The sequence below is a fragment of the Streptomyces sp. NPDC048664 genome (genome assembly GCF_040650555.1).
Classification (GTDB): Bacteria; Actinomycetota; Actinomycetes; order Streptomycetales; family Streptomycetaceae; genus Streptomyces.
The window spans coordinates 57,073-103,064 of the sequence record NZ_JBEZHK010000023.1 but is presented as its reverse complement, the minus strand read 5'-3'; the positions used below and the strand labels follow the sequence as shown (position 1 = coordinate 103,064).

The following is a 45,992-nucleotide window of genomic DNA, read 5'->3' as shown; positions in this document are numbered from 1 at the left end:
GCGGTCGTACGTTTTCGGGTGCGCGCGCGTCGTGGAGTTTGCGCAGTTCCCCGCGCCCCTGTCGCCCGTGGCGGCGGTCGTACGTTTTCGGGTGCGCGCGCGTCGTGGAGTTTGCGCAGTTCCCCGCGCCCCTATCGCCCGTGGCGGCGGTCGTACGTTTTCGGGTGCACGTGCGTCGTGGAGTTTGCGCAGTTCCCCGCGCCCCTGGCGATTGCGGGGGCGGTCGTGGGTTGTCAGTCTGTGGGGACTGCGGGGAGGGCTGCGCGGGGGGTGGGGGGGCGGATGCCTCGGGCCCGCAGCCATGCCGTGGTCTCCGTCGGTGGCATCGCAGCGGCGACCAGCCAGCCCTGCACCGCGTCGCATCCGAGGTCCCGCAGCCGCTCCCAGGTCTCGTCGTCCTCGACGCCCTCGGCGACCACCAGCAGCCCCAGCGAATGCGCGAGATCCAGCGTGCAGCGCACGATCTCGGCGTCCTCCGCGTCCACCGCCAGCCGTGCCACGAACGAGCGGTCTATCTTCAACTCGCTCACCGGCAGCCGCCGCAGATGCACGAGCGAGGAGTACCCGGTGCCGAAGTCGTCCAGCGACATCTTCACGCCGTGCCCGCACAGCGCGGCCAGCGTGTCCGCGGCCCGCTGGGGATCCTCCAGGAGGACGTGCTCCGTGATCTCCAGCTGCAGCGCCCCGGGGGGCACCCCGTGCCGGGCGAGCCGCGCGGCGACCGCGCCCGCGAAACCCGGCGCGTGGACGTCGCGCGGCGAGACGTTGACGGCCACGGGCACGTCGATGCCCTGGGCCCGCCACCGCGCCACCTGTTCGAGCGCGGTCTCCAGCACGTACTCGGTCAGCCGCGGCATGAGCCCGGAGGACTCGGCGATGGCGATGAACTCGTCGGGCGGAACCTTTCCGCGTTCGGGGTGGACCCATCGCACGAGTGCCTCCAGCCCCGCCACCGCGCCGTCGAAGCGCACCTTCGGCTGGTAGTGCAGCTCCACCTCGTGCGCGTCCAGGGCGCGCCGCAGGTCGCCCAGCAGGCCGAGGCGGTCGGGGGTGTTGGAGTCGCGCTTGGACTCGTACACCTCCACCCCGGTACGGTCCCGCTTCGCCTGGTACATCGCCACGTCCGCGCGCCGCAGCAGCCCCTCCGCGTCGAGCGCGTGGTCGGGGAAGACGGCGACACCCGCGCTGGCCTCCAGGACGAGGGTCAGCCCGTCCAGGTCGAGCGGGGAGCCGAGGGCGGCGACCAGGCCGCGGGCCGCCCGCGCGGCGGAGGTCGTGGAGTCCGCGACCGGCAGTAAGACGGCGAACTCGTCGCCTCCCAGGCGGGCGGCCTCGGCCCCGCGCGGCAGGGCCAGCCGCAGCCGCTCGGCGATCTGGAGCAACAGCCGGTCGCCGGCGAGATGGCCGAGCGTGTCGTTCACCGAGCGGAAGCGGTCCAGGTCGATCAGCAGGAGCGCGGCCCGCGCCCCGATGCGGTCGGCGTCGTCCAGGGCCTTCCAGGTGCGCTCCAGCAGCCACTGCCGGTTCGGCAGTCCGGTCAGCGGGTCGCGCAGCTGCTCCTCGGCCCGGGCCCGGGCGATCCACAGGGTGGAGTCCAGCGCGATGAGCGGGACGGCGAACAGGGGCAGCAGGACGGGGAGCGAGTGGGCCACCACGCAGACCAGCGGCGCGATGCCGAGCAGCGCGACGGCCACCAGCGCCTGCCTGACGAGCGCCGTCCGGGCGACGGTGGGCAGAGCGCCGATGCTCGGGGCGTGCAGGTACCACAGCAGTGCCCGGGTCACCGCGAGGTACGCCATCGCCAGCAGGACGACCTGGGGCGCGGCGGAGAGGGTCCAGCTGCGCGGGTTCCAGGGCGTCTCCACGGTCGGCACCCGGCCGAAGGCGGCCAGGACGAGCGCCGCGGCGCCGATGCCCAGGATGTCGACCGCGCCGTGCAGCACGTCGTCGCGCCATCGGGCCGGACGCGCCGCGCCGACGAGCAGCACCACGGTGAGGCTGACCAGTGCCGCGGGCACCCAGCCGTACAGCAGCAGGACGGCGAGGGTCAGGGCCGCTCCGGACCCCATGGCTCCGGAGCCCATGCTCCCCGCACGGCCCGACCAGTGGGAACGGCCGAGCGCGATCAGATGCACGACGACGACGCCGGTGAGCGCGGCCAGGGACCAGCCGACGGCACCCGACGGGAAGGGCGCGCGGTGCAGGCCGACCACCCGGTGGAGGCAGGCGCCGAGCACCAGCGCGGCGGCCGCGACGACGGCCCTGGGCAGAGCGGCCCGGGTCGCGAGCCGGCCGGCCGCGGCGTCCCGCGCCGGAGGTCCACCGGCGAGCGCCGCGCGGGCGGGTGCCGCCGCGACGGCGGGCGGGTCCGGCACGCTCGCCCTGAGGACTCCGGCGCCGGGCGCGACCTCCGCCGCGCCGCTCGTGCGGGGTCGGGCGCCCCGTGCGGTGCGGGAGCCGTCCGCCCCCGGGCGCCCCGGCCGGCACGCGCGCCGCCGGGCCACCCGCCAGGCGCCGCGCATCCGGCGCAGGGGCAGCCTCGAGATGGGAGCGGCCCTCTCGGTCGGTTCCATTCCCGTCCCTCTCACAGCCGGTGGTGTCCACGCCACGCGGACCGCCCGCCAAGTGTCCTGGGCGGCAACGTGTTTGAACCCGTTGAAACCGTGTCACAACCCGCCGCGCGTCCGGGCCCGGCAGGCGCACATCTCAACAGTAGGCCGCGGACGGCTCGCGCGGGCAGCGGTCGTCGGCGGTTGCCCGAATGCACCCCGGCCATCCGTATGCATCTGATATGCGGCGAACGGTTGAGGTTTCCTCACTCCGCCCCGGCCGAAAGCGCGGCGTCGGCCGCCGCCTCGGGGCCCTGCTCCAACAGGACGGCGAAGCCCTCCTCGTCGAGGACCGGGACCTTCAACTGCATGGCCTTGTCGTACTTCGAGCCGGGGTTCTCTCCGACGACGACGAACGACGTCTTCTTGGAGACGGAGCCGGTCACCTTCGCGCCTCTGCTCTGCAGCGCGTCCTTGGCTCCGTCGCGGGTGTGGTGCTCCAGCGTTCCGGTCACCACCACCGTGAGCCCCTCCAGCGGGCGGGGCCCCTCGTCCTGGCCGGAGCCCTCCTCCTCCATCCGGACGCCCGCGGCCTTCCAGCGGGCGAGGATGTCGCGGTGCCAGTCCTCCGCGAACCACTCCTTGACCGCGGCGGCCACGATCGGACCGACGCCCTCGGTGGCCTTGAGCTCGTCCTCGCTCGCCTGCTCGATGCGATCGATGGAGCGGAACTCGCGGGCCAGCGCCTGGGCCGCCACCGGGCCGACATGGCGGATCGACAGTCCCGTCAGAAGGCGGGCGAGCGGACGCTCCTTGGCCGCCGCGATGTTCTCCAGCATCGCGATGGCGTTCTTCCTGGGCTCGCCCTGCTGGTTGGCGAAGACCGTCGCGACCTTCTCCTCGCCGCTCTTCGGGTCCCTCTTGGGCAGACCGCTGTCCGGGTCGAGGACATACGCCTTGATGGGCAGCAGTTGCTCCACCGTGAGGTCGAACAGCCCGCCCTCGTCCCTCAGCGGGGGGTCGGTCGGCTCCAGCGGCTGGGTGAGGGCCGCGGCGGACACGTATCCGAAGTGCTCGATGTCGAGTGCCTTACGGCCTGCCAGGTAGAAGAGCCGCTCGCGCAACTGGGCCGGGCAGGAGCGCGCGTTCGGGCAGCGGAGGTCGATGTCGCCCTCCTTCATCGGCCGCAGCGGCGTACCGCACTCGGGGCACGTCGAGGGCATCTCGAACACGCGCTCCGTGCCGTCGCGCAGGTCGACCACCGGGCCGAGGATCTCGGGGATGATCTCGCCCGCCTTGCGGATCACCACCGTGTCGCCGATGAGCACGCCCTTCGCCTTGACGACGTCCTGGTTGTGCAGGGTCGCGAACTCGACCTCGGAGCCCGCGACGGTGACCGGCTCGACCTGCGCGTAGGGCGTGACCCTGCCGGTCCGGCCGACTCCCACGCGGATGTCGATGAGCTTGGTGTTGGCCTCCTCCGGCGGGTACTTCCACGCGATGGCCCAGCGGGGGGCGCGTGAGGTGGAGCCCAGGCGGCCCTGGAGCGGGATCTCGTCCACTTTCACCACCACCCCGTCGATCTCGTGCTCCACGGAGTGCCGGCGTTCGCCCGCGTAGCGCGCGATGAACTCCCGCACCCCGTCGAGGTCGTCGACCACCTCGTTGTGCGTCGCGGTGGGCAGGCCCCAGGAGTGCAGCAGCGTGTACGCCTCGGACAGGCGGGTCATGCTGTCCTGGAAGCCCTCCAGGGCGCCGATGCCGTGCACCACCATGTACAGCGGTCGGGTCGCCGTGACCCGGGGGTCCTTCTGGCGCAGGGAACCCGCCGCCGCGTTGCGGGGGTTGGCGAACGGCTTGTCGCCGGCGGCCACCAGACGGGCGTTCAGCTCCTCGAACTTCTCCATCGGGAAGTAGACCTCGCCCCGGATCTCCACCAGGTCGGGGACGCGGTCGCCCTCCAGGCGGTCCGGGATCGCGGCGATCGTACGGACGTTGGGGGTGATGTCCTCGCCGGCGACGCCGTCGCCCCGGGTCGCGGCGCGCGTCAGCCGCCCGTGCTCATAGGTGAGGTTGACGGCGAGGCCGTCGACCTTCAGTTCGCACAGGAAGTGGTACGTGGAACTGCCGACCTCCCGGGCTACCCGGTCGACCCACGCGGCGAGCTTCTCGTCGTCGAACGCGTTGTCCAGCGAGAGCATCCGCCGGCGGTGCTCCACCGACGTGAACTCCGTCTCGTAGGCCCCCGCGACCTTCTGTGTCGGCGAGTCGGGCGTACGCAGCTCGGGGTACTCCTCCTCCAGCGCCTCCAGGCCGCGCAGAAGACCGTCGAACTCCGCGTCGCTGACGACGGGGGCGTCCTTCACGTAGTACCGGAAGCGGTGCTCCTCGATCTGCTCAGCGAGCTGCGAGTGCTGCTCCCGCGCCTGCGCGGGCACCGTCGTCTCCGCTTGCTTGTCGCCGGCCACCGTGTGGTCCTCCCGTTACTCAGGGTTGTCCGCGAGGGATCTCGCCGCCCGAACGCAGTGGGCCAGCGCCCTGCGGGCGTAGTCCGGGGACGCGCCCGCGAGACCGCAGGCCGGAGTGACCGTGACGGTGTCGGCGAGAAGCCCCGGACGCAGCCCCAGCCTGCGCCACAGCGTTCTGACACCCATGACGCTACCGGCAGGGTCTGACAACGGGGCGTCCGTGCCGGGGACCACTCCGGCGAAGAGCCGGGTGCCCGCTTCCACCGCCTCACCGATCGCGTCGTCGTCACGCTCGGTGAGAAGGGAGAAGTCGAAGGAGATCCCGTCGGCGCCGGCCCTGCGCAGGAGGGCGAACGGTACGTCCGCCGCGCACGCGTGGACCACGACCGGGCCGTCGGTGTGCACGCCGACGACCTCGCGCAGCGTGGCCTCGACCACCTGGCGGTCCACGGCCCGGTGGGTGCGGTAGCCACTGGCCGACCGCACCTGCCCGCGCAGGACGGCGGTCAGCGACGGCTCGTCCAGTTGCAGCACGATCCGCGCGCCGGGCACGCGCTTGCGGACCTCGTCCAGATGCACGCGCAGCCCCTCCGCGAGCGATCCGGCCAGGTCGCGGCAGGCGCCGGGGTCGGAGAGGGAGGCCTCGCCGTTGCGCAGTTCCAGGGCGGCGGCGAGGGTCCACGGGCCGGCCGCCTGGACCTTGAGCGGGCCCTCGTACCCCTGGGTGAACTCCTCCAGGGCGTCGAGGTCCTCTCCCAGCCAGGACCTGGCCCGCTTGGTGTCGCGCCCCGGCCGGTCGCCGAACCGCCAGCCGCTGGGCTCCACGCGCGCGTACAGGTCCACGAGCATGCCGGCGGTCCGGCCGATCATGTCTGCGCCGGGGCCGCGGGCGGACAGCTCCGCGAGGAAGGGGAAGTCCTCCAGGCTGCCGGTGACGGTCTTGGCCGCCTCGCGGGCGTCCGTGCCGGGCATGGAGCCGATGCCGGTGGCTGCGCCGGCGGGTGGGGGCTGGGTGTTTTCACTCACCTGTGCAGCGTATGCGCTCCGCTTGGGGGGCTGTGACGGTGGCTGCGGCGTGGTCGCGGCTGTCACGGGGCTGCGCCCCGGGCCCCCCTTGTCGGCCTGAACGGCCTCGTCCTCAAACGCCGGACGGGCTGGGTGGGGCCCGGTCGCGCCCGCAACGGCCCCGGTCGGACGGGCTGGGTGGGGCCGGACACGTCCGCAGCGCCCTCCGGTTGGACGGGCCGGCCGTGCCTGCGGCGCCCCCGGCGGGTCAGGAGCCTGGGCGGATGGTCACGTCGTTCAGTTCCGCGTCCTTCGGGAGGTCGATCGCCGTCAGGATCGTCGTCGCCACCGACTCCGGGTCGATCCACTGCGACGGGTCGTACCGCTTGCCCTCCTGCTGGTGGACCTTGGCCTGCATCGGGCTCGCGGTGCGGCCGGGGTAGACGGAGGTGACGCGTACGCCGTTCACGTGCTCCTCCTGGCGCAGGGAGTCCGCGAGGGCCTTCAGGCCGTGCTTGGAGGCCGCGTACGCGGCCCACTGGGCGTGCGCGGCCAGTCCCGCGCCCGAGTTCACGAACACGACATGGCCGCGGGCGGCGCGCAGCTGGGGCAGGAGGTGACGGGTCAGCTCGGCGGGGGCGACCAGGTTGACGTTCAGCTGGTGGTGCCAGGACCTCGGGGTCAGTTCGTCGACGGTGCCCAGGTCGACGACGCCCGCGATGTGCAGCAGGGAGTCCACCCGGTCGGGCAGGCTCTGGTGGGAGAACGCCCAGGAGAGCCTGTCGGGTTCCGCGAGGTCGCCCACCAGGGTCGTCGCGCCGGGGAACTCGGCGCTGAGTTCCTTCGCCCGCCCGGCGTCGCGGGCGTGCAGCACGAGGTCGTCCCCGCGCGCGTGCAGACGGCGGGCCACGGCCGAGCCGATACCGGAACCCGCACCGGTGATCACATGAGTAGCCATGCCCGCCATGCTCGCACCCCGGTGTCAGCGGCCGGGGAGCGACTCCTCCAGATACGCCAGCGCGCCCGCCGGTTCGTCCGCGAAGAACACCAGGTCCGCGAGTGGCCGGGGCAGGAACCCCTCGTCGTCCATGCGGTGGAACTGCTCCTTGAGGCCGTCGTAGAAGCCGTCCGTGTTCAGCAGGACCACCGGCTTGTCGGTGTGCCCGTGCTTCTTGAGTTCGAGGATCTCCGTCGCCTCGTCCAGCGTCCCGGTCCCGCCGACCATGATGACGACGGCCTCGGACTTCTCCAGGAGCAGCCGCTTGCGCTCGGAGAGGTCCTTGGCGACCACCATCTCGTCCGCGCCCGCCCGGGCCTTGCCCTGGAGGAACCCGACGGAGACGCCGACCAGCCTGCCGCCCGCCTCCTGCACACCGTCGGCGACCACCTTCATGAGCCCCACGTCGGAGCCGCCCCACACCAGGGTGTGACCGCCCTTGCCCAGCAGTTCGGCGAACTCGCTCGCGGGGCGCGTGTAGCGCTCGGCGAGGTCGGCGGCGGAGAGGAAGACGCAGATGTCCATGCGATGAGCGTACGCGGGAAGAAACCGGCGGCCCGCGGGTGCTCTCCCTGTTATGGCCCAAGGACACACGATCACCATCGAGCAAGCGAACGAGCCCGTGCGCGTGGTGCACGGCGAGCAGGTACTGGCGCGCAGCGACCGGGCACTGGTGCTGCACGAGACCGGTTGTCCCCCGCGGTACTACATCCCGGCCGACGACGTGCGCCTGGATCTGCTGACCCCGTCCGACACCCACACCGTGTGCCCCTTCAAGGGCACCGCCTCCTACTGGTCCCTGCCCGACGCGGCGGACCTGGTGTGGGCGTACCCCGACCCCGAGCCGGACGTCACCCAGATCAAGGACCACCTGTGCTTCTACGAAGTGGAAGTGGGCAAGTAGCGGTGTCGTGACCTTTCGGTGCCGTCGTCTGGGGCAGTCTCACAGTCATGGACAAGCAGACCATCTCGCGCGACGGCACCCCTATCGTCTACGAACGCACCGGAGCGGGCCCGGCGCTCGTCCTCGTGAGCGGTGCGATGTCCACGGGCGCCACGGTGGCGCCCCTGGCCGCGCGCCTCTCGGACCGCTTCAGCGTCATCGTGTACGACCGCCGGGGCCGCGGCGGCAGCGGCGACACACCGCCCTACGCGGTGGCCCGCGAGGTGGAGGACCTCGCGGCGCTGATCGAGGCCGCCGGGGGCGAGGCGTCGCTGTACGGCATCTCGTCGGGCGGCGCGCTGGTGCTCCAGGCTGCGGCGAGCGGTCTGCCGGTGCGTCAGGCCGCGGTCTACGAGACGCCCTACGCCGACTTCGGCGGTGGGGCGCGGGAGCGCGCCGAGTACACCAAGAAGCTCGCCGAGGCGCTGGGGGCGGACCGGCGCGGGGACGCGGTCGCGTTGTTCCTGCGGCTCACGGGACTGGCGCCGCAGATGATCGACAACGCCCGCCAGTCCCCCATGTGGGCCGGCATGGAGTCCATCGCACCGACGCTCGCCTACGACGACGCCGTGATGGACGGCGGTCTGGTGCCCCGGGACCTGCTGGCGGCGACCACCGTGCCGCTGCTGGCCGTCGCGGGCGGGGCGAGCCCCGAGTGGCTGCGCCGGGCGACGCAGGCCGTGGCCGAGGCGGCGCCCCAGGGCACGTACCGCCTGCTGGAGGGCCAGAACCACATGGTGGACCCGGAGGTGCTCGCCCCGGTGCTGGCGGATTTCTTCGGCGGCTGAGCGCGCCCGCCGGAAGGTCCGCTCAGGCCACCGCGGTCGTCGCGCGCGTGGTGGAGGCGATCGTCGCCGAGCCCACCACGCGCGTGCCGTCGTAGAGCACGATCGCCTGGCCGGGCGCCACGCCGCGCACGGGCTCGGTGAAGGCGACCCGCAGGGTGTCGTCGACCAGTTCGGCGGTCACCGGCGTCTCGTCGCCGTGTGCGCGCAGCTGGGCCGAGTAGGTGCCGGGCCGCGTGGGGGCCGCTCCGCACCAGCGGGGCTTGACGGCGGTCAGGGCGCTGACGTCGAGGGCGGCGGCCGGGCCGACCGTGACCGTGTTGGTGACCGGCGAGATGTCGAGCACGTAGCGCGGCTTGCCGTCGGGCGCCGGGGTGCCGATGCGCAGGCCCTTGCGCTGGCCGATCGTGTAGCCGTACGCGCCGTCGTGCGTGCCCAGCCTCGCCCCGGACTCGTCGACGATGTCGCCCTCCGCGCGGCCCAGCCGCTGGGCGAGGAAGCCCTGGGTGTCGCCGTCGGCGATGAAGCAGATGTCGTGGGAGTCGGGCTTCTTGGCGACCGCGAGGCCCCGGCGCTCGGCCTCGGCGCGGATCTCGTCCTTGGTGGTGAGGGTGTCGCCGAGCGGGAACATCGCGTGCGCCAGCTGCCGGTCGTCCAGGACCCCGAGGACGTAGGACTGGTCCTTGGCCATGTCGGAGGCGCGGTGCAGCTCGCGGGTGCCGTCGCCCAGGGTGACGACCTTCGCGTAGTGGCCCGTGCACACCGCGTCGAAGCCGAGGGCGAGGGCCTTGTCCAGCAGCGCCGCGAACTTGATCTTCTCGTTGCAGCGCAGGCAGGGGTTCGGGGTGCGGCCCGCCTCGTACTCGGCGACGAAGTCCTCGACCACGTCCTCGCGGAAGCGTTCGGCGAGGTCCCAGACGTAGAAGGGGATGCCGATGACGTCCGCGGCGCGGCGGGCGTCGCGGGAGTCCTCGATGGTGCAGCAGCCGCGGGCGCCCGTGCGGAAGGACTGCGGGTTCGCGGACAGCGCGAGGTGGACTCCGGTCACGTCGTGCCCGGCCTCGGCGGCGCGGGCGGCGGCTACGGCGGAGTCGACCCCGCCGGACATGGCGGCGAGGACGCGGAGGGGGCGCTGCGGGGTGTCAGTCATAGCCCTTCAAGAGTACGGGTCGCGCGGCGGCTCCCGGAGGGCCGCCCACAGTGCGCCGCCGGTCCCCCGCGACTCAGCTCAGGCCCGCCGTGCGCGCCCGTTCCACCGCGGGGCCGATCGCCTTGGCCACCGCGTCCACGTCGGCCGCCGTCGAGGTGTGGCCGAGGGAGAAGCGCAGGGTGCCGCGGGCGATGTCCGCGCCGGCCCCGGTGGCGAGCAGCACATGGCTGGGCTGGGCCACGCCGGCCGTGCAGGCGGAGCCGGTGGAGCACTCGATGCCCTGGGCGTCCAGCAGCAGGAGCAGGGAGTCGCCCTCGCAGCCGGGGAAGGCGAAGTGGGCGTTGGCGGGGAGCCGGTCGACGGGGTCCCCGCCCAGGACGGCGTCGGGGACGGCCGCGCGGACCGCGCCGATCAGGTCGTCGCGCAGGGCGCCGATCTCGCGGGCGAACCACTCCCGGCGGGCGGCGGCGGTCGATCCGGCGACGGAGAAGGAGACGACGGCGGGCACGTCGAGGGTGCCGGAGCGGACGTGGCGCTCCTGGCCGCCGCCGTGCAGGACCGGTACGGGGCTGTACCGACGGCCCAGGAGAAGTGCCCCGATGCCGTAGGGACCGCCGACCTTGTGCCCGGAGACCGTCATCGCCGCGAGACCGGACGCCTCGAAGTCGAGCGGTACCTGGCCGAACGCCTGGACCGCGTCGGCGTGCAGCGGGATGTCGAACTCCTGCGCGACCTCGGCGAGTTCCCGGACCGGCATGATCGTGCCGATCTCGTTGTTGGCCCACATCACCGTGGCGAGCGCCACGCTTGCGGGGTCGCGGGCGATGGCCTCGCGCAGGTCCTCGGGGTGGACGCGGCCGTGGGAGTCGACGGGGAGGTACTCGACGGTGGCGCCCTCGTGCTCGCCGAGCCAGTCGACGGCGTCGAGGACGGCGTGGTGTTCCACGGGACTGGCGAGGACGCGGGTACGGGCCGGGTCGGCGTCCCGGCGTGACCAGTACAGGCCCTTGACCGCCAGGTTGTCGGCCTCGGTGCCGCCCGAGGTGAACACGACCTCGCTGGGTCGGGCGCCCAGCGCTTCGGCGAGCCTCTCGCGGGCCTCTTCGACGGCCCGCCTCGCGCGACGGCCGGCCGCGTGCAGGGACGAGGCGTTTCCGGTGATGCCGAGCTGCGCGGTCAGCGCCTCCGCCGCCTCAGGCAGCATCGGAGTGGTCGCGGCGTGGTCGAGGTAAGCCATGGTGGGCCAATTCTAGGACCGCCCGCACGGGGGCCGACGCGGGGCCGGTGCGCGAGCCCGCCCACGGCGATCCCGGTCGGCTCCGCCGCTAGAAGCTCCAGGACAACGAGTGGTCGGCCTGGGTGAAGGCCGCGAGGACCAGGAGGTCGGCGACGCCCAGGCCGAGGCCGAGGAGGGCGCGTCCGCGGCGCCCGGTGCCGCGCCACAGGGCCACGGTGGCCAGCACGATGGCGACGGGGCCGAGGAAGAGGTTGAGGACGAGGAGGCCGAGCAGCCCCAGGATGAAGGAGGCGACGGCCATGCCGTCCGCTTCCCGCCCGGGCTCGCGGCGCACGCGGGTGGCGGGTTGCTCGGCGGGCGGGGCCTGCTCGGTCGGCGCGGCCTGTTCGGTTCGTTCGGTTCGTTCGGCGGTGAGGTTCATGATGCGTCAGCTCCCGACGGTCGTTGGGTGTACGCGGGTCAGTGGGCGGACGTCTGCCGGCGGCGCCCGTGCCGTTCGCGGATCGCGAAGACGATGAGCCATACGGCGATCACGGCGGCGGCGGTCAGGGTGAAGCCGAGCGGTGCGTGGGCCACGGTGCCCATCACGGCGCCCAGCACCAGCAGTGCGGCTACGAGGAACAGCATGGGTGAGATCCCCCTCCTGGGTGCCTCTCTCGCGTTACGGTTCAGTGAACAATCGTTGTAACAGTTGTTCACTGACTCCCCAGTCTAGCGTGCCCTCCGGCTTTCCAATTACAGAGAACAGTTGTTAACTGCATGGCATGAGTCACACCCTCGGCATCCGGCAGGCCCAGAAGCAGAAGACCCGGCAGGCGCTCCTGGACGCGGCCCTGGAGCTGCTGGAGGAGCAGTCCCTGAGCAGCCTGGGACTGCGCGAGGTCACCCGGGCCGTGGACATCGCCCCGGCCGCGTTCTACCGGCACTTCCGCTCGATCGCCGACCTCGGCGTGGAGTTGGTCGAGCAGGCGCTCGGCGGGCTGCATCCGATGATCGAGTCGACCGTCTCCATGACCGGCGCCTGGGAGGAGCGCATCGACCGCTCCGTCGAGCTGATCGCCCGCCATGTCGACGCCTCGCCCGCCCACGTCCGCTTCATCGCGCGCGAGCGACACGGCGGGGTCCAGCCGGTGCGGGAGGCGATCCGGCGGCAACTGGCGCGGTTCACCGAGGAGGTGACGGAGGCACTGGGCCGGCACCCGGAGTCGGCCGGGTGGAGCCAGGAGGATCTGCTGATGCTCGCCGGTCTGTACGTGGACCAGATGCTGATGACCGCCTCCCAGTTCCTGGAGGCCCTGGAGGGCCCGCGCCCCGCCGAGGAACAGGAACGGGTCGCCCACAGGGCCCGACAGCGACTCCGCCTCATCAGCATCGGACGCCACCACTGGAAGACCTGAGAAGGCCCGAGAGGGCCAAGGTCCGGGGCCCGGGGACCCAGGGGGCACGGATGCCCGAGCCGGGGGCCCGGAGACCGGGGCCCGGTCCGAGCCAGGGGCCCCAGGGACCCGGAGGCCCGAGTAGGCCGGGGTCTCGGGGCCCGGAGGCCCGAGCCGGGGACCCAGAGGGCCCGCAGGCCCGGGGGCCCGAGAAGGCCGGGGTCCGGGGCCTCGGGACCCGGAGGTCCGAGAAGGCCGGGGGCCCAGGGGCCGAGGATCCGGGGGCCCAGGGGCGCAGATCCGGGAGCCCGGGGGCAGTGCCGAGGACCCGGAGGCCAGAGGCCCGGAAGCCCGCGGGCCCAGGGCCCGGGAGAGCCGGGGGGCCGAAGGCCCAGGGAGCCCGGGGTCCGGGGAGCGGGGGTCCGGGGAGCGGGGTGGGGGTGGGGGTGGGCGTGTAGTGGCGGGGGGTGGGGTCGGTGGGGTCAGGCTGTTCTGACGCGGGCCAGCTGGCGGGACTGGGCGACCAGGCGGCCCGCGCTGTCCCAGACCTCGGCGTCCTCCTCCAGGAAGCCGCCGGCGAGGTTGCGCGTGACGATCGACACCCGCAGCGGTCCCGGCGCCGGACGGCACCGCACGTGGACGGTCAGCTCGACGGTGGGCACCCAGCCCACGATCCCGATCTCGAAGGCGGTCGGCGGCAGCGCGTCCACCGTGAGCAGCAGCGAGAGCGGGTCCGCGTCACGGCCGTCGGCCAGGCCGAACCAGGCCCGCATCTCCCCCTTGCCGGACGGCGCGCCCAGCGCCCAGCCCAGCGTGGACGGGTCCAGCTTGATCATCAGCCGCTCGGTGATAGCCGAGCTGCCGGGGATCGGCGCCGGACCGTCCTGGGGCCCGAAGCACTGGTCCATCGGCGCGAGGGCCGGCGGCACCGCCGTCGTACGGACGTCGTCGGACAGGGCGTCCAGATCGCCGTACGAGGCCAGGACACGGATCCGCTCGACCTCGCGGCCCTGCTCGTCGTACTGGAAGAGGGAGGCCTGGCCGGTGGAGAGGGTGCGCCCCGTGCGCACGACGTCCGTGCGGATCACCGCGGGTCCCGGCTGGGACGCGGTGAGGTAGTGCGCGGTGATCGTGAACGGGTCGTGGTGCGGCAGGGCGTCGGACAGCGCCCGTCCGAGGACGGCCAGCAGATAGCCGCCGTTGACGGCGGTGATGATCGTCCAGCCGGCGGAGAGGTCGATGTCGTAGACGCCGGGTTCCCGGAGGGTGACCGCGGTGTCGCGGTCGAACTCGCTGTCGCCGATCGTGGCTCGCCCGGCCTGCGCGGTGGCTGCTGCTTCTGGCATGACCGAACCGTACAACAGGTAATTACTAAGCAGTAGCTTTGTTTGTTGCGGGTGCATGACGGGACCGGGCTCGATGGGGTGAGGCTTTGGCAATTTCTTGGTAAGTGTCCGCACTCGTCCGGGACGAACGGGCTCCGGTTCCCCTCTCAGAAGACGTAGAGCACGATCCCTCCGTTGCAAGGAAGAGCCGGATACGCCGATGAGCCTGACCGGGACGCCGTTCCTCTTCACGTCGATCGCCCTCATGGCGATCGCCCTCGCCCTGCCCCTGTTCCTGTGGTCCCGGCTGCGCGGCCCCCTGCTGCTGCGCCAGGCGGGCCGGGTCGCGATGCTGCTGTTCGCCCAGGCCACCGCGGTCACACTGGTCTTCGTCCTGGTGAACAACGCCAACAGCCTGTACGACAACTGGGACGACCTGCTCGGCACCGGAAACCACGTCCAGCAGGCCGCCGACCTCGGCCGGGACGGCACCGGCGGCATCCAGGTCAAGGCGCTGCCGAAGGTGCGCCAGACCTTCACGCAGGCCGACGGGCCGGGCATGCACGCGGCGGGCGGGGTGCGCGAGACCGAGCTCAGGGGCCGGGTCTCGGGCGTGGAGGCCGAGGTCTACGTCTGGCTGCCGCCCCAGTACGACGACCCGGCCTACCGGAACACGAAGTTCCCCGTCGTCGAGCTCCTGTCGGGCTACCCGGGCTCCGCCAAGGCCTGGTTCGGATCGCTCAACGTGCACGAGCAGCTCTCGCCGCTGATGCGCGACGGGCAGGTGGCCCCCTTCATCCTGGTGTCGCCGCGCACCAACCTGATCGCCAAGACCGACACCGGCTGCGCGAACATCCCGGGCAAGGTGAACGCCGACACCTGGCTCAGCATCGACGTGCCCAAGATGGTGACCGACAACTTCCGCGCGAAGGCCGCCCCCGACGGCTGGGCGACCGCCGGCTACTCGGCCGGAGCGCACTGCGCGGCCAAGCTCGCGGTCGCCCATCCCGACCGCTACCGCGCCGCGATCAGCCTCTCCGGCTACAACGACCCCATAGGCGAGCGCAACTCCCTGGCCGCGAAGACCGTCGCCCTGCGTCGCGCGAACAACCCGTACATGATCCTGCGCGGGTACCGCACCCCGCCCCGCGTCTCCCTCTACCTCTCCGGGCAGATCGGCGACGGCTACCAGGCGGCCCAGTCGCTGGCGGCGGTCGCGAAGGCCCCGACGACGGTGCGCACCGAACTGATCCCGCTGAGCGCGGGCGGCCACAACATGGCCCTGTGGCGTCCGCAGATCCCGTACGTGTTCACCTGGCTGACCCAGCAGATGACCGGCAGGCACGGCGGGAACAGCACCGGTTCCGCTACTCCTCCACCACCGTGGAACGCCGGTTCCAAGCGCGCGGAGCTCGCCAGTGGAACCTCATCGCCAGGAGCCGTAGGACGAAGGCGGTGACCACCGCGAGGCCCGTGGTGAACGGGGTCAGCGCGTTGTAGTGGATGCACAGGGCGACCATCGTGGCCCCGACGATCGCGGGCACCGCGTACAGATCGCGGTCCCAGCGCAGCAGGGAGGGCACCTCGTTGGCGAGCACGTCACGCAGCACGCCGCCGCCCACGGCGGTGGCGAGGCCGAGGGCGACGGACGCCGTCATGCCCAGCCCGTAGTCGTACGCCTTGGTCGTCCCCGCCACGCAGAAGAGGCCGAGGCCCGCCGCGTCGAAGACGTTGACGGCGCCCTGGATGCGTTCCACGTGCGGATGCAGGAAGAAGACGAGCAGGGCGGCCAGCAGCGGGGTCAGGAAGTACCCCAGGTCCGTGAACGCGGCCGGCGGCACGGCGCCGATGACCAGGTCGCGGAAGACCCCTCCGCCCAGCGCGGTGACCTCGGCGAGCACCGCGATCCCGAAGACGTCGAAGTTCTTGCGGACGGCGAGCAGCGCGCCGGAGATCGCGAAGACGAAGATGCCGACGACGTCCAGCGTGTGCTGGACGGAGGGGCTGAACAGTTGCTGGAGCACCCTTGTATTCTCACTCACCGAACAGGGTGCACCTTGCAAAGCAAGGCGATAGCGGCACTAAGGCCTTGAAAATCCTATGTTACGAGGCTACAGTGCGGGCTTTCCTGTGGTGTAGATCCACTTCTGGAACAGATCGTCCAGCTTCTGCCCCGAGATGCGCTCCGCGAGCCGCACGAACTCGGCGGTGTTCGCGTTGCCGTACCGGTGGAGCCGGGTCCAGGCCGGCAGGAGCCTGAAGAACGCGGTGTCGCCGATGCGCTCGCGCAGCGCCTGGAGCGTCATCGCCCCCCGGTTGTAGACCGCGGAGGCGAACATGGTGTCGCGCTGCGGGTCGGCCACCTTGACCTGCCAGAAGGAGTTGTCGGCGGGACGCGCGTTGTAGGCGGCCAGGAACGAGTCGTGCGCCGAGGCGGTGCCCCGGTGCTCGGCCCACAGCCACTGGGCGTAGGTCGCGAAACCCTCGTTGAGCCAGATGTCCTTCCAGTGCTCGACCGAGACCGAGTCGCCGAACCACTGGTGCGCGAGCTCGTGCACGATCGTCGTCTCGTTGCGCACCGCCGAGTACGCGGGCTTCGACTGGACCTCCAGCGAGAACCCCGCCTCCGGCATGTCGTCGACGATGGCGCCGGTCTCCTCGAAGGGGTACGGGCCGAAGACCTTGGACCAGTAGTCGGTGGCCTCCGCGGTGACCGCGTACACGTCGACGTTGTTGCTGTTCGCGAGCACCGGGTCGATGGCGACGTAGATCGGTGTTCCGGCGGGCGTCCTGCCGGTCTTCACGTCGAACTTCCCGATGGTGGCCGTCGCGAGGTAGGTCGCCATCGGCCGCGACTCCCGCCAGTGCGTCACGGTCTGACCGCCGTGGTCGCGCGTCGAGACCAGGCGCCCGTTGGAGACACCGGTCAGGCCCTTGGGCGCCGTGATGCGGATGTCGTAGGTGGCCTTGTCCGACGGGTGGTCGCTGGAGGGGAACCAGGTGGAGGCGGCGTTCGGCTCGCAGGCGACGAAGACGCCGTCGGCGGTCTTCATCCATCCGTACTTGGAGCCGAAGACGATCGGACCGCTGAGGGGTTCGGGTATGCCGCCGTAGGTGACCGTGACCCTGAAGTCCCGCCCCTTGGCAAGGACGCCCTTCGGGGTGACCCGGATCTCGTCGCCCGTGCGGCTGAAGCCCGCCCGTCTGCCATTGACCTCGACCCTGGTGACCTCGAGCTTCTGGAGGTCGAGATCGAAGGCGCTGAGGTTCTGCGTGGCCCGGGCCGTGAGCGTCGTACGGCCGTCGAGACGGGCGGTGTCCGGGTTGTACGCCACGTCGAGGTCGTAGTGGCGGGCGTCGAAGCCGCCGTTGCCTAGCTGCGGGAAGTAGGAGTCCCCGATGCCGGGGGCGCCCGGGGCCGGGGCCGAGGAGGCGGCGACGGTGAGGAAGGAGGCCGCCGCGGTGACGAGGATGCCCAAGCGTGCCGAACGGGAGAGTGCCATCAGTCGTCCCTTCGAGCGTGCTGCCGGTCAGATGGACACGCCAGACTCTGCGCTCTCCCTTTCGGTCATGCACATGACTTTGCCAAGTCGTCATGCGGTACGACGAAGCCCCGCGAGCGGGATCGCGCCTGCTCGCGGGGCCTGCCAGCCGGCAGAAGCTCCCTACCGGTCGGTCACGCTCACTTCTTGACGTCCCCTTCGGGCTTCGCCACGGGAGCGGCCTCCGCCCCGTCCTCGGCCTCGGCCTCAGCTTCCGTGGAGGAGGAGTCGCCCCCGGACCCGGACTCGGACTCCGCAGCAGCGGCCCCCGGCTCCGCCTTCGCGGCAGCGGGCCCAGCCTCGGGCTCGGACACCGTCCCGGACTCCGCCGGAGCGGACACATTCTCCGGCTCCGAGCCGCCCCCGGCCTCCGACCCGGCCTCCGCCTCCGCGGACGCAGAGTTGGACTCGGCCCCGGACTCAGCCGCCGCAGAAGGGGAGTCGGACTCGGACTCGGCTTCCGCGGCAGCGGACACGTCCTCCGACTCGGTCTCGGTCTCGGCCTCCGCCTCCGCCTCCGCGGACGAAAGGCTGGACTCGGCCCCGGACTCGGGCTCCGCGCCGGCGGGCTTCGCCTCGGTGGCCAGGTCCGCGGCGACCGCCGCCGATGTCGCCGCCGACTCCTCCAGCACGGCGTCCGGCACCAGTTCCGCCGCCGACTTCGCGTCGGACAGCAGCACCGTGTCCTGCGGGGCCTGGTCCTCGAAGTTCTCCGGGTGGTGGCAGGCCACCCGCTGCCCCGGCTTCAGCTCGAGCAGCGGGGGCTCGGTGGTCGCGCAGATCTGCGTGGCCTTCCAGCACCGCGTGTGGAAGCGGCAACCGCTCGGCGGCGCGATCGGCGAGGGCACGTCGCCCTTGAGCAGGATGCGCTCGCTCTTCGCGTTCCTCCGCTTCGGGTCCGGGATCGGCACCGCCGACATCAGCGCCTTGGTGTACGGGTGCATCGGCGCCTTGTACAGCGAGTCCCGGTCGGCCAGCTCCACGATCTTGCCCAGGTACATCACCGCGATCCGGTCGGAGACGTGCCGGACGACCGAGAGGTCGTGCGCGATGATCACATAGGTCAGGCCCAGCTCCTCCTGGAGGTCGTCCAGGAGGTTGACGACCTGCGCCTGGATCGACACGTCCAGCGCGGAGACCGGCTCGTCCGCTACGACCAGCTTCGGCTTCAGAGCGAGCGCGCGGGCGATGCCGATGCGCTGGCGCTGACCGCCGGAGAACTCGTGCGGGTAGCGGTTGTAGTGCTCGGGGTTGAGGCCCACGACCGACAGCAGCCGCTGCACCTCCTTCTTGACGCCGCCCTCGGGGGTGACGCCCTGGAGCTTGAAGGGGGCGCTGATGATGGTGCCGATGGTGTGGCGCGGGTTCAGCGACGAGTAGGGGTCCTGGAAGATCATCTGCACGTCGCGCCGCATCGGGCGCATGCCGCGCACACCGAGGTGCGTGATGTCCTTGCCCTCGAACTCGACCGTGCCCGCGGTGGGTTCGAGCAGCCGCGTGATCAGCCGGCCCATCGTCGACTTGCCGCAGCCCGACTCGCCCACGACGCCGAGGGTCTCACCGGCACGGACCTCGAAGTCGATGCCGTCGACGGCGCGCACCGCACCCGACTGCCGCTGGAGCAGCCCCTTGCGGATCGGGAAGTGCTTCTGGAGCCCCGCCACCCTCAGCAGGACCTCGCCGGGGGCGGCGTCCTGGTCGAGGGCGACGCCGTCACTCTGCGCGGGGATCTTCACTGCTTTTTCGTCGCTCACAGCTTCGGCGCAATCTCTTCGGTCCAGATACGCTCCCGCTGCTCCTGCGACATGTGGCAGGCGGCCCAGTGCCGGCCGCCGACCTCGGTCAGCTCCGGGCGGACCGTGCGGGTGACGTTGTCCTTGGGGAGGTCGGCGTACGGGCAGCGCGGGTTGAAGGCACAGCCCGACGGGACGTTGATCAGCGAGGGCGGGGAGCCCTTGACCGGGATGAGGCGCTCCTGCTGGTCGCGGTCCAGACGCGGCATCGAACCGAGCAGACCCCAGGTGTAGGGGTGGCGGGGCTCGTAGAACACCTGCTGGGCCGGACCGCGCTCGACGCAGCGACCGCCGTACATGACCAGGAGGTCGTCGGCCAGCTCGGCGACGACGCCCAGGTCGTGGGTGATGATGATGACCGCGGAGCCGAACTCCTTCTGCAGATCGCGGATCAGGTCCAGGATCTGCGCCTGGACGGTCACGTCCAGGGCGGTGGTCGGCTCGTCCGCGATGAGCAGCTCGGGGTTGTTCACCAGGGCCATGGCGATCATGGCCCGCTGGCGCATACCGCCGGAGAACTCGTGCGGGTAGCTGTCGACCCGCTTGTCCGGCTGGGGGATGCCGACCCGGTCGAGCATCTCGATCGCCCGCCTGCGGGCGGTCTTCTTGTCGACGTCGTGGTGGACGCGGTACGCCTCCACGATCTGCTTGCCGATCGTGTAGTACGGGTGCAGGGCCGACAGCGGGTCCTGGAAGATCATCGCCATGTCGCGGCCCCGCAGCTTGCGCACATGGTCGGGGTCGGCGGACAGCAGCTCGGTGCCGTCCAGCCAGATCTCGCCGGAGAGCCGCACCTTGCGCTTGCCGTACTGGCCGGCGGTGTGCAGGCCCATGATGCCGAGCGAGGTCACCGACTTGCCGGAGCCGGACTCGCCCACGATGCCGAGGGTCTTGCCCTTCTCCAGCTGGAAGCTGAGCCCGTCGACGGACTTGACCAGGCCGTCGTCGGTCGGGAAGTGCACCTTCAGGTCGCGGACCTCGAGGAAGGCGGTCGGGGCGGCCGACGCGGCGACGGGCTCGCCGACCGCCGCTCCGGTCTTGTTCAGGTCGGTCATCCCAGCCTCACTCGCGGGTCGATGACGGCGTACAGGAGGTCGACGACGAGGTTGGCGGCGGCGATGGCCAGGGCCGCGAACAGGGTCACGCCGAGAATGACCGGAAGGTCGTGACTGCTGATCGCCTGCACCGAGGCGAGACCGAGGCCGGGCAGGTTGAAGGTGGACTCCGTGAGCACCGCGCCACCGAGCAGAGCGCCGAGGTCCAGGCCGAAGACGGTCAGGATCGGGTTCATCGCGGACCGCAGAGCGTGCCCGGTGATGACCTTTCCTTCCTTCAGCCCCTTGGCGCGGGCGGTGCGGATGTAGTCCTCACCGAGGATCTCCAGCATGGTGGCCCGGGTGAGGCGCGCGTACATGGCGGCGTACAGCAGGGCCAGCGCGATCCACGGCAGAAGCAGTGTCTCGAACCAGGTTCCGATGCTGTCGTCCGTGTTCAGGTCGTCCGTGATGTGGATCAGGCCGAGGCTGTGCACGAAGATGCCCATCGCCACCATGCCGGTGAAGAAGACGGGCAGTGAGACACCGGCGAGGGCGCCGACCATCGCGGTGCGGTCCCACATCGAGCCCCGGCGCAGCGCGGACAGGATACCGGCGGCGACACCGGCCACGAGCCACAGGACGCAGGCGCCCGCGGCCAGGGCCAGGGTGACCGGCATGGCCTCCTTGAGCGTGTCCCACACCGGTCGCTCGGTGACGAAGGAGTAGCCGAAGCAGGGGGCCGAGCAGTGGGTGACGTCGTTGCCGTTGGCGTAGTCACGCCCCAGCGGGATGGCCCTGACGAAGTCCCAGAACTGGACGAACAGCGGCTTGTCCAGGCCCAGCTTCACGCGGATGCCCGCGATCTGTTCCGCTCCGGTCGCCTTGCCGGCGAACAGGACGGCGACGTCCTGGCCCGCCCATTTGGGCAGCATGTAGAAGACGGTGAAGGTCGCGAGCAGGACGACCAGCACCATGATGAGTACGGCGAACAGGCGCCGGATGAGGTAAGCAAGCACTGTGCGCGGCCCGGCGGCGGCCGGCCCTCCTTGTGGGAGGAACCGTCCGCCGCCCGGGCCATCACCTGCCCTTCGGACTGGCGGGTTTCGGCGGCAAGGGTTCGATCACTTCGGGGGTGTGGCGACTACTACTTGACGACGCCGAGGGTGACGTAGTCGTAGCGGCCGCTGTAGGCGGCGGACGAGTAGATGTTCGTCAGGCGCGGGCCGCGCCAGCTGATGTTCTTCTCGTAGATGAACGGCATCCAGTCGGCGTTGTCGAGCAGGCGCTTGTTCATCTGCTCGTAGATCGCCTTGGACTTGGCCTTGTCCGTGGTCGCGATCGCCTGGTCGAACAGGCCGTCGATCGTCTTGTCGTTGATCTGCGACTCGTTGTAGTTGCCGTTCGACTTGATGAAGCGGCTGTCGAACAGCGGCTGGCCGTAGCCCTGGCCGGTGGAGAAGTCCGGGCCCCATCCGCTCATCGTCATGCCGTAGCCGCGCTCCTTCTGCACCTTCGGCGAACCGCTGATGCTGGAGGACTGGGCGCCGTCGATCGAGTCGACCTCGATCTTGATGCCGACCTTGGAGAGCTGCTGCTGGAGCGCCTCGGCGGCGTCCACCTCACCGGGCTGGTTGGTGCGCGCGGTGATCTTGGTGGAGAAGCCGTTCGGCTGGCCGCACTGCTTCAGCTCGTCCTTGGCCTTGGCGTCGTCGGCCTTGCCCTTGCGCGCGATGACGCCGTACGGGTCGTAGCTGTCGTAGCCCGGGATGGACTTCGGGAAGACGGAGTTGGCGATGTCACCGCCGGCGATGGCGCCACCGCGGGTCTGCTGCAGGCCCGCGAAGTCCGTGCCGTAGAAGACGGCCTTGCGGCAGTGGGCGTTGTCCAGCGGCTTGATCGTGTGGGTCAGCGCCACGTAGCGGACGAACGTGGTCTCCAGGTTGTCGACGTCCGCCTTGTGGTCCTGAACGGCGCTGATACGGCCCGACTGGGTCATACCGGTGCCGTTGAGGTCGAGGTCGTAGTCGCCTTCCATCAGCTTCTTGTCGTTCTCCTCCAGGTTGGGGGAGATCGTCACCGTGATCTTGTCCGGCAGGGCGGGGCGGATCGGGTCGGAGGCCTTCTTCCAGGCGGCGTTGCGGACCAGCACCAGGCTCTTGTTGGCGCTGTACGACTGGATCTTGTACGGGCCGCTGGAGAACGGGTGCTGGGTGTACTTGGCGGCCGTGTCCTTGCTCGCCTTCACCGGGGCACCGGCGGGCATCGCGAGGAACTGCTCGAAGTCGCCGTTGGGCTTGGGCAGGTGGAAGACGACGGTCTGGTCGTCCGGCGTGTCGATCGCCTTCAGACCCAGCTTGTCCGCCGAGCTGTCCTTGTAGGGGCCCTTGTACTCGCTCTTCGGGTCGAGCGTGCTCATGAGGTAGTTCGGACCGCCGGTGATGACGTCGGTCGCCCAGGCGCGCTCGATGCCGTACTTGACGTCCTTGGAGGTCAGCTTCGAGCCGTCCTCCCAGGTCACGCCGTCACGCAGCTTGTAGGTGTAGGTCTTGCCGCCGTCGCTGACCGTGGCCGGGCCGGTGGCGAGGTCGCCGACCAGCTTGTTCGACGCGGCGCCCGGCTTGGTGTCGTAGGTGACCAGGGTGCGGGTGAAGTACCGCGAGAAGTCCCAGGAGAAGCCGTAGTACGTGCGCTGCGGGTCGAGGGAGTCGAAGTCCTGCTTGCTGATGAACTTCAGCGTGCCGCCCTTCTTGGCGGACGCGTTGACGACCTTGTCCAGCGCGGCGTTGTAGCCGGCACCCTTGTCCTTGCTGTCGCTGTCGCCACCGCCGCACGCTGTGGTGCTCACCAGTGCCGCGACAACGAGGGCCGCACCAGCAGCGAGCCGCCGCTTCGGGATACCTGTGGGCATTTTTCTCGTAACCTCCGAGATTCGCGGTCCCGGACCATGTCCGGGGAACCATGAGGAAGAGCCACCTGACGGTGCGGCAGGGGGCGAGTCGAGCATCAGCGGGTCCCCTTGGGGTCCAACGCGTCGCGCAGGCCGTCACCGAAGAGGTTGAAGGCGAGAACGGTGATGAAGATGGTGGCGCCCGGGAAGACCATGAACATCGGGTCGTGCTCGTAGGTCTGCAGGGCGTCGCGCAGCATGCCGCCCCAGGAGGCGGTCGGCGGCCGCACACCGGCGCCGAGGAAGCTGAGCGCCGCCTCCGTGAGGATGTTGGTGGGGATCATCAGGGTCGCGTAGACGAGGATCGGCGCGACCAGGTTGGGCAGCAGTTCCTTGAACAGGATGTACCGGCTGCCACCGCCCAGGCTGCGGGCCGCCTCGACGTACTCGCGCTCCCGCAGGCTCAGGGTCTGGCCGCGGACGATGCGGCCGACGTAGGGCCAGCCGAAGAACCCGATGACCAGGACGAGCACGGCGACGCGCACGCCGGTGCCGGTCAGGCCCAGCAGGTCGTCGGGCAGGACGGAGACCAGGGAGATGATGAACAGCAGCTGCGGGAAGGAGAGCAGCAGGTCCATGACGCGGCTGATCAGGGAGTCGACCCAGCCGCCGAAGTAGCCCGCGATGATGCCGAACAGGGTGCCGAGCACGACCGCCACGATGGCGGAGAGGAAGGCCACCAGCAGCGAGATCCGGGCGCCGTAGACGATGCGGCTGAAGACGTCGCGGCCCTTGTTGGGTTCGAGGCCGAACAGGTAGTCGCCGCTGACGCCGCCCCAGGCGCCCTGCGGGAGGTTGGTGAGCGGGTCGAGCTTGTCCTGGTGGAAGTCGTTCGGGGGGTGGCCCAACAGCGAGACGATCAGCGGGGCGAAGATCGCGACGAGCACGAGGAAGAGCACGGTGAATCCGCCCGCGAGGGCCACCTTGTCCTGCTTCAGCCGGTGCCAGGCGATCTGCTTGAGGGACCGGCCCTCGATCTTCCCCTCGCCGCCCGTCTCCGGCGGCGCGGTCGGGGCCGCTTCCGCGGTCGTGTCGTGCATTGGCGCCGTCATCTGGCAGGGACCCCTCTCAACCGGCGGTGGCCGGCCCGCACTTGCCGCTGGTAGCGGCGTCAATCAGTTTTCACCTGAGTAGGGGCGAGCCCCTTGAAGGGGGAGTCTTCAATGCTTGTGCGACCAGTTGCCAGACTTGACAGTGAATGGATGCGCAAACGTGATGCGGGCTGGGGTTTCCTGTTATGCGGACACTCCGTGCCGCCTTGCGGACACCGCGACTTGGGCGAGGGGGTGCGCCGAAGATCGCCGCGCGGGTCGGGAATCGGGCCGCGGGGCGGGGTGGGCGGCGTGCGGCTCAGTAGCCGCCGAGCACCGGCGGGTAGCCGTAACCGGCGGCCGGGGCGTGCGGCGGGGCCTGCAACTGGGGCTGGAGCGGGGCCCCGTGGGCCTCGCGGTCGTAGAACGGGCGCGCGCCGGCCCGCATCCACATCACGACCGGGTCGTACGCGTCGGTCATGGCCACCGTCGACACCCCGAGCCCGTCCGGCACGGCGCCGACCGACTGCTGCATCATCGCCCGCACGGAGTCGACCGCGGCCGGCGAGGTGTCGTACACGTCCAGGCCGATGGCCAGATAGGGCGCCCCGAGGGCCGGCTGCACCCAGGCCCGGCGCAGCGAGCGGATCGCGGGGGTGCGGTGGGCGTGCTGCGTGAGCAGGGCGTAGAACTGCGGGATCTCGATGCCGGGCTCGGACAGCCTGAGCGGGCCCGCGGGCTGACGGTCCAGACCGGTGGCGATACGGCGCAGGTCCAGCCAGGGGATGCCGACCCCGCCGCCCGGCGCGTGCGGGTTGAGCCACAGACCGTAGTGCTCGGGGTAGAGGGTGCGCGCCACGTCGAGGCCGTCGACGACCTCGTACGACCTGTTCCAGCCGCTCGCCGACAGCTCCTGGGCGGAGGTGACGCAGGGCGCGTAGCCGTGGGCGCCCACGTCCATCGTGCCGTACTGGGCGTCGGGCGAGCCGGCCTGGCCGTGCCACAGGAGCATCCAGACCTGGCCGCGGGACGGGGTCGCGAGCGCGCCGAGGAGCGCCTCGTAGGCGTCGTAACGCCCGGGCGTCACCTGGCGCAGCATGTGCTCGACCTGCCCGGTCGAGGCCGTGCCCGACGCGCTCACCCTCTACCGCTCCCTCACGACGAACCTGATCAGCTTGGCGAACCTGACGGCCGCGGCGCGGGGTTCTCCCGCCCCGGCCATGAAACCAGGTTAAGGCGCCATCCTGACAGCAACGTGACGCGCGCTCCCCCCGGGCGCCCGGACGGCGTCGGATACCGCCCGGACGGTTGCCTCGTGCCGTCAGTAACCGTGCTGGTAGAAGGGCCGCACGGTGCCCCGCAGCCAGTCGCCCACCGGATCCTGGGCCGCGTCCAGGAACACCATGTGCACCGGCGTCGCCACCGGCGCCTTGGCCAGGGCCCTGCCGAGCGCGTCCAGGGCGAGGGTGCGGGTGTCGCTCTCCCCGGAGGTCAGCTCGACGCCTATGAGCATCACCGGGTCGGCGGTCTCGATCACGGCCAGGCAGCGTCGCGCGGCGCGCACCACGCCGGCCGCGGCGAACTCGGCGGACGCTGCGGCGAGCAGGTCGACCGGGTCGTCCTGCCAGTCGGGTTCGAAGAGACGGACCCGGCCGCCCCTCGCCGACCCGTCCAGCTCCGTACGCCCCGCGCGGCACAGCTCGGCCACGGCCTCGGGGGGCAGCGGAACGCCGACCACGCCGTCCGGGTTGACGGCGATGCCGACCTGCGGGGGCAGCCCCCGGGCGAACTCGACGGCGGGCGCGACGGTGTACGCCATGTGGCCGCCCACGACCTGGCGGAACTGCTCCTCGGAGCTGAACACCGGCACGTACGCCTGGCCCTCGATCTGCACGGTGGGCAGGTCGAGGGAGCCGCTGTGCGGGCCGCGGCCCTCGGGCAGGGGCACCCAGACGAAGCTGCGGCCGAGGACCTCCACGATCCGGCCGCTCGCCGAGGGGACGCCGAGGGCGGCGGAGAGCACTTCCTCCAGTTCGTTGCCCGGCCATCCGCCGTGCGGATACGGGTGTGCCGGTGCGGGGAAGTCCATGGGAAGGTCCGCGGGGATGTCCATCTGCCTACCGCCTGCTCAGTGCCGCTGCTGGTCGTCTGCCACTGCCCGACATGCCACTGTCCGACACAGCGCAAAAGGCTAGCGCCCCCACGGCCCGTGCTCCTCCGGCTCGGCGGCGAAGGTGATGTGGCGCAGGGCGTTCGCGGCGTCGCGGTCCAGGAGCACCGCCGAGGCGCAGCCCTCCGGCGGACGGCCCTGCTCGACGGCGCGCAGGAGGCGGTGGGTGGCTCCGCGGTGCCGCAGGAACGCGTAGCGGGAGACGCCCCGGCCGCGCCGGCGCTGGCCCGCCAGTGCGGTGCCCTCGGCGACGTCGAGCAGGAGCAGGTGGAGGGCGCCGCCGCGGCGCCGGGCCGCCCGGGCGAGCCAGCCGCGCACCCAGCGCTGGGCGCCGCAGTCGTGCACCACGACCCCCTGGTCCGTGCGCAGGGCGCGGCCCAGGGCCGCGTAGTGCGCGAGGCGGACGAGGGGGCGGTAGACGGCGTACGGCAGGAACCGGGCCAGCCGGGCGTCCCAGCCCTCCCGGGTGTCCTGGGAGTCCACCCGCACCCCCCGCACGGTGCGCCGCATCAGCGTGGACTTGCCGCTGCCCGGCAGCCCCGACACGACGACGAGGTCCCGCGCGCCGAACGTCAGCGCGTGCGGGGCTGCGCCCGCGCGCTCCCGCAGATCGCGGACCCGGGCCGGCGGCCGGGCCCCGCGGGCGGGCCGCGGCACGGCCCCGGCCGGTCCGGGCACCGCGACGCCCGCGACCCCGGCGTACGCCGTGTTCCTGTCCACCGTCATCGTCGTCGCCTCCCCTGCCTCCCCGTGGGTGCCTCCCGGCGACTGGGAAGCCCGCTCCCCACCGGACGTACAGAGCCTGCTCCCCACCGGGCGTAAAGAGAAGGTAATGAAAAGGTATCGCGACGGCGTTCCCGTCCTGCCACGGACCGGTTACCGATCCGGCCTGCCGTCCGGCGGGGGTGGCGTGCAATGATGTGCGCGCCAACTGCATACCGGCCGCTTGAATCCGCGCGGGAGAGTTCCGGGCAGGCCCTTGTGCCGCCCGGGCGCCGAAGGAGCAAGTCCCTCCCTTGAATCTCTCAGGCCCCTGATACCGCGCGGGCGAGGCACATCTGGAAAGCGGGCCGCCCCGGCGGCCCCACCCAAGGTGCAAACCCTGCCGCCCCGGGACACGGGAGTCAGGGCGAACCTCTCAGGTTCCGATGACAGATGGGGAGGATCGACCTCGCCCTGTCCATGCCTGTCCTTGGAGCACTCCCGATGAACAGCAGCCCCCCGCGCCACACCGCGCTCGATGCCCTGCATCGTTCGCTGGGCGCGACGATGACCGACTTCGCCGGCTGGGACATGCCCCTGCGCTACGGCTCCGAGCGCGACGAGCACCTCGCCGTCCGCACGAAGGCCGGCCTGTTCGACCTCTCGCACATGGGCGAGATCACCGTGACGGGCCCCGAGGCGAACCGCCTCCTCGACTTCGCCCTGGTCGGCAACATCTCCTCGGTGGGCGTCGGGCGCGCCCGCTACACCATGATCTGCCGGCCGGACGGCGGCATCCTCGACGATCTGATCGTGTACCGGCTCGGTGAGTCGGAGTACATGGTCGTCGCCAACGCCTCCAACGCCCAGGTGGTCCTGGACGCCCTCACGGAGCGCTCCGCGGGCTTCGACGCCGAGGTGCGCGACGACCGCGACGCCTACGCGCTGATCGCCGTCCAGGGCCCCGAGTCCCCCGGCATCCTGAAGTCGCTGACCGACGCCGACCTGGACGGGCTGAAGTACTACGCGGGTCTGCCCGGCACCGTCGCCGGCGTCCCGGCGCTCATCGCGCGCACCGGCTACACGGGCGAGGACGGCTTCGAGCTGTTCGTGGCGCCCGAGCACGCCGAGAAGCTGTGGCAGGCGCTGACCGAGGCCGGCGCGCCCGCCGGTCTCATCCCCTGCGGCCTGTCCTGCCGGGACACGCTGCGCCTCGAGGCGGGCATGCCGCTGTACGGGCATGAGCTGACGACCTCGCTGACGCCCTTCGACGCCGGTCTGGGCCGCGTCGTGAAGTTCGAGAAGGAGGGCGACTTCGTGGGGCGCGCCGCGCTGACCGAGGCCGCCGGGCGTGCCGAGCAGAACCCCCCGCGCGTCCTGGTCGGGCTGGTGGCCGAGGGCCGCCGCGTGCCGCGCGCGGGCTACCCGGTCGTCTCGGGCGGCGAGGTGATCGGAGAGGTCACCTCCGGCGCCCCGTCCCCCACGCTGGGCAAGCCGATCGCGATGGCGTACGTCGACGCCGCGCACGCCGCGCCCGGCACGGCCGGAGTCGGGGTCGACATCCGGGGCAGCCATGAACCGTACGAGGTCGTGGCGCTGCCGTTCTACAAGCGCCGGAAGTAGACACTGGCAGGCCAGGCGTCACCCGCTCCGTCACCCACATCACCAGCACCGCCCGCGTACAGGGAGAATCCAGCCATGAGCAACCCCCAGAAGCTTCGCTACAGCAAGGAGCACGAGTGGCTGTCGGACGCCGAGGACGGCGTCTCGACGGTCGGCATCACCGAGCACGCGGCGAACGCGCTCGGCGACGTCGTGTTCGTCCAGCTCCCGGAGGTCGGTGACACGGTGACCGCGGGCGAGACCTGCGGCGAGCTGGAGTCGACCAAGTCCGTCAGCGACCTCTACTCCCCCGTCTCCGGTGAGATCACCGACGTCAACCAGGACGTCGTCGACGACCCGTCGCTGGTGAACACGGCCCCCTTCGAGGGCGGCTGGCTGTTCAGGGTGCGGGTCACGGACACGCCGTCCGACCTGTTCTCCGCCGACGAGTACGACGCCCACATCGCGGGCTGAGGAGTCGTAGCACCTCATGTCTCTTCTGAACACATCCCTGCGTGACCTGGACCCGGACGTCGCCGCCGCCGTCGACGCCGAGCTGCACCGCCAGCAGTCCACCCTGGAGATGATCGCCTCGGAGAACTTCGCTCCGGTCGCGGTCATGGAGGCCCAGGGCTCGGTCCTCACCAACAAGTACGCCGAGGGCTACCCCGGCCGTCGCTACTACGGCGGCTGCGAGCACGTCGACGTGGTCGAGCAGATCGCCATCGACCGCGTCAAGGAGCTCTTCGGCGCCGAGCACGCCAACGTCCAGCCGCACTCGGGCGCCCAGGCCAACGCCGCCGCGATGTTCGCGCTGCTGAAGCCCGGCGACACGATCATGGGTCTCAACCTCGCGCACGGCGGGCACCTGACCCACGGTATGAAGATCAACTTCTCCGGCAAGCTCTACGACGTGGTCCCCTACCACGTCGGCGAGGACGGCCTGGTCGACATGGACGAGGTGGAGCGCCTCGCCAAGGAGCACCAGCCGAAGCTGATCGTCGCGGGCTGGTCCGCCTACCCCCGCCAGCTGGACTTCGCCGCCTTCCGCCGGGTCGCCGACCAGGTGGGCGCCTACCTGATGGTCGACATGGCGCACTTCGCCGGCCTGGTGGCCGCGGGCCTGCACCCCAACCCGGTGCCGCACGCCCATGTCGTCACCACCACCACCCACAAGACGCTGGGCGGCCCGCGCGGCGGGGTGATCCTGTCGACCGCCGAGCTGGCCAAGAAGATCAACTCCGCGGTCTTCCCCGGTCAGCAGGGTGGCCCGCTGGAGCACGTGGTCGCCGCCAAGGCCGTCGCGTTCAAGGTCGCGGCGTCCGAGGACTTCCGCGACCGCCAGCGCCGTACGCTGGAGGGAGCCCGCATCCTGGCCGAGCGCCTGGTACGGGACGACGCCAAGGCCGTGGGCGTGGACGTCCTGACCGGTGGCACGGACGTGCACCTGGTCCTGGTCGACCTGCGCCACTCCGAGCTGGACGGCCAGCAGGCCGAGGACCGCCTCCACGAGGTCGGCATCACCGTCAACCGCAACGCGGTCCCGAACGACCCGCGTCCGCCGATGGTCACCTCGGGCCTGCGCATCGGCACGCCCGCCCTCGCGACCCGCGGCTTCACGGCCGAGGACTTCGCCGAGGTCGCGGACGTGATCGCCGAGGCGCTGAAGCCGTCGTACGACGCGGCGGCGCTGCGCTCCCGGGTCACGGCACTGGCCGACAAGCACCCGCTCTACCCGGGTATCGGCAAGTAGACGGTCCCGGAACGTTTCCGGAGCGCTTCCGGAAACGTTCCGGCTCCGTTCCGCAGCACCCTCGGGCACCGCGCACACTGGAAGGACACACCCCGTCCGGGCGCGGTGCCCACCCCGCACCACCCTGTTATTGAGGAGTCACCGTGGCCATCTCGGTCTTCGACCTGTTCTCGATCGGCATAGGCCCGTCCAGCTCCCACACCGTGGGCCCGATGCGTGCGGCGCGCATGTTCGCGCGCCGGCTGCGCAACGAGGGCCTTCTGGAGGGAGCCACCCGCGTACGCGCCGAGCTGTACGGCTCGCTCGGGGCCACCGGCCACGGCCACGGCACGCCGAAGGCCGTGCTGCTGGGCCTGGAGGGCGCCTCACCGCGCACGGTGGACGTGGAGACGGCCGACGAGCGCGTGGCGGAGATCAAGGCCTCCGGCCGCCTTCAGCTGCTCGGCGACCACGAGATCGCGTTCTCCTACGACGACGACCTGGTCCTGCACCGCCGTGAGACCCTGCCCTACCACGCCAACGGTATGACGCTGTGGGCGTACGACGCCTCGGGCGCCGAGCTGCTGTCGAAGACGTACTACTCGGTGGGCGGCGGCTTCGTCGTGGACGAGGACGCGGTGGGCGCGGACCGCATCGTGCTGGACGACACGGTCCTCAAGTACCCCTTCCGCACGGGCGACGAGCTGCTGCGCCTGACGAAGGAGACGGGGTTGTCCATCTCCTCCCTGATGCTGGAGAACGAGCGGGCCTGGCGCACGGAGGAGGAGATCCGCGCGGGTCTGCTGGACATCTGGCAGGTCATGCGGGCCTGTGTGAGCCGGGGCATGTCGCGGGAGGGCATCCTGCCCGGCGGCCTGAAGGTCCGCCGCCGCGCGGCCGTCACCGCCCGCCAGCTGCGCGCCGAAGGCGATCCGCTGGCCCACTCCATGGAGTGGATCACGCTCTACGCGATGGCGGTGAACGAGGAGAACGCCGCGGGCGGCCGCGTGGTCACCGCCCCGACCAACGGCGCCGCGGGCATCATCCCGGCGGTCCTGCACTACTACATCAACTTCGTGCCGGGCGCGGACGAGGACGGCGTGGTCCGCTTCCTGCTCGCGGCGGGCGCGATCGGCATGCTCTTCAAGGAGAACGCGTCCATCTCCGGCGCCGAGGTCGGCTGCCAGGGCGAGGTCGGCTCGGCCTGCTCGATGGCGGCGGGCGCCCTGGCGGAGGTCATGGGCGGCTCCCCCGAGCAGGTCGAGAACGCGGCCGAGATCGGCATGGAGCACAACCTCGGCCTGACCTGCGACCCGGTCGGCGGCCTGGTCCAGATCCCGTGCATCGAGCGCAACGGCATGGCGGCGGTCAAGGCCGTCACGGCCGCCCGCATGGCCCTGCGCGGCGACGGCACGCACAAGGTGTCCCTCGACAAGGTCATCAAGACGATGAAGGACACCGGCGCGGACATGAGCGTCAAGTACAAGGAGACCGCCCGGGGCGGGCTCGCGGTGAACATCATCGAGTGCTAGGGAAACGGGCCCTGACCAGTGCGTTCGCGTCTTTCTGCGCTGTCAGGGCCTTTCCTGTATAGGCGGCGAAAAGTCCCTGAGAAGTCCCTGGGACAGACGTGAAAGTCCCTGAGATGTCCCCGTGGCACGTCCGCGGCTTGTGGTTGGGCGCGGTCCGACGTGAGCTCCGAGGCCCGGGTGTCCGGTTCCGTCGGCGGGGAGCACCGCCCGGACAGGTGCCACTCCGGCGCTGGACTGGGTTCACCCCCGCTCGGTCGGGGACCGGCCGCGCCATTTGCGGTACCACGACTCCGACACCCCCAGGGCCCGGCAGGCGACGCGATGCGGCATGCCTTCCTCGGCCTTGCAACCGCTGGCCCTCCCCCGCGGTGCGCGAACACGTCCTGGCGCCGAGAGCTGGGAGAACGTGGCTCCCTGGTTCGGTCCGTACTCCGTGGAGGACGGCGAGGGCAGCATTGTCCGAGGGATAGTTCAGGACTGGCTCAACGACCTCGGAGCCGGCAGGGTGCGGTCCAGTAGGGGTAGCAGGCGATCCCAGTGGCGCATAAGGCCCGAGGCGCTGAAGGCGTCGGTGTCGGACATGGTGAAGCCATGGGTGGTGCCGGGGTAGATCTCGGAGGTGTAGTCGACCCCCGCGGCATCCAGCGCCTTGTTGAGCTCGGCAAGCGCCTCGGGCGTCATGTCGCCTTCCGCGTGGCCGAAATGGACCTGGGCGGTCAGTTCGGCGAAGAGGTCGGGCCCGCCCGTGCCGACAGGGCCGTGGAAGGCGGCGAGAGCGGCCACCTGGTCGGGGTGAGCCGCGGCGGTGCGCACTGCGAGGAGGCCCCCGACGCAGTAGCCGGTCACCGCGACCGGCCCGGCCTCGACCTCGGGCCGGGTGGTGAGGAAGCCAAGGTAGGCGCTGGCGTCGCTCAGGACACGTTCGGTGGTGTGCGCCTCGATCAATGGCATCAACTGGTCGAAGACCGCGGGCCTGGCCTCTTCCCCGATGTGCTCGGGAAGCTCGATCACGGGTGCCGGGCCATGCCGGTAGAAGAGGTTGGGAACGAGTACGTAGTAGCCGTGCCCCGCCAGTTCGAGGGCCAACTCCCGCAGCACGGGCCGGATACCGAAGCCGTCGGGGTACATCAGCACCCCCGGGTGCCGCTCGCCGTTGTCGGGGGACGCGGCGAACGCGTCAGCCCGGCCGTCGGCGGTGGGGATCTGCAGAAAGGTGATGGGCATGCATGCTCCTGTCGTGGTTGATGTGTCGAACTGTGATCAACACGACGGAGGCGGAGCTCGCGCCGCGGCGCCGAGCCCTCGCTCCCACGGCGAGCCCGCACCGGCCCGCACGGCGCTCAGTGGAGCACCGGGTCACCAATCTGTGTGCGGCACGCGGCCATCCCGGTAATCATGGTCAGCTAGCCTAGTACACCTACATGCGCCGACGCCATGGTCGGCGGCGAATCCGCGCCTGCCTGACGTAGACGAGGTTACCTCGTCCCGCCGCCGGTTCCGCCATATGTGACACACTCTCACATCGGCGCATTCACGAAGTGTGGGGGATTCACAGAATGGACATATTCGAGGACTTCGAGCGACTGCCGTTGCGCGTCGTATTGTTTGCGGACAGCGTCTTCGAGCACGCGGAGGGAAAGACCGCGCAAGGCATCCTGAGGCACAGTGAGGCACTCCATCCCATTGCCGTGGTCGACCGCTTCTGCACGGCGTCGAACTCGGGGGAAGTGGTCGCCGGGACCGACGTACCGGTGGTGTCGTCGGTGCGCGAAGCGTTGTCGCTGGAACCGGATGCGCTGGTCATGGCACTGACGGAATCAGACCATGTCGAGCGGATCGACGGAGCCGTTCGCCACGCGCCGAAGCCGCCCGGCGACCTGCCCGCATTCTGGCGGGAGGAAATCACCACGGCACTGGCTCACGGGCTCGACGTGATTTCCTGCCTGCACCTTCGCCTTGCCGAGAGTGAGCTGGCCCGGGGGCTGCGGAAAGGCCAGTTGATTGTCGACGTACGGAAGCCGTACGAGGAGCTTCCCAAATATTCCGGGCGACGTGAGCGCACCCGGGCGAAGGTGGTCCATGTCACCGGCAGCGACTGCGTCATAGGGAAACGGACTGCGGCGCTTCAGCTCTACCGTGAGGCGCGTGAACGAGGCATCGAGGCCGGATACGTCGGAACGGGGCAGACCTGCCTCCTTGTGGGGTGCACCGAGGGTGCCATCGTCGACCGCACTCCGGTGTTCCAGGCAGCGGGGCTGGTGGAGCACTTGGTGCTCCGGGCAGAGAGCCGCCATGACCTGCTGGTCATCAAGGGACAGGCATCGGTGCTACACCCCGCCTTCGGCGGCCTGGCGACGGCGATCCTGCAGGGTGCTCAGCCGGATGCCGTCGTGTTCGTGCACGACCCTCAGCGGCAGTTCCGCTACCACTGGGAGCACATAGCGCTCGGGCCGGTGGAGCGGGAGATCGAACTGGTGGAACAGCTCGGCGGAGCACCGGTCGTCGCACTGGCCACGCGAGGTGAGGAGAACGTCCAGCGTCTGCGGTATCTCGGGCTCCCTGTCGTCGACGCCCTGGCGCCCGATGGGCCGTCCCGGCTCCTTGGCGCTGTCTCCTCAGCGCTGGAACAGCAAGTACGGCTTCCAAACAGGGTGGCTGTCTGATGCTGCTGTCAGGCCGCGAGACGAAGCCGGGGACGAGCTTCGTAAGGCTTCCGGTCCCGCAGAATCGCGTAGAGCACGTTGACTCGGTGGCGGGCCCGAGCGATCGGGGCTTGTTGAGGGCGCTTTCCTTCGGCTCGCTCGCGGTCGTAGGAGCCGCAGGAGACGGGCGCGCGCTGGATGGCTCAGAACGCCGACGGGTTGAAGACATCGCGCAGTTCGCGGTCTGCGCCTTTGGCCCGGCGCGAGCATCGGGCGTCGACCAGCTGCCCGATCTCGGCTTCCAGGTCGGCCAGCAGGTCGTGCAGCCGGTTGGTATGCGCGGTGATCTCCTCGACCAGCGCGACGCGGTGGTCGACCAGGAGGCGCGACGGCGCATCGTCCTCGCGGGAGAGCGGGACCGGCCACACGTCCGCGCCGCACACGACCTGTTCGGTGATGACACGGGCGTCCCGGGCATCGAACTTGTTCCCTCTTCCCCGGGTGCGGTGGCGGGCGCGGTTCTCCGTCAGGCCGGACATGTGAACGCAGCACAGGCCTCGGCTCAACGGCATGGCTGTGAGCATGTCAGCGATGCCGCCCATGACGTCCAGGCCAACAATGACGTCGCCGTATCGGTCGGGGACGACGAGCAGCTCATCAGCCGCGGCGTCCATGGAGGCGGGATCGTTATCTACCCGGTGGCCCAGGGTAGGCTGTCCACGGTCATTCAGAACGGCCATCCAGGGGAAGTCCTTGGCGATGTCGAATCCGGCGGAAGTGGGCATGAGGTTCCCCCCTGTGTGCGGACCTCGGTGCTGCTGCTTTCGCCTGTCGTCGCCCTACACAGCGATGGTCAGCAGAGCCCGATCAGCAGTTCGGAAGAAGTGGCGAAGCAGGGGGATCAGCCACCTGAGCCATTGAGGGCAGCCATGATGCAAGCCACCCCTGCCCCACCCGCACTGTCCCGGAGTCGCGAACTCGCGGGACGCACTCAAGAAGGTAGGGCGTGATGCGGCGGACCCGAACTGTCGAGGTGGCCCACGGCGCGGCAGCGCGCTTCGGTGAGGGACCGACCTGGGACGAAGCGAACAACAGCCTGCTGTGGGTGGACATCAACCGTCAGCAGGTGCACCGCTTCCGCCCGGACGAAGGGCACGACGAGGTGGTCCTGCGCCTGCCGGAGCCGGTTGCCGTGGCCAAGCCCCGTGCACGGGGTGGACTGGTGCTCAGCCTGCGGGACGGAGTGGCCGTTTCCGGGCGCGAGCGGCCAGACGAGCTGCGGTGGCTGACCCGTTGGGCGGAGCAAGGGGTGCGGGGCAACGACGCGGGTGTCGACCCGGCGGGCCAACTGTGGGTGGGAACCATCGCCGGCGAATCGCACCCGGGGTGGCTGGCGCGCATCACCCCCGAGGGGCAGCGGTATCCGGCGGCGAGCGATCTGCGGCTGAGCAACGGAATCGCCTGGGCACCGGACGGTCGCACGATGTATCACGTCGACACCCGCACCAAGCGCATCGATGTCTTCGACTACGACGTGGCGGCTGGGCACGCTCACTCGCGCAGGACCCTGGCGCCTGTCACGGACACCGATGGCGTCCCCGACGGGCTGTGTACCGATGCTGACGGCGGAATTTGGGTGGCCCTCTTCCGCGGTGGCGCCGTGCGGCGCTATACGCCTAGCGGCCGGCTGGACCGGGAGATCGCCCTGCCGACGCCCCTGACGACCGCGTGTGCGTTCGGCGGCTCCGGCCTGACCGATCTGTACGTCACCAGCGCGAGCGGCACGGACGACGCCACCGAACCGCAGGGCGGCCACTTGTTCGTGATCCACGGCGTGGCACAAGGCGTGCCGCCCGTCCCGTTCGTTGGTTGAGCAGTCGTACTTCTTCTGCGAGGGCTATTCGCGGATGCCCATCGTCGCAGGGTCGTCCTGAAGGCGGGTGAAGGCCTGGGAGACCTCGACGAGCCATTCGATCTCGTCGGTGTCCCCCGGGCCGTTCAGTATCAGTCCCGGCAGCGGCGGCCTGGTCGGGCAGATCTCTTGGCAGGGTCCGGCTTCTAGCGCCGTGTAGATCAGGGCAGCAGCGTCCTGTGCGGATACACCCGTGTCCCGGGGCTCTTGCTGTGCCTTCTGGTCGGCGCGGGTGAGGGCCAGGCAGCCATCCCGGATCTCGACCACGCGGCGATGCAGGTGGAAGCGGAGATTGCCGAGGACGGCCGGTGCGTAGCGGGGCGGCGGGACGAGCACGACCTCCGGCCGGGCCGCCGTCAGCGTGCGCCACAGTGGACGGAGTTGGCGGTATCGCCGGTAGTCACGCGCCTTGGCCACCAGGGAGGACAGCCATGATCCCCAGACCGGAGCGGTCCACCCGATGACGTTGAGGGCGATCCCCACGGTCAGACTCGTGCGGGAGATGTACGACCAGCGCGCCGCGGCCCAGCCGTATTGCGTGAGGAATACGTCAGCGATTCTTCCTGCAGCGTAGATCAGGTCGACAAGGGCGCCGATGGTCGCCAGTTGGAGACCGCGTTGGACCCACGGATCGCTGGCCCGTGAGTGAAACCGCCAGGAGGTTTGCGCAATGGCGATCTTGCCGAGACTGTAAGTTGTCAGATACACCGCTTGATACGCGACGAAGAGCTGCTGCTCAGCCGGCTCGGCGAACGTGTTACGCGGCTGTCCGTTCCGTGACGCAAGGGCAAAAAGCACGGCCATGGCGACGATCGCCCCGCACAGTGGAAGCAGCCGCCACCAAATTCGGTAGCGTGCCTTACGCCCTTGCAACCAGTACGCGAGCAGCACCTGCTGGCAGCCGATCGTGGCGATCATCCACATTTGAACCGAAACGTTGTACCAGGTCACTTCCCCGAAGAGGGATCCGGCCCACGCTCTCGGAGTGGAGAGCAGGAGGTAGACCCCCTGGCAGCCGAACGAGGCGGTCAGAGCGATCGATGCGGGGTCGTATCGCGGGGGTTTCCCCCGAAGCATCGACTTCAGGGTGATCGCGAAAGCGAGCCAGCAAATAGCGGCAGCGATCGGGTAGCGAATATTAGTCATGAAAGGCCGTCCGTCCTGGCCAGGGACTGCTGAATCCTACGGACCACCGGATCCAGCGACGAAGGGGCAGGCAGCGACGTATCGTCGTGGATTCCCATGCTCTCCTCGAGGAGAAAGGCCATAATTTCCGCATCTCGTTCCTGCGCGTCGCTGTAGTCCTGGCGAAGTAGCAGATCCTTCACGAGGGCGGGATCCAGATCCGGGAAAAGGATGGGGAGATGCCCTTCCTGAGGCGCGCTGCGATGACCACAGATCATGTGGCCGAGCTCATGAGCGATGATGTGCTCTTGATGGCGCTGACTCGTCCACTCCTCATGAACTATGTAGTCAGCGTCACCAAGCCCAAGCCACAGACCGCTGGGATCGGATGCGTCCAGGGCCATCGGAATGACATGCACCTCCCTGCCTCGATGTGCCGCCACATGGCGACACAACTCGTGGATATCGCAGTGGCGAGGAGGGTTCAGGTCGGCGAGGATTTTTCGGCATGAGCGTATAGCCCGCGAGAGGTCACTTACAGGTCGTCTGATTCGCATATTCCTTGCGCTTCATACGGGTGCACTGCCGGGGTACTCTGTGACGCGGTTAACAGCGCAGGAAGCAGTCGTGTATTCAAAGTAAGCAAATGGGCGGATCTCATTTCGCACCCTGTCCGGGACTACTTCGTCTGGGCGGGTTCGCCCACTTTCATCTGGACAGATTCGCACCCTGCAGCCGTCCGACCTCTTCGATGATGCGCACCACCGAGCGCCGCCCTTCCCCGTCCAGCGCATTGGCGCGCAACGCGATATCACGCACGTCGGCATTCCGCATGGCGGCCACGAGCGCCAACTGCGAGTCAATGCGGTCGGCCGTCGCGTCGTCGAAGAAGTAGCCCACCGACACACGGAAGAACGCCGCCAGGGCTTCCAGGTGCCGCTTGGTGGGGTTGTCGCGCTGCCCGGTCCGCAGCTGCCACACGTACGTCTTGGAAAAAGTCTTCTCCGTGAGTTCGCTACACCCCCGAGCCACTTCCTCGTAGGTGTACTCCCGGCCGTGTGGTTGGACGGTCTTGAACAGCTTGTCGATCTTCTCGGCTAGAGATGCCACTACGCACCACCTTCTCATTCGCGATCCACGCGCCCTCGTGCGCCGACGTGGCCCATAAGCCAGTCAGCGTCCATCATAGTTGACGACTCCCGGAGGCGATGCTAGCTTCCTGGTCGTTCGCTGTCGAGGAAATCGATCAGCATTCTGTTCGCTACGGTGGACTCGAGGTCGGGCGAGTTTGCGGGCACGTCGCACTCATGGATCACAGGGGGCAGTTCCGACATGAACCACCAGCTGGCGAAACCCGTTCCGGACCGCGCTGCACACCGATCCGCCATGCGGCCGGGCACCTGCGACCGGGCACAGGAGCGGACTGGCACCAGGCCAGTGCGCGTCCTGGCCGTGGGGGACAGGTCCCAGATGTCCGGCGGACTCATCCCGGGACTGCGCCGGCACGGGTACGTGACGGACCAGGTCCGCACCGGCGCCCAGGCGCTCAAGGAGCACTACGCGGCCGACCTGCTGCTCGTCGACCTCGATCTGCCGGACCTGGACGGCGTGGAGCTCTGCCGCAGCATTCGGGCGGGCTCCGATGTCGCCCTCATCGTGGTCACCGACCGCGACACGGAACTCGACCGGGTACTCACCCTGCGCGCCGGAGCTGACGATTACGTCGTCAAGCCATGCAGTCTGACCGAGTTGACCGCCCGGATCGACGCCGTGATGCGCCGGGTGCGGCTGCAGCCGCCGACGCCCGAGGGCATCGTGGCGGCCGGTTCCCTGCGTATCGATCACCATGCCCGGGAAATCCTCATCGACGGCTGTCCGGTGGACGTCACCCGGAAGGAATTCGACCTGCTCTCGCTTCTCGCCTCACGGCCGGGCATGGTGTTCTCACGCCGGCAGATCATGACGCAGGTGTGGCGCGAGCCCCGAGCGAAGCCCGGCCGCACCATAGACACCCACATCAGCAGCCTGCGCAGCAAACTCGGCGCTCATGGATGGATCACGACCGTACGCGGGGTCGGATTCCGTCTCGGCCCTTCCTGAGTCCTCGGGAACCGTGCGTCAGGCCGCCGTCCCGCCGCTAAGCGACGCCAGACGGCACTCCTCGGCGAACGCGAGTACCTGGAAATGGTGATGGTGCGCGGCTCCGGAGAGGCTGATGTTGTGGCCGGCCGCCCGCTGCCGAGCGACGCAGACCACGGGCGCCGCGACCAGCTGACCGGCGAAGGCCTCGACGGCGTCCGCGTCGCAGACCCACCATCGCTCGTACTCGGCCAGCGTCAGCCGCACCGGTGTCCGCACCCGCGGCGCGAGCGCCCGGTACGCGTCCGGCCAGCCCGCCGCCTCCGCCACCTCCCGCGCGGGGGGTGGCCCTGCGAGCGCCTGCGCGGCACGGAAACTCCCTGGCGGATAGAGCCCTCGTGGCCCCCAGTTGCGCAACAGCGACCTGCGGCACTGGGAAAGGTTCGCGGCACTCGGCGCGACGGCCAAGCGGTGGGTGATGCCGTTGATGTCCATGCCGAGGACCGGCACGGACCCCGCCCCCTCCTCCCCGGCGTGCCGTGCGGCACAGGCCAGCGCCACCTTGGCGCCCAGGGAGTGGCCGACCAGGAAGAAGCCCTGCCCGACCGGGTACTCGGCGGCATAGCCGCGCAGCGCGGCCAGGATGAGCCGGGCCTGTTCCCCGAGGGTGGCTCCGTCCGGCAGAGCGGCCGCGGAGGCGCCGTACCCGGGCCGGTCCAGGGCCAGGGCCGCCCAGCCGCCCTGCGCCGCCAGCGAGAGCAGCGACCCGGACGGCGTGGCTCCTCCGTCGAAATACCCCGCCCGCATACCTCCGCCGTGCAGGGCGACGAGCACGCCGCGTGGCTCACCCGCAGCCGGCCCGGCACGCAGCGCTGACAGCGTCACATCCGCCGTCTGGAGGTGAAACGTCGTGGACTGGGTCATCGCAGCTCTCCCGTTCGTCATGCCTGGTCCGGTGCCTCCCCAACTCCTCCGCCGACGAGCACCGCCCCACCGGGCAGCCGGCGCAGGACCGGCCGCCCGGAATGGCTCCGGATCGCGGCCGCGGCGGCACGGCCGCCGCCGAGCGGCACGTCCACGACGGTCCAGCCCGCGGGGCGAGCCGGAGCATGCGGCCCCGCGTCGCCGAGGTACACCTCCGAGGTCCAGCCGCCGACCCCGACGCCGGTCCCTTTCAGATAGGCCTCCTTACGAGCCCAGAGCCGGGCGAACACGGCCGGGCGTTGCTCAGGCGGATGTCCCTGGAGCTCGCGCCGTTCACGCGGGTGCAGCGCCGCCGCGCACACGTCGACCCGCTCGGACCGGGGAAGCGGCTCCACGTCGACGCCGACCGGTGCCGCGGCCACACCGATCAGGACGGCGCCGCGGCAGTGCGACAGCGAGAAATGCGGCCCTCGCCCGGCCAGCACCGGCCTCCCGTGTGCGGCCCCGCAGCGGGGGCAGTCCGCCCGCGCGAAGCGGAGATCCCGCGGTGCGTCTCCCGAGTACGCCGCGAGCAGCCGCCGCAGCGCGATGTGGGCCGCCACATACCGGTCCCGGTCAGCGGGCCTGCGGAAGGCGTCCGCCCTCTCGCGCTCGGCCTCATCCAGCTCGTGCAGGGCGAGTTGGCCGTGTCGGCCCGCCGTCTCGGGCGCGTCAAGCAGCCAGAGTGCCGACCGCTGCGGCCGGGCGGTGGTCACGCGCATCGCTCACGCACCTCGTCCAGCAGACCTGCCTGACGGACAACCGCATTCCTTGGGGAGGCGCCGGCCCGTACCGAGGCGACGAACGCCTTGATGGTGGCGGCCACTTGGTCGTGCGGGTCCTGCCTGATCTCCTCCCGGCAGCCGTTCCGGTGGAGTTCGAGCACCGGCACGAAATCGGCAGGCGCGGTGAACGCGCGGTCCACCGTGATGCGGCCCGCGCTGCCCCACAGCTCGTACCGGGAGACGTAGGCGTTGTCCATGCCGAAGGTGAGGTGTGCCGTGAGCCGCTCGCGGGTGCGCAGCAAGGCGGCGCCCGCGGTCTCCACCGCACGGCCGGGGCCGCGCACAAGATGGGCGCCGACGACCTCGAGCCCCGGGCCGAGGAAGTGCAGCGCCGCGCGCAGCGGATAGATGCCGACGTCAGCCAGCGCCCCGCCACCCAGTTCGGGCCGGTAGCGAATGTCCGTGTCCGGCAGGGCCGGGACCGTGAAGGCCGCGTGGAAGGACCTCAGTTCGCCGATGGCACCGTCCGCCACCAAGCCCCGCACCGCCTCGTGCCGCGGATGGTGGACGAACATCACGTTCTCCATCAGCGCCAGCCCGCGGTCCCGGGCGAGGGCGAAGAGGTACTCGGCCCGCTTCGCGCTCTCCGCCAGCGGCTTCTCCGCGAGCACGTGCTTGCCTGCTGCGAGAGCGGCCTCGGCCCAGCGGTCGTGCAGCGCGGCGGGCAGGGGCACATAGACGGCGTCCACGTCCCCCATGCCCAGCAGTTCGGCGTAGCCGTGGACCGCGCGGGCCCGGAAGGACTGTGCGACGCTCTGTGCCTTCTGCCGGGAGCGGCTGGCGACGGCCACGACCTCGGTGTCCGCTGCGGCCGCGAAGCCGGGAAGCATCCGGCGCACCGCGATGTCCGCGCAGCCCAGCACCCCGATGCGTACCGGCTCGTTCATCGGGCGGTCACCGTCATCGCGTTCAGGCACGCCAGCAGGGTGCGCCCCTGAACGTTGACGTAATGACCGTGGCGGACCAGAGAGGTGAGCTGCGCCGGAGTCACCCAGGCGTAGCCGGGCGGTGGTACCTGGGGTGCCTGCGCCTCGTCCGCCGCCACGATCAGGCAGCGGCTCTCGGCGTTGTGGAAGCGCCCGCCCTCTTCCGAGTGGACGGCCTCGTAGCGGATGCGGTCGCCGCGCGCACCCAGCACCGTGTCCAGGAAGAGTGGCCGGTCGCGGGGCGCGCGATGGGCGTAGTTGGCCGGGGTGTACTGCACGGTGGGACCCAGCTCGACGGTGTCGAGGAAGCCGCCCTCGACCCGGGCATGGACCAACACGTGGGTTACGCCGCCGAACTCGCGGGTGAGGAATGCGGTGACACCTCCGCTGACCGGCTCGAAGAGCGGCTGAGTCCACCCGGAGACCTCGCGGTTGCCCGCGCGTACGGACACCGCGATCACCCTGAAGTAGCGGCCGTCCGGGCGCTCGATGGCGTCCTTGCCGCGCTCCCACAGGGGCACGCCGGCGAGCGGAACGGTGACGGCCCGCACATCGTGCCGGGCACGCTCCCCAGTGAACCAGGACAGCAACTCGATGTCGCTGAGCAGCGCGCCCGCCCCGGTGTCCGGGTACGGAAGACAGGACAGCACGGTGCGTGCGTCCATGTTGACGAGGTTGTCCCGGTGCAGCAATTCATTGATCTGCCCGAGGGTGAGCCAGCAGAACTCGTCGAGGAGCGGCACGTCGCCAGTCGCTTCCACGATCATGTTGCGGTTGGACTTGCGGTAGAACCACGAGCCGTGTTCCGACTGCAGCACATCGGCGACGACCCGGCCGCGACGCGGGTCGGTGAAGTACTCGATGTACTTCACGTCCGCTCCGCGGTGGGCCTTCGTGTAGTTGCTGCGGGTGGCCTGGACCGTGGGCGAGAGCTGCAGCAGGTTCGGGTTCCCCGGCTCCATCTTCGCCTGCATCAGGAAGTGCGGGATCCCGTCGAACTCCTTGACCAGGATGCCCAGGATGCCCACTTCGGGCTGTTTGATGATCGGCTGCTGCCAGTCCGCGTAGGGGCTGTCTCCGTACGGGTCGTCCTCCTCCGTCACATGCAGGCCCTCCACGGTGAAGAAGCGGCCGCTGCGATGACCGAGATTGCCGGTGCGCTCGTCGAACGACCAGCCGTCGAGCTGGTCGAACGGTATGCGCTCTACGCGGAAGTCCGAAGCCCGGCCGCGCTCGGCCAGCCAGCCAGCGAATTCGTCGGTGCGCAGCTGGACACCCTGCCCGGCGGCCGCGGACCGCGCGAGACGGGACGGCTGCCGTGCGTCGGTACGCTCGCGGAGCAGGGGGGCCGGGGTCACGAGGGCCATCAGCGGACCGCCCCGTTGAGGTGTGCCGCTCCGCTGGCGGCCACGAACTCCTTGATCGAGGAGATGACGTAGTCGAGCATCTCGTCGGTGAGCCCCGGATAGACCCCGGTCCAGAAGGTGTGCTCGGTGATGATGTCGCTGTTCGTCAGCTCGCCCACCACGCGGTGCGGCTGGCCGAGGTAGGCCGGGTGCCGCGTCAGGTTGCCGGCGAAAAGGCGGCGGGTGCCGATCTTCCGGTCTTCCAGGAAGGCCACGAGGTCGGCGCGGGTGAACGGCGCCCGCGGGTCCACCGTGAGCACGAATCCGAACCAGCTCGGTTCGGAGCGGGGGGTGGCTTCGGGTAGCAGCAGGCCCGGCACGCCGTCCAGGCCCTCGCGCAGCCGTCGCCAGTTGCGCTTCCTGGCGTCGATGAAGTTGTCGAGCCTGGCTAGCTGGGTCAGCCCGAGAGCGGCCTGGATGTCGGTCGCCTTCAGGTTGTAACCGACGTGCGAGAAAATGTACTTGTGGTCATACCCGGTCGGCAGGGTGCCCATCTGGTACGTGAAGCGCTTGAGGCACTTGTCGTTCTCGCCCGGCTCGCACCAGCAGTCCCGGCCCCAGTCCCGCAGTGACTCCACGATCCGGGCTAGGGCGAGGTTCGAGGTGAGCACGCAACCGCCCTCCCCCATGGTGAGGTGGTGCGCCGGATAGAAACTGACGGTGCTGAGATCGCCGAAGGAGCCGGTGAGCTTCCCGTCGTACAGCGAGCCCACCGCGTCGCAGTTGTCCTCGATCAGGAACAGGTCGTGTTCCTCGGCGAGCTGGGAGATCTCGGTGACGGGGAATGGATTGCCCAGCGCGTGTGCGATGACGATGGCCCGCGTACGCGGACCGATCGCGGCTGCAACCCGGTCGGCCGTCGCGTTGCAGGTGGTGAGGTCCACGTCCACGAAGACCGGGACGAGACCGTTCTGCAGGATGGGATTGACGGTGGTGGGAAAACCCGCGGCCACGGTGATCACCTCGTCGCCCGGCCGTAGCCGCTGGTCCTGCAGCAGATGTGAGGTCAGGGCCGATACGGCCAGCAGGTTCGCCGAGGAACCCGAGTTCGTCAGGTGGGCCTTGCGGCGCCCCAGGCGCCGGGCGAAGGCCGACTCGAACTGGCGGCAGCTGCGCCCAGCGGCGATGCGCATCTCCAGCGCGGCCTCAACCAGGGCGGTCCTGTCGGTCTCGTCAAGGACCGCGCCCGACGGCCAAATTTCGGTCGTACCGGGTATGAATTCCCGCTCCGGGGAATCCTCCTGATGGTACTTGCGGACTTCTTCGAGAACCAGTTCCTTGCGGTTGCTCACGGGCTTCCTCTTCCGTGTCAAAGTGCGTCGGTCGAGCCGCCGGGTGGCGGGTGCGCCGGAGGCAGTACAGGTGCGAGCAGGTCGCGCAGGGAGTCGTCGAGGGACCGCCGTGGCCGCCAGCCGAGCAGCCGTTCGGCGCGCGCGATGTCCAGCAGCTGCCACGTCACATCGACCCGGCCCACGGGGCCGCCGGGGTCTTCGGTGACCTGGACCGCCACGTCGCTGAGCTCGACCATCCGATGGATCAGCCCCCGCATCAGGACCGGCTCGCCTCGGCCCACATTGATCACCTGGCCGCTGACCGCCGCCGCCGGTGCCGTGGCCGCGGCCAGGACGGCGGCCACGGCGTCCCGTACGTCCACCACGTCCCGCACGGCCTGCAGTGGCGGTGTGCGCAGCGCGGCCGGTGGCCGGCCACCCTCGCGGGCCCGGACGGCCGCGCCCAACTGGGCCGCCATGCGGCCGAAGAGGCTGTGGTCCGGCGTTCCGGCGCCCAGCACGTTGGCGAGTCGGAGCACCACGCCGTCGATGCCTTGCCCGGACGCGGCGCGCAGGACGGCCTGGGTGCCGGCCAGCTTGGTGCGCCCGTACGCGCCGACGGGGGCCGGCACGTGGTCCTCGGTGGTGCTGGCGTTCGGTGTGCCTGCCCCGTACTCGTGGACGCTGCCCAGCTGGACCAGCCGGACCGCCGTCCCGGGCAGCATGGCGAGCGCCCTGGTGAGGCGCTCGACCAAGTCGGCGTTGCCCGCCGCCATCTCCGCCTCGTCCGACCGCCAGGCCCGGCCTGCCGCGTTGACCACCACTTCGGCGCCAACCGCGCCGAGGAACGCGGCGAACTCCTCCGGTGGAGTCGTGACCAGGTCCATCCCTCCGGTACGTGACACGGGGTGAACTCGAGCGCCGAGCTCGGTCAGGGCCGTGCCGATGTGTCCGCCCAGA

At 70.5% G+C, this 45,992-nt stretch carries 43 protein-coding genes and 1 riboswitch (1 of these 44 running past the window's edge); of the genes, 11 read left to right on the top strand and 32 right to left on the bottom strand.

Translation table 11 applies throughout. The features are described 5' to 3' along the window. Window positions 1-233 precede the first annotated feature (233 nt). The 5 genes from AB0C59_RS23975 to AB0C59_RS23955 all read right to left on the bottom strand — a co-directional run bounded on the left by AB0C59_RS23975 (window position 234) and on the right by AB0C59_RS23955 (window position 7,544). Window positions 234-2,573 carry a bifunctional diguanylate cyclase/phosphodiesterase gene (locus AB0C59_RS23975; RefSeq protein ID WP_363007804.1) on the bottom strand — a complete coding sequence of 780 codons (2,340 nt, stop codon included), beginning with the start codon at window positions 2,571-2,573 and terminating at the stop codon, window positions 234-236. 242 nt (window positions 2,574-2,815) lie between these two features. Then, window positions 2,816-5,017, bottom strand: a complete 2,202-nt coding sequence (gene ligA / locus AB0C59_RS23970) for an NAD-dependent DNA ligase LigA (protein ID WP_363007802.1) — start codon at window positions 5,015-5,017, stop codon at window positions 2,816-2,818. 15 nt (window positions 5,018-5,032) lie between these two features. Further along, window positions 5,033-6,043 carry a methionine synthase gene (locus tag AB0C59_RS23965; RefSeq protein ID WP_363007800.1) on the bottom strand — a complete coding sequence of 337 codons (1,011 nt, stop codon included), beginning with the start codon at window positions 6,041-6,043 and terminating at the stop codon, window positions 5,033-5,035. Between the two features lie 247 nt (window positions 6,044-6,290). Further along, window positions 6,291-6,989, bottom strand: coding sequence for an SDR family oxidoreductase (locus AB0C59_RS23960; RefSeq protein WP_363007798.1), 699 nt, complete (start codon window positions 6,987-6,989; stop codon window positions 6,291-6,293). Window positions 6,990-7,004: 15 nt separating this feature from the next. Then, window positions 7,005-7,544 carry a TIGR00730 family Rossman fold protein gene (locus AB0C59_RS23955; RefSeq protein WP_363007796.1) on the bottom strand — a complete coding sequence of 180 codons (540 nt, stop codon included), beginning with the start codon at window positions 7,542-7,544 and terminating at the stop codon, window positions 7,005-7,007. A gap of 52 nt (window positions 7,545-7,596) precedes the next feature. Between AB0C59_RS23955 and AB0C59_RS23950 the strand changes: the two genes are divergently transcribed. Next, on the top strand, window positions 7,597-7,923 hold the full coding sequence (locus AB0C59_RS23950) for a DUF427 domain-containing protein (protein ID WP_363007794.1): 327 nt from the start codon (window positions 7,597-7,599) through the stop codon (window positions 7,921-7,923). 47 nt (window positions 7,924-7,970) lie between these two features. Further along, window positions 7,971-8,750 (top strand): alpha/beta hydrolase, encoded by a 780-nt coding sequence (locus AB0C59_RS23945; RefSeq protein WP_363007792.1) that lies wholly within the window; start codon window positions 7,971-7,973, stop codon window positions 8,748-8,750. Between the two features lie 22 nt (window positions 8,751-8,772). On the opposite strand, the gene mnmA is transcribed toward AB0C59_RS23945, so the two are convergent. From mnmA to AB0C59_RS23925, 4 genes are all read right to left on the bottom strand, one after another. Beyond that, a complete protein-coding gene (gene mnmA / locus AB0C59_RS23940; RefSeq protein WP_363007790.1) occupies window positions 8,773-9,897 on the bottom strand; it encodes a tRNA 2-thiouridine(34) synthase MnmA in 1,125 nt (374 codons plus the stop codon). 73 nt (window positions 9,898-9,970) lie between these two features. Continuing rightward, the gene (locus AB0C59_RS23935) at window positions 9,971-11,134 is read right to left on the bottom strand and encodes a cysteine desulfurase family protein (protein WP_363007788.1); all 1,164 of its coding nucleotides are present in this window, start codon (window positions 11,132-11,134) and stop codon (window positions 9,971-9,973) included. An 88-nt stretch (window positions 11,135-11,222) separates the two neighbouring features. Then, a complete protein-coding gene (locus tag AB0C59_RS23930) occupies window positions 11,223-11,555 on the bottom strand; it encodes a DUF4190 domain-containing protein (protein ID WP_363007786.1) in 333 nt (110 codons plus the stop codon). A gap of 38 nt (window positions 11,556-11,593) precedes the next feature. After that, a complete protein-coding gene (locus AB0C59_RS23925; RefSeq protein WP_363007784.1) occupies window positions 11,594-11,761 on the bottom strand; it encodes a hypothetical protein in 168 nt (55 codons plus the stop codon). A 137-nt stretch (window positions 11,762-11,898) separates the two neighbouring features. Here AB0C59_RS23925 and AB0C59_RS23920 point away from each other — a divergent pair, with 137 nt between their 5' ends. Next, the gene (locus tag AB0C59_RS23920; protein ID WP_363007782.1) at window positions 11,899-12,531 is read left to right on the top strand and encodes a TetR family transcriptional regulator; all 633 of its coding nucleotides are present in this window, start codon (window positions 11,899-11,901) and stop codon (window positions 12,529-12,531) included. Between the two features lie 461 nt (window positions 12,532-12,992). Here AB0C59_RS23920 and AB0C59_RS23915 read toward each other — a convergent pair whose 3' ends face one another. Next, window positions 12,993-13,856, bottom strand: coding sequence for a thioesterase family protein (locus AB0C59_RS23915; RefSeq protein WP_363007780.1), 864 nt, complete (start codon window positions 13,854-13,856; stop codon window positions 12,993-12,995). A gap of 199 nt (window positions 13,857-14,055) precedes the next feature. Here AB0C59_RS23915 and AB0C59_RS23910 point away from each other — a divergent pair, with 199 nt between their 5' ends. After that, window positions 14,056-15,294 carry an alpha/beta hydrolase-fold protein gene (locus AB0C59_RS23910; RefSeq protein ID WP_363007778.1) on the top strand — a complete coding sequence of 413 codons (1,239 nt, stop codon included), beginning with the start codon at window positions 14,056-14,058 and terminating at the stop codon, window positions 15,292-15,294. On the opposite strand, the gene AB0C59_RS23905 is transcribed toward AB0C59_RS23910, so the two are convergent. The 10 genes from AB0C59_RS23905 to AB0C59_RS23860 all read right to left on the bottom strand — a co-directional run bounded on the left by AB0C59_RS23905 (window position 15,203) and on the right by AB0C59_RS23860 (window position 27,081). Beyond that, window positions 15,203-15,859, bottom strand: a complete 657-nt coding sequence (locus AB0C59_RS23905; protein ID WP_363007844.1) for a trimeric intracellular cation channel family protein — start codon at window positions 15,857-15,859, stop codon at window positions 15,203-15,205. The two genes, AB0C59_RS23910 and AB0C59_RS23905, sit on opposite strands and share 92 nt — an antisense overlap. An 87-nt stretch (window positions 15,860-15,946) precedes the next feature. Beyond that, window positions 15,947-17,338 carry a M1 family metallopeptidase gene (locus AB0C59_RS23900; RefSeq protein ID WP_363007776.1) on the bottom strand — a complete coding sequence of 464 codons (1,392 nt, stop codon included), beginning with the start codon at window positions 17,336-17,338 and terminating at the stop codon, window positions 15,947-15,949. Window positions 17,339-17,517: 179 nt separating this feature from the next. Continuing rightward, a complete protein-coding gene (locus tag AB0C59_RS23895) occupies window positions 17,518-19,113 on the bottom strand; it encodes a dipeptide ABC transporter ATP-binding protein (RefSeq protein ID WP_363007774.1) in 1,596 nt (531 codons plus the stop codon). A gap of 14 nt (window positions 19,114-19,127) precedes the next feature. Next, window positions 19,128-20,225, bottom strand: coding sequence for an ABC transporter ATP-binding protein (locus AB0C59_RS23890; RefSeq protein WP_363007772.1), 1,098 nt, complete (start codon window positions 20,223-20,225; stop codon window positions 19,128-19,130). Beyond that, window positions 20,222-21,223 carry an ABC transporter permease gene (locus AB0C59_RS23885; RefSeq protein ID WP_363007770.1) on the bottom strand — a complete coding sequence of 334 codons (1,002 nt, stop codon included), beginning with the start codon at window positions 21,221-21,223 and terminating at the stop codon, window positions 20,222-20,224. Before AB0C59_RS23885 ends, AB0C59_RS23890 begins: the two co-directional genes overlap by 4 nt. 128 nt (window positions 21,224-21,351) lie before the next feature. After that, window positions 21,352-23,115 (bottom strand): ABC transporter substrate-binding protein, encoded by a 1,764-nt coding sequence (locus AB0C59_RS23880; protein WP_363007768.1) that lies wholly within the window; start codon window positions 23,113-23,115, stop codon window positions 21,352-21,354. Between the two features lie 95 nt (window positions 23,116-23,210). Continuing rightward, window positions 23,211-24,206: an ABC transporter permease gene (locus AB0C59_RS23875; RefSeq protein WP_363007766.1), complete on the bottom strand. Its 996-nt coding sequence runs from the start codon at window positions 24,204-24,206 to the stop codon at window positions 23,211-23,213. 298 nt (window positions 24,207-24,504) lie between these two features. Further along, entirely contained in the window at window positions 24,505-25,326 is an 822-nt protein-coding gene (locus AB0C59_RS23870; RefSeq protein WP_363007764.1) for an enhanced serine sensitivity protein SseB C-terminal domain-containing protein, read from the bottom strand. 180 nt (window positions 25,327-25,506) lie between these two features. Further along, window positions 25,507-26,298 carry an enhanced serine sensitivity protein SseB C-terminal domain-containing protein gene (locus AB0C59_RS23865; protein ID WP_363007762.1) on the bottom strand — a complete coding sequence of 264 codons (792 nt, stop codon included), beginning with the start codon at window positions 26,296-26,298 and terminating at the stop codon, window positions 25,507-25,509. A 78-nt stretch (window positions 26,299-26,376) separates the two neighbouring features. Next, window positions 26,377-27,081 (bottom strand): AAA family ATPase, encoded by a 705-nt coding sequence (locus tag AB0C59_RS23860; protein ID WP_363007760.1) that lies wholly within the window; start codon window positions 27,079-27,081, stop codon window positions 26,377-26,379. A 221-nt stretch (window positions 27,082-27,302) separates the two neighbouring features. Next, window positions 27,303-27,407, top strand: a riboswitch (glycine riboswitch). A gap of 154 nt (window positions 27,408-27,561) precedes the next feature. Here AB0C59_RS23860 and gcvT point away from each other — a divergent pair. The 4 genes from gcvT to AB0C59_RS23840 all read left to right on the top strand — a co-directional run bounded on the left by gcvT (window position 27,562) and on the right by AB0C59_RS23840 (window position 31,923). Then, on the top strand, window positions 27,562-28,680 hold the full coding sequence (gene gcvT, locus AB0C59_RS23855; protein ID WP_363007758.1) for a glycine cleavage system aminomethyltransferase GcvT: 1,119 nt from the start codon (window positions 27,562-27,564) through the stop codon (window positions 28,678-28,680). Window positions 28,681-28,755: 75 nt separating this feature from the next. After that, entirely contained in the window at window positions 28,756-29,133 is a 378-nt protein-coding gene (gene gcvH / locus AB0C59_RS23850) for a glycine cleavage system protein GcvH (RefSeq protein WP_363007756.1), read from the top strand. Between the two features lie 16 nt (window positions 29,134-29,149). Continuing rightward, entirely contained in the window at window positions 29,150-30,412 is a 1,263-nt protein-coding gene (gene glyA, locus AB0C59_RS23845) for a serine hydroxymethyltransferase (RefSeq protein WP_363007754.1), read from the top strand. 143 nt (window positions 30,413-30,555) lie between these two features. Then, entirely contained in the window at window positions 30,556-31,923 is a 1,368-nt protein-coding gene (locus AB0C59_RS23840; protein WP_363007752.1) for an L-serine ammonia-lyase, read from the top strand. Between the two features lie 240 nt (window positions 31,924-32,163). Here the strand turns inward: AB0C59_RS23840 and AB0C59_RS23835 are convergent, their stop codons facing one another. Further along, window positions 32,164-32,253, bottom strand: a complete 90-nt coding sequence (locus AB0C59_RS23835) for a hypothetical protein (protein WP_363007750.1) — start codon at window positions 32,251-32,253, stop codon at window positions 32,164-32,166. 141 nt (window positions 32,254-32,394) lie between these two features. Next, the gene (locus tag AB0C59_RS23830) at window positions 32,395-33,147 is read right to left on the bottom strand and encodes a dienelactone hydrolase family protein (RefSeq protein ID WP_363007748.1); all 753 of its coding nucleotides are present in this window, start codon (window positions 33,145-33,147) and stop codon (window positions 32,395-32,397) included. Between the two features lie 332 nt (window positions 33,148-33,479). On the opposite strand from AB0C59_RS23830, the gene AB0C59_RS23825 reads away from it, so the two are divergent. Beyond that, window positions 33,480-34,586: a DUF1611 domain-containing protein gene (locus AB0C59_RS23825; RefSeq protein ID WP_363007746.1), complete on the top strand. Its 1,107-nt coding sequence runs from the start codon at window positions 33,480-33,482 to the stop codon at window positions 34,584-34,586. Between the two features lie 182 nt (window positions 34,587-34,768). On the opposite strand, the gene AB0C59_RS23820 is transcribed toward AB0C59_RS23825, so the two are convergent. Beyond that, window positions 34,769-35,350: a transposase gene (locus AB0C59_RS23820; protein ID WP_363007744.1), complete on the bottom strand. Its 582-nt coding sequence runs from the start codon at window positions 35,348-35,350 to the stop codon at window positions 34,769-34,771. A 224-nt stretch (window positions 35,351-35,574) separates the two neighbouring features. On the opposite strand from AB0C59_RS23820, the gene AB0C59_RS23815 reads away from it, so the two are divergent. Further along, the gene (locus tag AB0C59_RS23815) at window positions 35,575-36,438 is read left to right on the top strand and encodes an SMP-30/gluconolactonase/LRE family protein (RefSeq protein ID WP_363007842.1); all 864 of its coding nucleotides are present in this window, start codon (window positions 35,575-35,577) and stop codon (window positions 36,436-36,438) included. Window positions 36,439-36,462: 24 nt separating this feature from the next. On the opposite strand, the gene AB0C59_RS23810 is transcribed toward AB0C59_RS23815, so the two are convergent. From AB0C59_RS23810 to AB0C59_RS23800, 3 genes are all read right to left on the bottom strand, one after another. Continuing rightward, the gene (locus AB0C59_RS23810; RefSeq protein ID WP_363007742.1) at window positions 36,463-37,623 is read right to left on the bottom strand and encodes an MAB_1171c family putative transporter; all 1,161 of its coding nucleotides are present in this window, start codon (window positions 37,621-37,623) and stop codon (window positions 36,463-36,465) included. Continuing rightward, complete coding sequence (locus AB0C59_RS23805) at window positions 37,620-38,006, bottom strand: toxin (RefSeq protein ID WP_363007740.1); 387 nt, start codon at window positions 38,004-38,006, stop codon at window positions 37,620-37,622. The genes AB0C59_RS23810 and AB0C59_RS23805 overlap by 4 nt, the downstream gene beginning before the upstream one ends. 304 nt (window positions 38,007-38,310) lie before the next feature. After that, entirely contained in the window at window positions 38,311-38,712 is a 402-nt protein-coding gene (locus tag AB0C59_RS23800; RefSeq protein WP_363007738.1) for an XRE family transcriptional regulator, read from the bottom strand. 276 nt (window positions 38,713-38,988) lie between these two features. Here AB0C59_RS23800 and AB0C59_RS23795 point away from each other — a divergent pair, with 276 nt between their 5' ends. Continuing rightward, window positions 38,989-39,702, top strand: coding sequence for a response regulator transcription factor (locus tag AB0C59_RS23795; RefSeq protein ID WP_363007736.1), 714 nt, complete (start codon window positions 38,989-38,991; stop codon window positions 39,700-39,702). Between the two features lie 18 nt (window positions 39,703-39,720). Here the strand turns inward: AB0C59_RS23795 and AB0C59_RS23790 are convergent, their stop codons facing one another. The 6 genes in view from AB0C59_RS23790 to AB0C59_RS23765 are tightly spaced (at most 17 nt apart) and all read right to left on the bottom strand, a layout consistent with a single transcriptional unit that may run on beyond the window. Then, window positions 39,721-40,605: an alpha/beta fold hydrolase gene (locus AB0C59_RS23790; protein ID WP_363007734.1), complete on the bottom strand. Its 885-nt coding sequence runs from the start codon at window positions 40,603-40,605 to the stop codon at window positions 39,721-39,723. Window positions 40,606-40,622: 17 nt separating this feature from the next. Then, a complete protein-coding gene (locus AB0C59_RS23785; protein WP_363007732.1) occupies window positions 40,623-41,366 on the bottom strand; it encodes a 4'-phosphopantetheinyl transferase superfamily protein in 744 nt (247 codons plus the stop codon). Beyond that, window positions 41,357-42,346: a Gfo/Idh/MocA family oxidoreductase gene (locus AB0C59_RS23780; RefSeq protein WP_363007730.1), complete on the bottom strand. Its 990-nt coding sequence runs from the start codon at window positions 42,344-42,346 to the stop codon at window positions 41,357-41,359. The genes AB0C59_RS23785 and AB0C59_RS23780 overlap by 10 nt, the downstream gene beginning before the upstream one ends. Beyond that, entirely contained in the window at window positions 42,313-43,722 is a 1,410-nt protein-coding gene (locus tag AB0C59_RS23775; protein WP_363007728.1) for an NDP-hexose 2,3-dehydratase family protein, read from the bottom strand. Before AB0C59_RS23775 ends, AB0C59_RS23780 begins: the two co-directional genes overlap by 34 nt. Beyond that, on the bottom strand, window positions 43,722-45,053 hold the full coding sequence (gene rfbH, locus AB0C59_RS23770) for a lipopolysaccharide biosynthesis protein RfbH (protein WP_363007726.1): 1,332 nt from the start codon (window positions 45,051-45,053) through the stop codon (window positions 43,722-43,724). The genes AB0C59_RS23775 and rfbH overlap by 1 nt, the downstream gene beginning before the upstream one ends. Window positions 45,054-45,070: 17 nt before the next feature. Beyond that, window positions 45,071-45,992: the 3' portion of an NAD(P)-dependent oxidoreductase gene (locus tag AB0C59_RS23765; RefSeq protein ID WP_363007724.1), read on the bottom strand. The gene runs 62 nt beyond the window's last position; only the last 922 of its 984 coding nucleotides appear in the window; its start codon lies beyond the right edge, outside the window; the stop codon is at window positions 45,071-45,073.

Bases quoted from the DNA above. Each gene is read 5' to 3' on its own strand.
- AB0C59_RS23975 (WP_363007804.1), bottom strand. From the start codon at position 2,573: ATGGAACCGACCGAGAGGGCCGCTCCCATCTCGAGGCTGCCCCTGCGC.
- AB0C59_RS23960 (WP_363007798.1), bottom strand. From the start codon at position 6,989: ATGGCGGGCATGGCTACTCATGTGATCACCGGTGCGGGTTCCGGTATC.
- AB0C59_RS23955 (WP_363007796.1), bottom strand. From the start codon at position 7,544: ATGGACATCTGCGTCTTCCTCTCCGCCGCCGACCTCGCCGAGCGCTAC.
- AB0C59_RS23950 (WP_363007794.1), top strand. From the start codon at position 7,597: ATGGCCCAAGGACACACGATCACCATCGAGCAAGCGAACGAGCCCGTG.
- AB0C59_RS23945 (WP_363007792.1), top strand. From the start codon at position 7,971: ATGGACAAGCAGACCATCTCGCGCGACGGCACCCCTATCGTCTACGAA.
- mnmA (WP_363007790.1), bottom strand. From the start codon at position 9,897: ATGACTGACACCCCGCAGCGCCCCCTCCGCGTCCTCGCCGCCATGTCC.
- AB0C59_RS23935 (WP_363007788.1), bottom strand. From the start codon at position 11,134: ATGGCTTACCTCGACCACGCCGCGACCACTCCGATGCTGCCTGAGGCG.
- AB0C59_RS23930 (WP_363007786.1), bottom strand. From the start codon at position 11,555: ATGAACCTCACCGCCGAACGAACCGAACGAACCGAACAGGCCGCGCCG.
- AB0C59_RS23925 (WP_363007784.1), bottom strand. From the start codon at position 11,761: ATGCTGTTCCTCGTAGCCGCACTGCTGGTGCTGGGCGCCGTGATGGGC.
- AB0C59_RS23920 (WP_363007782.1), top strand. From the start codon at position 11,899: ATGAGTCACACCCTCGGCATCCGGCAGGCCCAGAAGCAGAAGACCCGG.
- AB0C59_RS23915 (WP_363007780.1), bottom strand. From the start codon at position 13,856: ATGCCAGAAGCAGCAGCCACCGCGCAGGCCGGGCGAGCCACGATCGGC.
- AB0C59_RS23910 (WP_363007778.1), top strand. From the start codon at position 14,056: ATGAGCCTGACCGGGACGCCGTTCCTCTTCACGTCGATCGCCCTCATG.
- AB0C59_RS23900 (WP_363007776.1), bottom strand. From the start codon at position 17,338: ATGGCACTCTCCCGTTCGGCACGCTTGGGCATCCTCGTCACCGCGGCG.
- AB0C59_RS23890 (WP_363007772.1), bottom strand. From the start codon at position 20,225: ATGACCGACCTGAACAAGACCGGAGCGGCGGTCGGCGAGCCCGTCGCC.
- AB0C59_RS23880 (WP_363007768.1), bottom strand. From the start codon at position 23,115: ATGCCCACAGGTATCCCGAAGCGGCGGCTCGCTGCTGGTGCGGCCCTC.
- AB0C59_RS23875 (WP_363007766.1), bottom strand. From the start codon at position 24,206: ATGACGGCGCCAATGCACGACACGACCGCGGAAGCGGCCCCGACCGCG.
- AB0C59_RS23865 (WP_363007762.1), bottom strand. From the start codon at position 26,298: ATGGACATCCCCGCGGACCTTCCCATGGACTTCCCCGCACCGGCACAC.
- AB0C59_RS23860 (WP_363007760.1), bottom strand. From the start codon at position 27,081: ATGACGGTGGACAGGAACACGGCGTACGCCGGGGTCGCGGGCGTCGCG.
- gcvT (WP_363007758.1), top strand. From the start codon at position 27,562: ATGAACAGCAGCCCCCCGCGCCACACCGCGCTCGATGCCCTGCATCGT.
- gcvH (WP_363007756.1), top strand. From the start codon at position 28,756: ATGAGCAACCCCCAGAAGCTTCGCTACAGCAAGGAGCACGAGTGGCTG.
- glyA (WP_363007754.1), top strand. From the start codon at position 29,150: ATGTCTCTTCTGAACACATCCCTGCGTGACCTGGACCCGGACGTCGCC.
- AB0C59_RS23835 (WP_363007750.1), bottom strand. From the start codon at position 32,253: ATGCCGCATCGCGTCGCCTGCCGGGCCCTGGGGGTGTCGGAGTCGTGG.
- AB0C59_RS23830 (WP_363007748.1), bottom strand. From the start codon at position 33,147: ATGCCCATCACCTTTCTGCAGATCCCCACCGCCGACGGCCGGGCTGAC.
- AB0C59_RS23825 (WP_363007746.1), top strand. From the start codon at position 33,480: ATGGACATATTCGAGGACTTCGAGCGACTGCCGTTGCGCGTCGTATTG.
- AB0C59_RS23820 (WP_363007744.1), bottom strand. From the start codon at position 35,350: ATGCCCACTTCCGCCGGATTCGACATCGCCAAGGACTTCCCCTGGATG.
- AB0C59_RS23815 (WP_363007842.1), top strand. From the start codon at position 35,575: ATGCGGCGGACCCGAACTGTCGAGGTGGCCCACGGCGCGGCAGCGCGC.
- AB0C59_RS23810 (WP_363007742.1), bottom strand. From the start codon at position 37,623: ATGACTAATATTCGCTACCCGATCGCTGCCGCTATTTGCTGGCTCGCT.
- AB0C59_RS23805 (WP_363007740.1), bottom strand. From the start codon at position 38,006: ATGGCCCTGGACGCATCCGATCCCAGCGGTCTGTGGCTTGGGCTTGGT.
- AB0C59_RS23795 (WP_363007736.1), top strand. From the start codon at position 38,989: ATGCGGCCGGGCACCTGCGACCGGGCACAGGAGCGGACTGGCACCAGG.
- AB0C59_RS23790 (WP_363007734.1), bottom strand. From the start codon at position 40,605: ATGACCCAGTCCACGACGTTTCACCTCCAGACGGCGGATGTGACGCTG.
- AB0C59_RS23785 (WP_363007732.1), bottom strand. From the start codon at position 41,366: ATGCGCGTGACCACCGCCCGGCCGCAGCGGTCGGCACTCTGGCTGCTT.
- AB0C59_RS23775 (WP_363007728.1), bottom strand. From the start codon at position 43,722: ATGGCCCTCGTGACCCCGGCCCCCCTGCTCCGCGAGCGTACCGACGCA.